This window comes from Chryseobacterium sp. RR2-3-20, assembly GCF_017808115.1.
Lineage (GTDB): Bacteria > Bacteroidota > Bacteroidia > Flavobacteriales > Weeksellaceae > Chryseobacterium > Chryseobacterium oryzae.
The window spans coordinates 1-49984 of the sequence record NZ_JADQBD010000018.1 but is presented as its reverse complement, the minus strand read 5'-3'; the positions used below and the strand labels follow the sequence as shown (position 1 = coordinate 49984).

Annotated in this window: 43 protein-coding genes and 1 pseudogene; 21 read left to right on the top strand and 23 right to left on the bottom strand. The window is 34.9% G+C overall.

What is annotated here, in order from left to right:
- Positions 1-244: 244 nt before the first annotated feature.
- The 14 genes from IV513_RS06555 to IV513_RS06490 all read right to left on the bottom strand — a co-directional run bounded on the left by IV513_RS06555 (position 245) and on the right by IV513_RS06490 (position 13831).
- Positions 245-613, bottom strand: coding sequence for a VOC family protein (locus IV513_RS06555; RefSeq protein WP_245168882.1), 369 nt, complete (start codon positions 611-613; stop codon positions 245-247).
- Positions 614-811: 198 nt separating this feature from the next.
- A complete protein-coding gene (locus IV513_RS06550) occupies positions 812-1633 on the bottom strand; it encodes a helix-turn-helix domain-containing protein (RefSeq protein ID WP_209389808.1) in 822 nt (273 codons plus the stop codon).
- A gap of 231 nt (positions 1634-1864) precedes the next feature.
- On the bottom strand, positions 1865-2716 hold the full coding sequence (locus tag IV513_RS06545) for a GIY-YIG nuclease family protein (protein WP_209389807.1): 852 nt from the start codon (positions 2714-2716) through the stop codon (positions 1865-1867).
- Positions 2717-2990: 274 nt separating this feature from the next.
- Entirely contained in the window at positions 2991-3407 is a 417-nt protein-coding gene (locus IV513_RS06540; protein ID WP_209389806.1) for a hypothetical protein, read from the bottom strand.
- A gap of 27 nt (positions 3408-3434) precedes the next feature.
- Positions 3435-4163 (bottom strand): hypothetical protein, encoded by a 729-nt coding sequence (locus IV513_RS06535; protein ID WP_209389805.1) that lies wholly within the window; start codon positions 4161-4163, stop codon positions 3435-3437.
- Positions 4164-4529: 366 nt separating this feature from the next.
- Entirely contained in the window at positions 4530-4949 is a 420-nt protein-coding gene (locus tag IV513_RS06530; protein ID WP_209389804.1) for a transposase, read from the bottom strand.
- 2 nt (positions 4950-4951) lie between these two features.
- Positions 4952-5854, bottom strand: coding sequence for a hypothetical protein (locus IV513_RS06525; protein WP_209389803.1), 903 nt, complete (start codon positions 5852-5854; stop codon positions 4952-4954).
- 61 nt (positions 5855-5915) lie between these two features.
- The gene (locus IV513_RS06520; RefSeq protein WP_209389802.1) at positions 5916-6545 is read right to left on the bottom strand and encodes a hypothetical protein; all 630 of its coding nucleotides are present in this window, start codon (positions 6543-6545) and stop codon (positions 5916-5918) included.
- 179 nt (positions 6546-6724) lie between these two features.
- Positions 6725-8263 (bottom strand): AraC family transcriptional regulator, encoded by a 1539-nt coding sequence (locus IV513_RS06515; protein ID WP_209389801.1) that lies wholly within the window; start codon positions 8261-8263, stop codon positions 6725-6727.
- Positions 8264-9359: 1096 nt separating this feature from the next.
- Positions 9360-10163, bottom strand: coding sequence for a hypothetical protein (locus IV513_RS06510; RefSeq protein ID WP_209389800.1), 804 nt, complete (start codon positions 10161-10163; stop codon positions 9360-9362).
- A gap of 235 nt (positions 10164-10398) precedes the next feature.
- Positions 10399-11175, bottom strand: a complete 777-nt coding sequence (locus tag IV513_RS06505; protein ID WP_209389799.1) for a GLPGLI family protein — start codon at positions 11173-11175, stop codon at positions 10399-10401.
- A 301-nt stretch (positions 11176-11476) separates the two neighbouring features.
- Positions 11477-12028: a DinB family protein gene (locus IV513_RS06500; RefSeq protein WP_209389798.1), complete on the bottom strand. Its 552-nt coding sequence runs from the start codon at positions 12026-12028 to the stop codon at positions 11477-11479.
- A gap of 57 nt (positions 12029-12085) precedes the next feature.
- Positions 12086-12592: a Crp/Fnr family transcriptional regulator gene (locus IV513_RS06495; RefSeq protein WP_209389797.1), complete on the bottom strand. Its 507-nt coding sequence runs from the start codon at positions 12590-12592 to the stop codon at positions 12086-12088.
- A 231-nt stretch (positions 12593-12823) separates the two neighbouring features.
- Positions 12824-13831: a DUF2268 domain-containing putative Zn-dependent protease gene (locus tag IV513_RS06490; RefSeq protein ID WP_209389796.1), complete on the bottom strand. Its 1008-nt coding sequence runs from the start codon at positions 13829-13831 to the stop codon at positions 12824-12826.
- A gap of 461 nt (positions 13832-14292) precedes the next feature.
- On the opposite strand from IV513_RS06490, the gene IV513_RS06485 reads away from it, so the two are divergent.
- The 4 genes from IV513_RS06485 to IV513_RS06470 all read left to right on the top strand — a co-directional run bounded on the left by IV513_RS06485 (position 14293) and on the right by IV513_RS06470 (position 19303).
- On the top strand, positions 14293-15510 hold the full coding sequence (locus IV513_RS06485) for a site-specific integrase (RefSeq protein ID WP_209389795.1): 1218 nt from the start codon (positions 14293-14295) through the stop codon (positions 15508-15510).
- 238 nt (positions 15511-15748) lie between these two features.
- Positions 15749-16657 (top strand): hypothetical protein, encoded by a 909-nt coding sequence (locus IV513_RS06480; protein WP_209389794.1) that lies wholly within the window; start codon positions 15749-15751, stop codon positions 16655-16657.
- A gap of 89 nt (positions 16658-16746) precedes the next feature.
- Positions 16747-17028, top strand: a complete 282-nt coding sequence (locus IV513_RS06475; protein ID WP_209389793.1) for a helix-turn-helix domain-containing protein — start codon at positions 16747-16749, stop codon at positions 17026-17028.
- A gap of 94 nt (positions 17029-17122) precedes the next feature.
- Positions 17123-19303, top strand: coding sequence for a VapE domain-containing protein (locus IV513_RS06470; RefSeq protein ID WP_209389792.1), 2181 nt, complete (start codon positions 17123-17125; stop codon positions 19301-19303).
- 34 nt (positions 19304-19337) lie between these two features.
- Here IV513_RS06470 and IV513_RS06465 read toward each other — a convergent pair whose 3' ends face one another.
- Positions 19338-20612 (bottom strand): hemolysin family protein, encoded by a 1275-nt coding sequence (locus IV513_RS06465; RefSeq protein WP_209389791.1) that lies wholly within the window; start codon positions 20610-20612, stop codon positions 19338-19340.
- 217 nt (positions 20613-20829) lie between these two features.
- On the opposite strand from IV513_RS06465, the gene IV513_RS06460 reads away from it, so the two are divergent.
- The 7 genes from IV513_RS06460 to IV513_RS06430 all read left to right on the top strand — a co-directional run bounded on the left by IV513_RS06460 (position 20830) and on the right by IV513_RS06430 (position 28656).
- The gene (locus IV513_RS06460; RefSeq protein WP_209389790.1) at positions 20830-21735 is read left to right on the top strand and encodes a universal stress protein; all 906 of its coding nucleotides are present in this window, start codon (positions 20830-20832) and stop codon (positions 21733-21735) included.
- A gap of 15 nt (positions 21736-21750) precedes the next feature.
- On the top strand, positions 21751-22209 hold the full coding sequence (locus tag IV513_RS06455; protein ID WP_209389789.1) for a GNAT family N-acetyltransferase: 459 nt from the start codon (positions 21751-21753) through the stop codon (positions 22207-22209).
- Positions 22190-23314 carry an alanine racemase gene (locus IV513_RS06450; protein ID WP_209389788.1) on the top strand — a complete coding sequence of 375 codons (1125 nt, stop codon included), beginning with the start codon at positions 22190-22192 and terminating at the stop codon, positions 23312-23314. The genes IV513_RS06455 and IV513_RS06450 overlap by 20 nt, the downstream gene beginning before the upstream one ends.
- 72 nt (positions 23315-23386) lie before the next feature.
- Positions 23387-24307 (top strand): AraC family transcriptional regulator, encoded by a 921-nt coding sequence (locus IV513_RS06445; RefSeq protein ID WP_209389787.1) that lies wholly within the window; start codon positions 23387-23389, stop codon positions 24305-24307.
- Positions 24308-24390: 83 nt separating this feature from the next.
- On the top strand, positions 24391-26100 hold the full coding sequence (locus IV513_RS06440; RefSeq protein ID WP_209389786.1) for a bifunctional GNAT family N-acetyltransferase/carbon-nitrogen hydrolase family protein: 1710 nt from the start codon (positions 24391-24393) through the stop codon (positions 26098-26100).
- The gene (locus IV513_RS06435) at positions 26081-27820 is read left to right on the top strand and encodes an APC family permease (RefSeq protein ID WP_209389785.1); all 1740 of its coding nucleotides are present in this window, start codon (positions 26081-26083) and stop codon (positions 27818-27820) included. The genes IV513_RS06440 and IV513_RS06435 overlap by 20 nt, the downstream gene beginning before the upstream one ends.
- Before the next feature lie 5 nt (positions 27821-27825).
- A complete protein-coding gene (locus IV513_RS06430; protein ID WP_209389784.1) occupies positions 27826-28656 on the top strand; it encodes a mechanosensitive ion channel family protein in 831 nt (276 codons plus the stop codon).
- Between the two features lie 30 nt (positions 28657-28686).
- Here the strand turns inward: IV513_RS06430 and IV513_RS06425 are convergent.
- Positions 28687-29603, bottom strand: a pseudogene (locus tag IV513_RS06425) (IS982 family transposase).
- Positions 29604-29734: 131 nt separating this feature from the next.
- On the opposite strand from IV513_RS06425, the gene IV513_RS06420 reads away from it, so the two are divergent.
- The gene (locus IV513_RS06420; RefSeq protein ID WP_209389783.1) at positions 29735-30571 is read left to right on the top strand and encodes a hypothetical protein; all 837 of its coding nucleotides are present in this window, start codon (positions 29735-29737) and stop codon (positions 30569-30571) included.
- Positions 30572-30695: 124 nt separating this feature from the next.
- Entirely contained in the window at positions 30696-32117 is a 1422-nt protein-coding gene (locus tag IV513_RS06415) for a hypothetical protein (protein ID WP_209389782.1), read from the top strand.
- Positions 32118-32200: 83 nt separating this feature from the next.
- Here the strand turns inward: IV513_RS06415 and IV513_RS06410 are convergent, their stop codons facing one another.
- The gene (locus IV513_RS06410; protein WP_209389781.1) at positions 32201-33118 is read right to left on the bottom strand and encodes an IS982 family transposase; all 918 of its coding nucleotides are present in this window, start codon (positions 33116-33118) and stop codon (positions 32201-32203) included.
- A gap of 119 nt (positions 33119-33237) precedes the next feature.
- On the opposite strand from IV513_RS06410, the gene IV513_RS06405 reads away from it, so the two are divergent.
- The 7 genes from IV513_RS06405 (at position 33238) to IV513_RS06375 (ending at position 45318) form a co-directional block, all read left to right on the top strand.
- A complete protein-coding gene (locus tag IV513_RS06405) occupies positions 33238-34092 on the top strand; it encodes a mechanosensitive ion channel family protein (RefSeq protein ID WP_209389780.1) in 855 nt (284 codons plus the stop codon).
- A gap of 25 nt (positions 34093-34117) precedes the next feature.
- Positions 34118-35395: a DUF389 domain-containing protein gene (locus IV513_RS06400; RefSeq protein WP_209389779.1), complete on the top strand. Its 1278-nt coding sequence runs from the start codon at positions 34118-34120 to the stop codon at positions 35393-35395.
- A gap of 369 nt (positions 35396-35764) precedes the next feature.
- A complete protein-coding gene (locus IV513_RS06395) occupies positions 35765-37855 on the top strand; it encodes a class I SAM-dependent DNA methyltransferase (protein WP_209389778.1) in 2091 nt (696 codons plus the stop codon).
- A 2-nt stretch (positions 37856-37857) separates the two neighbouring features.
- Complete coding sequence (locus IV513_RS06390) at positions 37858-39129, top strand: restriction endonuclease subunit S (protein ID WP_209389777.1); 1272 nt, start codon at positions 37858-37860, stop codon at positions 39127-39129.
- Positions 39130-39304: 175 nt separating this feature from the next.
- Complete coding sequence (locus IV513_RS06385; RefSeq protein WP_245168880.1) at positions 39305-40291, top strand: Abi family protein; 987 nt, start codon at positions 39305-39307, stop codon at positions 40289-40291.
- Positions 40292-40298: 7 nt separating this feature from the next.
- Positions 40299-43574 carry a DEAD/DEAH box helicase family protein gene (locus IV513_RS06380; RefSeq protein WP_209389776.1) on the top strand — a complete coding sequence of 1092 codons (3276 nt, stop codon included), beginning with the start codon at positions 40299-40301 and terminating at the stop codon, positions 43572-43574.
- A gap of 1414 nt (positions 43575-44988) precedes the next feature.
- Positions 44989-45318 (top strand): hypothetical protein, encoded by a 330-nt coding sequence (locus tag IV513_RS06375; RefSeq protein ID WP_209389775.1) that lies wholly within the window; start codon positions 44989-44991, stop codon positions 45316-45318.
- Between the two features lie 258 nt (positions 45319-45576).
- Here IV513_RS06375 and IV513_RS06370 read toward each other — a convergent pair whose 3' ends face one another.
- The 4 genes from IV513_RS06370 to IV513_RS06355 form a co-directional block, all read right to left on the bottom strand.
- A complete protein-coding gene (locus IV513_RS06370) occupies positions 45577-45786 on the bottom strand; it encodes a hypothetical protein (RefSeq protein WP_209389774.1) in 210 nt (69 codons plus the stop codon).
- A 76-nt stretch (positions 45787-45862) separates the two neighbouring features.
- The gene (locus IV513_RS06365; RefSeq protein WP_209389773.1) at positions 45863-46126 is read right to left on the bottom strand and encodes a hypothetical protein; all 264 of its coding nucleotides are present in this window, start codon (positions 46124-46126) and stop codon (positions 45863-45865) included.
- A gap of 12 nt (positions 46127-46138) precedes the next feature.
- Positions 46139-46591, bottom strand: coding sequence for a DUF5675 family protein (locus IV513_RS06360; protein WP_209389772.1), 453 nt, complete (start codon positions 46589-46591; stop codon positions 46139-46141).
- 79 nt (positions 46592-46670) lie between these two features.
- Positions 46671-47474: a hypothetical protein gene (locus IV513_RS06355; protein WP_209389771.1), complete on the bottom strand. Its 804-nt coding sequence runs from the start codon at positions 47472-47474 to the stop codon at positions 46671-46673.
- 108 nt (positions 47475-47582) lie between these two features.
- On the opposite strand from IV513_RS06355, the gene IV513_RS06350 reads away from it, so the two are divergent.
- A complete protein-coding gene (locus tag IV513_RS06350; protein ID WP_209389770.1) occupies positions 47583-48140 on the top strand; it encodes a thermonuclease family protein in 558 nt (185 codons plus the stop codon).
- Positions 48141-48257: 117 nt separating this feature from the next.
- Here the strand turns inward: IV513_RS06350 and IV513_RS06345 are convergent, their stop codons facing one another.
- Positions 48258-48758: a GNAT family N-acetyltransferase gene (locus tag IV513_RS06345; RefSeq protein WP_209389769.1), complete on the bottom strand. Its 501-nt coding sequence runs from the start codon at positions 48756-48758 to the stop codon at positions 48258-48260.
- A 230-nt stretch (positions 48759-48988) separates the two neighbouring features.
- The gene (locus IV513_RS06340) at positions 48989-49543 is read right to left on the bottom strand and encodes a hypothetical protein (RefSeq protein WP_209389768.1); all 555 of its coding nucleotides are present in this window, start codon (positions 49541-49543) and stop codon (positions 48989-48991) included.
- Positions 49544-49984 lie beyond the last annotated feature (441 nt).

Genomic DNA, 49984 nt, shown 5'->3' with positions numbered 1-49984 from the left:
ATTTACAATCATACTTTTAACGTTGCTAACGTCAAAGATAAGTAAAATATTTCAAATTTTGATTTTAATGCAGAATTTTTGTAAAATGTCGCCTAACGGTTTGGGTATTGGCGAAGGCAGGGCATTTGAAAAACGTCAGCTCAAATTTAATACAAAAGTTTCATAGAAGCACAAAAGCCGAAGTTTGCACTTCAGCCCTGCTTTTGCCAATACCTTGTTATGCGTTCGCTCTTCTGTCTGTCTGTTAGTTTGGTGAATTAAGTGCCATTTTATTTCCTTCCGAGTCAATGAAAATTGCAAAGAAACCACTTCCGTCTGCATGAGCAGTTTTCGGTGCAATAATTTTACCTCCATTCTTTTCAACCTTGTCAAGAATAACTTGAAGATTGTCGCCACCGTTTAAGTAAATGGTTACACCGTCAGCAGAAGGCTTATATCCGTCCGCTTGGATTATCACACCTGTTACTGTTTGATTTTCATAAGGTAGTATTCCCATTTTTATGCCTTCTACATCCATTTTTTCAATTTTGATATCCAAAATTATTTGGTAAAAAGTTACTGCTCTTGAAATATCCGTTGCAGGAATTTCAAACATTGAAATGTAACTGTTCATATTTTTTACTTTTAAATTTGTTGTTGTGTCATTTGTCGTTGTTTCTGATTTCGTTTGGGTTTGGTTGCTGCAAGAGGACAGAAAAAGTCCTGCAAGAATTGTCAAGAAAAAGAAATTTTTTACTGTCATTGCCTATTATTTAAAATTTAGGCAAATGTAGTTTGGTCATTCCTTACGAAATAGTAAAAATGCGACACATCAATTTTTCTTGTAAAAAAGATTAGATAGAGCCATATTTTCATTTTCAGAAAATTGTTTGGGTGTTATTCCAACAAGCTCCTTGAAGTCTTTTATGAAGTGATTTTGGTCGAAATATTCATTTTCATAAGCAATATCTGTAAGAGTTTCTGATTTTTGGTTGAGCAATTTTTGTAGAATAGCTTGAAGTCGAATTACTTTACCTAATTGCTTTGGGCTTATGCCAATTTGCTTTTTAAAATGTCTTTCCAATTGGCGTCTTTTAGAAAGGTCGTCTTTCAAAATAACATTTATAGAAGTGCTTCCATTTGTTTTGAGAAGAGTATCAACAGTTGATTTTACAATATTGCTTATTGTGTTTTCTTCATTGAGTTTATTTATTAGAAAGTTTTCAATTATCTCAATTCTTTGTTCGGTGTTTGTTGCATTAGCTATTTGTTGTTCTAACTTATTGGCTATATCTGGTCCGAAAAGTTCAGTAATAGGCGTTTCTTTGTCAACTAATTTTTCGAGTGACGTATTTACAAAATTTGCAAAGCCATAAGGATAAAAACAGATTGCAATCGTATCAACATTTCCAACAGGCAAAATATAATATGACTTTGTCCTTTGTCCCATTACCATTGCGTTTGGATTAAGAATAAAGTCGGTTTCAGAAATAAATCTCTTAATCTTGTCGCCCAAATTAAATGTCATTTCAATACAGCCGTCTGGCACAACCATTTGTTTTGCGTTCTTTGGGTCAAATGGTATTTCCAAAGTCCAATAAAATTTGACTAAAGATTCTAAGTCTCTATGTGGCTTATATGTCTGATAGTTCATTTACGCTGGGTGTTTCATAGAGTGACGCATAACGGAAAAAGTATTGGCGAAGAACGGGCTACTTTGCACACAATCTCAAAGGAAAACCGAACCTGAGCAAAAACTTTTTCTACCGACTAAATTAATAAAAAATAGGAGAGTAGAAAAGTTTTTTGCGGATATTGCTAAAATAGTTCTCAAAGATAGAATTCACCCCGTTTTTCGCCAATACAATGTTATCTGCAGTGCTTTTTATTCTTGTTTATTGTCTTTTCTGTTTAATAAAGGTTTATATTTTCGTATTAAAAATTCTTCAATTTCGTATCTACCCAAATATATTGGAAAGAATAAAGCGTTACAGTTTTTTAAAAATTTGGTTACATCCAAATCTTGTTTTTCAGTAAATAATCTTTTTCTACCACTTGTTTCAATAAGTTCGAAATTGAATAATTCCGTTCCTATATGTCTACGTAATGCTGAAAAATAAGTTTTTGAACTATGGGTTAAATACCTTTCTTTAATATTTGAACTTTCGCCAATATATATTATTTCTTCCTTTTTATTTTTTACAATATATAAGCCTGACACGACTTTTACGTCACAATCATACCATAATGAAAATCTATTTTTTAAAATATCCTTTTCTGCTTCATTAATAATTTGCTCGAAATTATCTTGAACATCATTCCACAACCCATTTTTTTGAATTTTGAATTCACTTCTTTTCTTGAGTTGAAATTTATTAAGTGATGTTTTCAAATTTACAATTCCAAATTCTTCTATTTCTTTTCGTCCAATGTTTGTATTAATAGTTTGAACAAGAAAATCCGCAATATTTAGAGAGTTTTGTACAAATAATTTTTGATAGTTTTTGTAAAAAGTAGAAGTATTTGGTTTCGATTGCTGTTTCAATCTTTTATCAAGATTTTTTCCTTCGCCAATGTAAAAGTTAGTTTTATTATTTGAAATTAAGTAATTTCCTGCATTAGAATTTCTAATTTCAGAAAATTTTAATGATGGTTGTTTAGTGAGATTAAAAATCCCATCTAATAAAATTTCATCAGAGTTTTTTTGAATAAATTTCCAATTTATACTTGATTTCATTCGCGGTTTTTTTTGCAGCATTGCAGATAACGGAAAAGGTATTTGCGAAGGACGGGCTAAAAATGACTAAACTTTCAGTTATTACCGACAATTAGCAAAAAACTTTTTCGTGGAACTAAATTACTAAAAATATGTGGAACGAAAAGTTTTTTTGCGACGAAATACAACTGAACTTCCAACCTTGTGTTTAACCCCGTCTTTTGCAAATACCATGTTATATGCAGTGCTTCTTATGGATTCAGTTTGGAAATATGCAGGAGTAGGTGTGGGAAATTTATTCTTTTTTGGCGGAGGGAAAAAGAGGGAAAGGAAAAGCTCTTTTGTAGTCTTTGGTTTTGCGGCTGGTGGAGCGGACTGCAAATGTGCTTTTTCCTGTGGTGTGGGTATTCTTATTTGTTTTATGAACTTCTTCGTAAGAATTGTAAAGTAGGATGGAAGATTTATAAACTCCGGTGCGAGTTTTATAAAAAACTATATGAGTTTTACAAACTCCGTCTATAGTTTTATGAACTCCGATAGGAGTTTTATGCTTGTTGTCGCTTGTTTTATAAGCTTCGGCGATAGTTTTGTGAAGATTGGTGCTAATTTTACAGGCTCCTATATTAGTTTTATAAACTTCGGAAGGGGTTTTATAAATGTTGGTGCTTGTTTTATAAAAAAGGAAAAGAGTTGTCCGTTTTATGTTTGACAACTCTTTTATTATTCGTTCAATTTTGTGTTAATCTTTTCTGCTGGTAAACTTAATTCCGCTGATTTGTTTGTATTGCGGAGAAGTTGCTCCAAATACGGCTTTCACGTACTTTTTAACTTCCAACGCAATTTCTACCAAGCCTGTGTTTTCTGCGTATAGAACGATATTTCTTGAAATTCTGGCGTTACTGTACACTACTTCTGCATTGATGACATTGGTACTAGCAGTTTGTAAATTTCCGTGAAATGTTGTTAATGAAGCGGTGGTAAGTTCGGTTTCGTTGGGAGTATAAGATGGAACGGAAGATACTAAGTCTATCAATGCTGAAAAGTTTTCGGTAAGCATATCATAACTCTGTCTCGAAACGGATACGGTATTTCCTCCTTCTTTTGTTGGCGGAGTTTCTGTAATAGTACCGGATCTTCTTCCTTGCAGTTTGTTGTTGATGGTTTTGGCATCTGCAATGGTTTGGTCTGTTGCATCGGTAACGGAAAGATAATTGAAAATCTTTGTTGCCAAAGATTTTAATGGTTCAAATGCTAACTGACGATCTCCGGTAACTGTATCGAAAGTATTTTTTGCAGTCGTTACATTGGAAAGTTCTGTTTGTGCGTTTGTAAGCAAAGTGTTTAGTGATGGTAATTGCAATGCTGTTTTTGACGGATTGTAGGTAGTTCCGTATGCGGTGCAATACGCAATAAGGTCGGCAAAGTTCGCTACGTTTTTAGCGTGTCCTACTTCGGATGTTGATGGCATATTATTTTGTTTTTTGATGTTAGATGTTTTTTACTTTTTTAGGTCAGAAACAGTTTTTTCCATTTGGTTATGGTATTTCGGCTGATTTTAAAATGGTTTGCCAGTTGGCTATTGTTCAGTTTATGTTTTTTCTGGAAATCTAATATCGCTGCAATATCAGATTTGTTATAAGACCGTAAACGGTTGTTTGATGAATTATTTTCTGTTTCTTCGACCAGAAATATTTTTCGATTGATTTTAAGAATATCTATTGAGGAGAGATTTCTTTTCTTTAATTAAGGGAAACATTCTTGCTTTTTTTCAGGATATTTAGAGTCAAGAATGTCTTTGAAAATTTCGCTGTAATTTATGATTGATTTATTCATTTCATGATTTGAATTTAGAAATCCATTTGTACAAAGTGGTTTTAGGAATACCATATTTTTCAATGACCTGTGGTTTTGTCATTTTTCCGGATTCAATCTGTTCCAAAACAAAATTGATGATTTCCTGTGTATAAATGTTTTTCCTGAACTTTGGGAGAGAGGTTTGTTTTTTCTTGTCTTTTTGTTCTGCCGATGGCGGGGCATAGAGAATGAGATGCTGGGTATAAATTCTAAAGAAATCATAATCCAATAATTTGCTCCATTTTAGAAGTAATTCTGTATCTAAACTCCTTTGGGAATAGGCCGCTTTTAATTCTTCTTCTGAGAATTTAAAAAAATTACAGATGCGGGACATTTCTATCCCACTTTCTGTAACTCTCTTTTCAATCATTTGTCCTATGTGGATGTTTTTGAAATTCATTTTTAGTTAAGCAATGGAAAAGCCATGATTGTATTTTCTGACCAATTACTTGCACCAACTCTGTCAAAATAAAATTGAGTAGAAGTATTATAGTCAGTCGTTGCCTTAGAATAACCTGCTACAACATAGTATGTTTTATTCCCTGTTGTTCGATTCTCTATAAAAAAAGATCCTTGTGCAATCGCATATTTATCAGTTCTATCAGCAATAGAATTATAGACTTTCGGACCATAGAATGTAGTGGAAACATATTGACTGTTACCATAGGTTATTGCCCCACTTGTAGAAACTCTGTAAAAATCTCCTGTTAAAGCAGTAGGAGCAGCGACCGTGCTCTCCGTTAAAGAAAATCTATAAAAACAATAATCTGTTGCAGGCAAATCAAAGGTGCTATAATTAATTCCCTTAAGTAGAATAGTTAAGTCTATTCTGTATTTTCCTGGAGGAAGTGTTATAAATCCTTTTGTATTTGCCCAGGGGTGTGATATGGCAAAAGGCATATTACCAGCACCTTGTGAATCTGGAAAACCGCCCACATACATTTTAAGTGATGATGGTTTCCATGTTCCAACTCCATTTGTATCAGATGTAAGTACATATCCTGAATTTTGATTGCCATCTACTAATTTAAATCCAGGAATTACGCTTGAAGAAGTACCTCCAGTTTGAATTTCCAATTTTACTGAAGGGTCTTTAGTCCCTAATCCTACATTACCCTCTTTTCCAGAAGTATTCGAAACTACTACATCATCTGCAACGGTTGTAGATGTTGAGGCAATATTGTTATTATTCTTTTTAGAATCAATATGAAAAACGCCTTCCGGTGTGGATGTATTAATACCGACCTGTGAGAATGCTGCTGTTGAAATAAATAATGCAGCGAAAAGAATTATATTTTTTTTCATTTTTATAAAATTTAAATTTTGTTAGTTATTGTGGGTTATTAGTTGTTTTTACATGTAAATATTACATAAGCGGAGGAGGACGGATGGAAAAATGTGTCCAGTCTGGCCTTAAGTTGAATGAAGAATTATAGGTGTAATTTGTGTTTTTATGTAAATATGTAAAACTCTTTTTGGATGTTATTTTCGCAAACACAGCTAAGAGATGTATTCGATAATTGTCAACAATTACCACTACGGATTGAGAATCTTGTTGGAAAAAATATTGTATACAAGAGTTGTTTTTATTATAATACAAACGAGATTCCTTCGGGAGTTCTTTGTGTTTAGAGTTTGTTTTTTTTGCGTATTCCTTTTTGGAAGTTATCTTTTTGAAAGGTTTGTTCTGAAGCTTGTTTTTTCTATAAATTAACAACGAATTATGGAGGAGGCTACCATTATAAACAAGAGTCCCTGAAGATATGTAAATCTCAACAGGCTTTTTGTTTTTAAAATCGGCTTCCTGCTGAATTTTTGTTACTGTTCCTGCTTGTACATAAATGACAGATTGCCCGCTGGAAATAAATAAAGAATCTTTTTTTGAAGTTGTATTAGCATTAACAGAAAGAGATGAAAAAAAGAAAAGAAAGTACAGAATAGCATAAACTATTGTACTTTCTTTTTTGCTCAGGAAAGCTAAACTTTTTTTCTCCATTTGTATTTCCGCAATCGTGTTTTCGTGCTGCGAAAGTAGAGGTGTAACTCGAAAAAAAAAAAGAAGTGTTTAGTGTTTAGCCGGAATAAAGGCAAAAGAATTTAATATGTAACTTTATTATTTACAGTATTTTAAATTGTATAATTGGTTGTTTATGTATTCCAATCCCTATTTACCTGTCATGAGGTATAGTTTTTCATATTATCGTTTTTTTCTCGTAATGATTTTATGTATTGCGAGGGTGTAATTTGTTTTTCGGCTTTGAAACTGCCGGTAAATAAACTCTGATTGGAGAATCCGGACATTTCTGCTAAAGCAGCAATTTTGTAATTGAGAAGTTCCGGACGGTTATGCAGTTCTTTTATAACAAAATCAATTCTCATTTTGTTGATATAGCCGTAAAAATCAGAATCACGGTATTCTTTCAGAATGTAATTCAAATATTTGGTATTGGTTTTCAGCATGGCAGACATTTTTACCAACGAAATATTTTTGGTGGTAAATAGGTTTTTGGCTTCAAATTTTTCTAATGCTTCAATCAGTTCACTCTCTTTTTCTTTGTTTTTAATAATTGGTTGAGTGGCACTTTGTTTTGGATTTTCGGCAAGCACATGAGTTGGATATTCCGGATTATTTTTTTTCTCCAGTTCAGTAATAATACTGTCAAATCTTTTTTTAATTTTCCGGTTATAGTTTCTATAATAGATCATAGAAAATAGGAGAGAAAGAAAGGCTATTCCCGCAAGAGTAGCATATAACTTTAGTTTTCTTTCTTTTTCTTTAATAGTATTAATCTTCTTTATTGTCTCGTTAGTAGCAAGTTTTTCAGCAATGGATTTTTCTTGAGAATTTATTACGTTTAACTTTTTATATAATTCTTTCTGTACAGATAATTCGTCAAAATTTGCCTCCAGCCTTTCTTCCGTTACGAACTTAGTAATGTACATATCTTTGTTGATGATTACAGCATCATACGCTTTTATAAACCATTTTTTTGCACTGACTGTATCTTTTTCAGATACTGAAATATAGGCTTTTGTTAAATAGTAATGTTCTATTAAATAGACTTTGTCAGGGTTTTTATGTTGGGATAAATAGGATTCTATTTTTTTTATAATTTGTTTTGCAGAAGCTATTTGTCCGCATTTAGCATAGTCAAAAGCCAAATATATTTGTGTGCTTGCTACAATATGTGCATTGATGTCTTTTGGAGATGTTTTAATTTTTTTTCTGAAATTGAGTGCCTCGCAGTATTTTTTATCCATTTCAAGAATTTTGGCTTGTAACTGTAAGACATTGAAATTTTTTAAAAAATCTTGACGTTTGGAAGAGAGTTCTTTCACCTTGTTGAAACAGTAATCTGATTCTACAATTAAGCTTGCTTTTCTGTATAGTAATGTTAGTAATCCATAGTCTATAACGAGTTGGTCTTCTCTTTTCGCTTTTTCAGCAAAATTCGCAGATTTCTCAATATTTTTTATAGCTAATAGATAATTCCCTTTTTTGTAGCTGGCGTCTCCAATTGTAGTATAGGCAACGGCAAATTCTACATTATTTTTTGCTTCTTTCAATAATTTTTGTCCTTTTAAACTGATAGAATCTACATTGGTTGGATTAAGATCTGATAGTTTTCTGAACTGCTCTGAAATTTTTTCCTGACCATAAATAGAAGGGAAAGTAAAAAATAGAATAACTATAAAAGAAATTATTTTGAACATTCAATGTTTTTTACAAAAGTCGACATTTTTAATATTTCAAAAAACTTCTAAAGGATAAAAGTTTGCTTTTTAGCTAGAATAAAGACAAATAATTTATATTTTTATTTTATTAGTAATGAGTTAGTTGTGTTATTCTGTTGGGGAATCAGCTCTTTTGCAAAATAAGCGATGGGAAAAGCTTTGGCTTTTTGCAAATGTGCTGATGTGTATTGGCAAAAAAAGCGGCTGGGAAAAAGAATGAATTTTGGGTAGGGAATGTTTAAGTTTTATGAAGTTTGTTTTTTCGTTAAATTCAATTTAAGAGAGATTTTAATTTATGTAACCTCGCTGGCAGCATTGCATATAACGGGAAAGGGCTTGGCGAAGGCGGGGATAAGAAAGACGGAAATTCCAACTAAACCCGAACCGAGCAAAAACCATTTTCGTTTTTTCAAATTTACAAAAAAATAAAAACGAAATGGTTTTTTGCGGCGAAAAGTGCTGAAATCATCTAAATAATAGCTCTCATCCCCGCTTTTGCCAAACCCATGTTGTGCGCAGTATTTTTAGTTCGGCGACTTGGATTTAACTCGTTAAATTCAGGTCAGAGAATTAAAAATCAAGCACGACAATTTTTTTCACGCACGAAATCGCAAAGATTTTCAGAATTTTATTCACGAATTTTAGAAAAGTATTCACGCAGACTTTATTCATGCAGTTAAGCGCAAAATTTGTAAAAGTCAAGCACAATTTTTATACTCAAATCCGTAAGTTTTTTGTAAATTTTTTTTCTGGATTTAGGAAAATCAGCGCAAAGAATTTCAGATTTTAGTCAGTTTTAGAAGTTTAAATTCAGGTCAAAATTTTGATTTTTCAGACCGAAATTTCTTTTTGATACCGCGCTTCTAATATTGCGCACAACGGAAAAAGTATTGGCGAAGAACGGGCTACTTTGCACACAATTTCAAAGGGAAACCGACTTTGAGCAAAAATTTTTTCCTTTTGCTAATATACGAGAAAAAGTAAAAGGAAAAATTTTTTGCGGATATTGCTAACTGAGTTCTCAAAGATAGTATTCACCCCGTTTTTTGCCAATACAATGTTATCTGCAGGTTTTTTATTCAACTTTTTTTAGGTAGAATTTTTTGAAACTAGAAGTTGGACCAAAAATTATATATCGTTTTTTGTCAGAATATTTTTTTGCACGTTTCACAAGTTTTCCATTATCTTCTCGATAACTAAAAAGTTTTCCATTTTTGATTAAGAATTTTCGGTGATAATTGATTCCATTTTCGTTTTTCAGTTTGTAATTGTGTCTATTTCCAGATAATATTTCCGATATTGATAAACTGTCATTTTGATATTCAATTTCGCCTTTATTTTTAGTGAATTTTAAGTAAAGTTTGTTTTTATCAATTTTGTAAGTTCCGGTTAAATCTTGATTTACTAAATCACCTGAATAATTATAATTAAAAGTGCTATCATTTTTGAATTCAATCGTATTAATGAAAAAACCTAGATCTGCAAAATTTGATTTATATTTTCCTTGAATATCTTTTGTGCTTGAGCAAGAGCTTAAACATAATATTAATGCTGAGATAATTATAAATACTAAAATTCCGCATCCTATTTTTCTTCGACTATCACTTTTTTTGTACTTTGAAATTAAATTTTGTAAATTTTCTTTTTTCACGAGGAATCCACGCCAATACAAATCAGCAATTGAGTAACACCAAACTTTGTTGCAAAAATTGCAGTAATATTCAATGTAGTTTTGATAAACGAATTTGTCACTTCTTACTTTTGATAAAAATGTTAATGTGTCTTCAGATAGTAATTTTGTTATTTTATGTTCAATTTCAGAATTGACTTTTTCGTCATCGAATTTGTAGTATTCTGATTCAAAGCATTTAGTACACATTCTATATTTTGTAAGTTCAATTTTATTGGATAACGCTCTGACAAACTTGCAGATAACGGAAAAAGTATTGGCGAAGTGCGGGCAAAATGGAACTGAGAGTTCAATTTAGACTGAACGTAGCCGATGCTTTTTTCTTACACTAAATTACTCTTTTTTGTGGAATAAAAAAGCAGCGGCGGATTAATTTGAAAAATAGTTCAATTTAGCCCTAACCCCGCATTTTGCCAATACACTGTTATCTGTAGTTGTACTTTACCGCATCACTTAATTCTATTGGGTTATTATTATTGAAAATATATTGTTGTCTTGATTTTACCATTAAGTCAAAATTAGGTGGTGAAACTTTATTTCCATTTTCATCAATTGAATATAAAATACCCTTTTCTTTAAGTTTTCGGAAAGGATTTTCAAAGTAGTTTAGATAAAGTTTTTTCAATGAATTTGAGTCTACGGTTAAAGATTTTGGAATTATTATATTATATTTTTTCTGATTAATTTCTATTAATTTAAAGTTGTAATGGTTTTTAGAATCTGATATTTCAATTATCAATCCGGGAAGATTATCAAAAATATATGGTCCTGAAAAAAAAGAATATTTGGGTGTAAACCAAGCATTCCAAATTCTTCCTTTATAATTCAGTGTTGCAAGTTGACACTTTATATTGTCTATCATTTTTGTTTCATTTGAAATTTTCCAATCAAAACTGGGAATTTTTTCTTCTGTAGAAAATAATTCAGAATCAATTAAATAAAATTTTGTCAATTTATTCTCTTGACGAATCGTTGTATAATCGTAGTCCAATGAAATTTCTTCATTATCTTTTTGACTTAATTTTTCGGAATCGATAAATATTTTTTTAGAAGGAGTAATGTATAATGACATTATTTTGGATATGGACTCTTTCTGAATTGTATCAGAAATATAAGTCATTTCGTATTTAATTTCTGTGTTTTGAGAAAATAATAGTTGACTTAATAAAAATATGAAAAATAATAACTTAAATTTCCCCATTTTCCTTTTATTACGGAGTTTGTGATACAATTCTGACTAACGTTAAATTAATTCAGTGATAATCAAATAGTTATAGATTTTAATTTTTGACCATTTGATTATTCAAAATAGTGAAAATTTCTTCGTTAGCGGCTAAAAACAACTTCGTTTTCGAGTAGGGGAATTACAGATAACGGTTTGGGTATTGCCGAAGGCGGGGATTTTTAGCACCGAACTTCAATAGAAATACCACAGTTCAAATATAGCAAAAAAGTTCAATAGAGTTCCTTCAGCCCCGCTTTTGGCAATACCTTGTTGGCTGTCAGGCATTTTTCATTTCGGTTTCTATTCTTTCAATTTGTTTCAAGTGTCTGATGATATGATTGATGAAAAACTGAAAAGTGTCGCCCAATTTTAGTTTTATTAAACTTGAAATGGATGTCTGAATTTTCACTTTGTTCAAACTCACATTTCTTGATTGAGAAAGTAAATCTAACAATTTCACCTGTTGTTCGATAAACTTGTCTATGACACTTTTGTCAAGGTTGGCATTTAAAGGATTTTTGTCCTTAAAGGTCTTCATTTTGTTTAATTTATCTTTTGGTAACATACTTTTTGCGAAGTAATTACCTAAAAATCCACTCTTAAATTCTGACTCACTTTTTGTGGTCGAGTTTTTAATTTTACTCTCAATTTCGGGCAAATAAAAGTTGCCATATAAATTCAAATGTTCCAGACATTCTAAAATACTCCACGAATTTTGGTCGTGTTTCCAAGTCAAGGTTTGTAAATCGTTATCTTTCAGTTTTTCTACGGTATTAATCACTTTTCTTGTCTGTTCGATGAGTGATTGTATCAAGTTTTCTGATTGCATATTTTCAAATTTTTATGCAAAGGTCAAAAAAACTGATTTCATAAATCTTGCTTAAAGTCAAGACTTTTTCAGGCGAGATAAAGTTTCGGCACTCATTCTTAAATAGTTTGCAATGTGTCTGTGTGGAATTTCTTGAAAAAGTTGCGGACTTCTTCTTAATACTCGTTCGTATCTTTCTTTCGGTGAGTTTGTGAGTATGTCAATTTCCCTTTCCATTTGTTGAATGACTAAATTCTCTAAAATTTTTGTCCATAAATTTTGGTTGGATTCAGTTTTCAAAAAATTGTCAATTTGTTCTTTGGGTATGACTTTTATTACCGATTTTTTGATTGCTTGTATATAGAGTTCAGATGGTTTTCCTGTCAAAAAACTGTCTAACGAAGCAGTTAAATTTTCTTTGTACCCAAATCTAATAATTTGTTCTACGTAATTGTCTAACACGAAAATTCGCAAACTTCCACTTTCTACGTAATAAAGGTTTCTGTCAACACTACCTTTTACTTTCAAAAATTCATTTCGTTCGATAGTAATTGTCTTGTCAGAAAGTTCAATGATTTCTTTCATTGTCTGTTGTGTCGTAGGGTTCTGTTATGCTTGCAGCCAACGGAAAAAGTATTTGCGAAGGGCGGGCTAAATTTAACTGAAAGTTCAATTTCGACCGAACGAAGCAAATTGCTTTTTCAGATTGTTAAATTACAAAAAAATACAATATGAAAAGCAAGTTGCGACTAAATGCATCGGGTTTTTCTATTATATATTCAACCCCGCCTTTTGCAAATACAATGTTATCTGCAGCTATAATTTTTCAATATAATTTTCGTATTCGCTCTCTTCTAAAACTTCTTTCGCAGTTAATTTATAAATGTCTTTCCAAGAGTTTTTTCCATATTTTTCTACATATTTGGATACAATTCTAAATCCTAACCAATAATTTAAAGATTTTGGAGCGTCGGGGAAAAGTTTATGTCTGTCATTTCTTAGTAATGGATTATTTCCAGAGGAATCAGAAAAATATGATTTAGTTTTTGTGAAGATTTCTTTTTCATTTTTTATAAACCAATCCCAATCTTCTTTTGTCATATTTTCAACGGCTTCATATTCAGAAATCTTTTTGTCAAAGAATATATACGTAAAATAGCAAGCAAATCCTTCATCAATTGTTTGACTTAAAGCAGAGTTTTTGTCAATATCTGCATTTCGGAATTTTTCGTAAACTAAGTGATTTAATTCGTGTGGCAATCCTTTTTGCAGCGTATAATTTAGATCTAAAGATTTATTGTTTAATTCTAAAGCAAATTGTTGCGAATCGCATCCTCCAAATCCAATTCCTGTGATTGGCGTAAAAAGAATACTAATTTTTGCGTTTGGTTGATAAGCAACTAAACGATTAAATTTTTTAAGATTTTTCCTAAATAATTTATTAAGATTTATATCTGTTAGCGTTTTGGTTTTTTCAATAAGGTCATTTTTATTATTATCAAAAAGTGTTTTATTCCATTTTATCATTCCTTTTTCCGTATTAAAACGACTTGCGTTTTCATCCCCAAAAATTTGTGCATAACAACTATCCCAAAGTTTTTTATGAGGTAAATAAACATTTTTTACAACAACTAAAGAATCAAATTCTTTATTTTTATGTGCAAGAATTTGGGATTTAAACAAATTATGGATAGTAATATTTTTAATTTTTATGCTATCAGAAATTTGCTGAATTTTATTGTAGTCAAAATCTGTGTTTTGTGCTTTTGAAATTGTCCAAGAAAATAAAGTTGAAATACAAAAAATTATAATAAAATATCTCATTTCAGTTTGTTGACGGATTTTTGGAATAGTTGCAGATAACGGGAAAAGTATTTGCGAAGGGCGGGCTAAATTGGACGAAAAGTTCAATTTCGACCTGTCCGAAGCGAATGCTTTTTTCGTGGAACTAAACTACAAAAAAATTGTGTAACGAAAAAGCAGGCGCGACTAAATGCAACTAATAGTTCTATTAAATATTCAACCCCGCCTTTTGCAAATACTATGTTATCACAATATTTCAATTCTGTTGGTTGAATTTCTCTGTAATGCCTATTAAATAAAGATTTTTGTTTTTTCTTTCTGCAAACTAAAGTAAAAAAAAGTAAAGAAAATAACGATTTGTTCTACCAAAAGTTCTACCTTTGTATTAGGTTGCATTGAGATACTTTGAACACTTTTCAAGACCTCTCATTCCCTTGCTCCCGTTTTCAAATTTAGTTTAAACTTTTCAAAACACAAATCTTATGGCATCAGTAAAATTTATCCTTCGAACCGACAAAACCGACAATAATGGTTATTGCCCGATTTACATCATCCTGATTAAGGACCGCAAGAAAAAATATGTTTCAACAGGAATTAAAGCCAAGGAAAGCCAATGGGATGACGAACAGAAAAAGGTTAGAAAAAACTTTCCTAATTCTGCAAGAACAAACGCACTTCTTTTACAGAAATTAGCAGATGCTTCGGGAACTGTTGCCGATATGGAAAGAAAGTCAAAATCTGTATCAGCAAGAAAACTCAAAGAAGCCGTTAAGGGAAAAGGAGCACAGAATTATTTTGCTTATGCCGAAGACAGATGCGAAAAAATCAAGGGGACAGTTTCTGCAAGAACCTACAAAGCCTACAAAAGCAGTCTGAAAAAATTTGAAGAATTTACCAAAACTAAAGATGTAGATTTTGATGATATCACAGTGACAATGCTGAAAGATTATGTGAATTATTGTAGTAATACCCTAAAAAATTCAAATACTACGATTAAATATTCGTTGGTGATTTTGGCGATTTTTTTCAAGGAAGCCATAAACGAGGAATTGGTAGATGCAAACCTTTATCCGTTCGGTAAAATAAGTATCAAAAGAGATCCAAGCAAAAGAAGTTTCCTCAGCAAAACCCAGTTGGAAGAATTTAAAAAATATGAAGTAAATCAAGAGAGTAAAGCGCCCATTGTAAAGGATATGTTTTTATTTTCGGCGAATGCAGGAGGTTTGAGATTAAGCGATGTTATCGAATTGACATGGGAAAATGTAAATTTTGAGGAAAACAAAATCAGAAAGCAAATCAGAAAAACAGGACGGACGCACAGTTTTAAATTTGGAAACTCGGCATTGGCAATTCTCAACAAATACAAACCCAAAGAAATCAATCCAAAACACTTCGTGTTTCCTTTGCTTGAAAACGGTTCGCCCTACTTCGAAAACGATGCTTACAGATTGGCAGAAGTTGGCAGATGCACTTCGCTTTGCTCACTGCACCTTTCCGCAATCGGAAAAAAGATGAAACTTCCGTTTCCTCTGTCTTTCCACCTTGCAAGACACACTTATGCGACACAGGCACTGAACAACGGAATGCGAATAGAACACGTTTCAAAACTGATGGATCACACGGATATTGGCACCACACAGATTTATGCAAAAATCATTTCCCAGGAATTGGACGAGGCTGTAGAAAAGTATATGAATTAGAAAAAAAATGTTGATAACTCAATGCTCTGTATTTCAGTACGGAGCATATTTTTTTTGTCAAGATATTAAAATTAACTTAAAAAATTTGCTTTCATTTTCCTAATTTAGCATTATGATGAAAAACACAGAAAAAGTAAATAAAAACGCAAAAAAAATTGAAAAATTTTGCCAAATATCACTCTGATGCTTCTAATCTGCAATAATCAAGCAATTTGTGAACTAAATAATATTTTCGGCTATGTCGGAAAAATATCAACTAAAGGAAACAGCACCTTTTGTGCAATTTTCATCCGTAAAAGTTACGGATGCATTTAACGATTTATTTGATATAGAAGCCATACCAAAACAAAGTTTGGAAGATTATTGCCAACAGATTCTAAACAAAATTTTTTCCCTTCCTTTAAAAAACATACCAGCATTTATTGCACACCATTGTAATTTGGTGAAGAAACCTCTATTGTGGCTCAATAAATTTGAGAAACTAATAGAATTGAATATCGAACTCTTTTCGGGCACCAGAAACCAAAGCAGACTTTTAAAAATTTATACCTGTCTTGAAACCAAAAGAGAAAAGTTGGAATCCCAGGATATTGATGAAAACAAAATTAAACCTGCCAAAAAATATATCAATGCTGAGAGTGAGGAACGTTATTTTTCTTTTTATGAAGTCCAAAAAGAAGTGGACCGTATTTCAACAGATCGGGAAAAAATATTATTTCTGACTAGAGAAAAATTTGCATACGAACGTGCAATCATAACAGTTCAATACCTTCAATTACCACTGTTTCCAAAAGAATGTGATAAACTGATCAATGAAATTGAAACATTGGCAAAACTACAGGAAGAAGAAAAGTCCACCGAATTATCAGGAAAGTCCACAGTGGACTTTTTTAAAAAAGTAAAAACCAATCTGAAAGTCAATCAGTTGGTAGATATTTTTATTCAACTGCAACGAGAATACTTCGTGGACTCACGTCCTGCCATTGAAGCAGAAAACAGCGAAATAGTGCAGTTGATATGTAATAATTTCACAGATAAAGATGGAAATTCGATAAGTCCACAAACGGTAAAAACGATAATGATGCCATCCAAACCCGAGAAGCGACCTAAAGGCTCTAATATTGTGGACATTAGCAAACATTTGTAAAATTATTTAGTCCACGTGGACTAAATAAAGACGAAAAGACTTTTTCTAATTATACACCTTTGCTTCATAATCTTAAACAAAGAATTTTTATGGAAGCAATTATTTTATCCAAAGAGCAGTTTGATGGTCTAATCTCAAAAATTGACGAAATCAACGAAAAGTTAAATTCCAAGTCAGCACCGAAACAGGAAGTATTCCTGGACAATGAAGAGTTAATCGCAATGCTGAAAATCTCACGCAGGACAGCACAGACGTGGCGCGATGAAGGCAAGATTTCATTTTCCCAAGTAGGCAGTAAAATCTACTACAAACTTTCTGACGTTGAAAAAACCATGCAGGATCACTACAACAAATCCTTCGCAAAAAAATGACTGACATTTTTCAAAACGCTGAAACCTCTAAGCCCTCAAATTCAGTGAGGGCTTTTCTCTAAAATCTAACTTCTAAAATCCAATTTTTAAAACAATGAAATCCACCATATTCAAAAACTTCAACGAAGTAACTGAACAGAAAGACATTCTGAAAATCCTTTCCGATATTAAAACCGGAGTATATCAAAACGCAATCACTTATTTAAGAAAATCCCTTGCCGACGACAAGAAAGAAGCCGCAGAAAGAGCCAAAAAATCCCTTCCGGCATTTACACCCAGTGCAACATTCAAAGGAGGTAGAAAAATGGAATTCCTTACCAATTATAACGCCTTAATGGTATTGGACATTGACAAACTTGAAAAAGAAAAACTGCAGCAGTGTAAGACCAAAATAAGAATGGAGGATTTTGTATTTGCTTCATTTGTAAGTCCTTCAGGTAATGGTTTAAAAATTTTCGTGAAAGTTTCGTCCGACAAAGAACAGCACAAAGAAACCTTTCTGAAATTGCAGAAATACTTTGAAGAACTTCTGCAGGTGGAAATTGATAAATCAGGCAAAGACATTACCCGGCTTTGCTTCTTTTCTTACGATCCTGAAATTTTCATAAATGAAAATTCCCAAGTCTTTTCCGAAGATGGTTCTGCACCTGAATGTCATGCTGAGCCAAGTCGAAGCATCTCAAAACATCCAAATAATCCGCAAGCGGATTATGATGTTTTGTATGAGCACGCTGTCCGCTTCACAGAAAAGAAAATCCAATTTACAGAAGGTAATCGCAATAACTTCGTTTTTGCTTTGGCCAATAATCTGAACAGAAAAGGAATTTCAGAATCAATGGCATTGGGCTACATTTTAGCGGATTACGGATATGACGCAAAAGAAGTAACAACCGCAGTTCAAAGTGCCTATCAGAACTCCGCAGAACATAACACAGATACTTTCAAAACTAATACAAAAAAAGCAAAATCCGAGCGATTGACGAGCGATAGAAAAAATTCCGGTGAATTGCCCGTGACAAAAACCGAAGACGGCAATTTTTCTGATGACGAGGAAGAAACCCCATCATATATTGACAAACTTGAAAACTTTCTAAACAACCGTTACAACTTCCGTTACAACACTGTTTTAGGAAAACTGGAATTCAAAACTTTGAAAGCATACAAATACAAACCAATGACCGACTTCACCGAAAACTCAATCCTTCGCGAAATCTTAAAAGCCAAAGTAAAATGTAGTATAAATTCCTTACGCAATTTACTGCATTCCGACTACTGCGAAATGTATGATCCGTTTGAAGATTACTTCAACAATCTGCCTGAAAATTCTGATGAAAAAGACTACATTGAACTGCTTGCAGACACCATAACCACTACAAAACAGGATTTATGGAGAGTGTGTTTCAAAAAATGGTTTGTGGCGATGGTTGCCTGTGTTCTCGATGAAAAGCAAGTCAATCAAACGGTTATCGTATTTTCAGGGAAACAGGGTTTGGGAAAAACAACGTGGATAGAAAAACTGATGCCGAAACCATTGAAAGAATATATCTTTTCCGGGACCATAAACCCGAGTAATAAAGACACCTTAATTCACTTAGCAGAATGTATGTTAATCAATTTGGACGAATTAGAAAACTTAAATAAAACTGAAATAGGTTCCCTAAAAGAAATCATTACAAAAACCCATATCAGAATGCGAAAAGCATACGGACACAACAACGAAAATATGCCGAGACGCGCATCATTCGCAGGTTCTGTAAACACCGCCCAATTTTTAAATGATACTACAGGTTCAAGAAGATTTTTATGTTTTGAAGTGGAAAACATTGAATACACCCATAATATTGACATCAACAAAGTGTATGCTCAGGCAGTATCACTCTACAAATCAGATTTTCGCCATTGGTTTAACCAGGAAGAAATCAAAGAAATTAACGCCAACAATGAACAATATCAGTTAAGAAGTCCGGAGGAAGAATTGTTGCTGACTTGGTTTGAAAGTGCAGAAAAAGAAACCGCCCAGTACTTTTTAAACACCACACAAATTCTGCAAATGATAACAAGCCGGGCAAATCTAAATATTTCGGATGCTTCTGTAAACAAATTGGGAAAAGCGTTACGGAAGCACGGTTACAACCGGGTGATGAAAAATAACTCGTATGTGTACGCAGTTAATTTTTTGGAACCTGAAATAGTAGATGCTAAAAATAAAGAGGGTTCAGAGGCTAAGAAGGTATGTGCTGTGCAGCAGGAAATTCCGTTCCGCTTTAAATCGTGATTTTTAAATATATTAAAATTGAGATGTTTTTGTACTAAGTCTTTTCTACGGCAGGCTTTACGCTCACTTTTTCAATCCTTTTCTTATCAGTTTTAAGTATGGTTAAAACACAGTCATTCCAAAAAAAAATTTCCCCTTCTTTTGGGAAATGTTGAAGTTGGGAGATGAGGAAACCACCCACGGTGTTATAGTCACCGAGTTCATACTCATCTTCCAATTCTAATTTTTGCAATAGTTCGTAGTAGGAAAATTGACCGTCCAATATAAAACTCCCGTCAGTATTTTCAGAAATCTGCATTTCTCTTTGTCCATATTCGGTTGCATCACCTATTAAGGCATCCATTAAGTCATCCATCGCAATCAATCCTTCCAGGGAGCCATATTCGTCAACAACAAATGCGTAGTAAATTCTTTTAGTTTTAAACTGTTCCAAAACCCGGTAAGCAGCAGTGTTTTCATGCACAAATAGTGGTTCTCTTATAAATGCCCTAAGTTGAAATTCTTCAGAATCAGGAATTTGAGAAAAAAGCTCTTTTACAGATACATATCCTATCAAATTATCCAGGTTTTTATCTACCACAGGATAAATGGAATGGGATTCTAGATTGCTTTTTACTTTTATCATCTGCAAACCGTCGGTAATGTCGAAATAAATTAGGTCTTTCCTTGGCGTCATCAGTTCGCGCAGACGTCGGTCTCCCAATGCGAATACACGCTCAACAATATTGTGCTCTATTATTTTCACATCACCACCTTCCACACTTTGGTGCAGCATGGCTTTTATTTCTTCTTCGGTTACCAGTCCGTCATTTTTTTCTTTTATACCGAAAATACCAAGGACAAAATTATTGGTGCTGGTAAGCAGCCAGATAAACGGCTTTGCAATGGTGGAAAGCAATGTTATGGGTTTTGCCATCATCACGGCAATTTTTTCCGGAAAAATCAGGCCCATTCTTTTCGGAATGAGTTGCCCAAAAACAAAGGAAAAAAATGTTAATATAACAAGTACCAACACCACGGAGATTGAATCAGAATATTGCTGCAGTGACTCGAACCTCGAAAGGAATACTTTTACATCTTCAATAATTTTATCGCCGCTGTAAACACCTGTAAATATGCCGATTAAGGTAATGCCAATCTGTACGGTGGATAAAAATGTATTCGGTTTTTCGGCGGGTGGTATTACTTTTTTAGCATTGGCACTTCCTTTTGTAGCCAAATTTTCAAGTTTGAATTTCTTTGCAGATACCAATGCGATTTCACTCATTGAGAAAATACCGTTTGATAATATCAGTAAGAATAGAATCAATATTTCTATGTAATAAATGTTGTGCTTCCTGAGGAACTAATTTGCTATGAAAAATATAATTAACCTAAATAATAATATAATTTCTAAAGGTTTTAATTATTTTCCAGTAGATAGCAAGCGTCTAGTATTCACGAATGTAAATTGTACCACCATCCGCCTAAATCTTCCCACACTGAAAGTATGGTATATTTTACCTTTGCACTAAACTTTTATGAAGATGAATAATGCAATAAAAAATATACTGATTCCCCTAGACTTTACCCGTAGAAATGAAAAATTTCTGAACATCGCTGCAGCAGTGGCTAACCGTCACGGTGCTAAGGTGCATGTGCTTAATGTGATCCCTTTCTCATTGTTGGGAACAGGAAGTGTATCGGGCGGAAAATTTTTTTTCCACGGAAACGCAATGATTGAGTCTGCGGAAAAACAATTAGCAACTTACAAAATGGTGATGAGGAAAATTACAAATGAAGATGTTATCGCCCAACACGCCATTGGATCTGTCGCTACACAAGTTCTGAAATACAGCAAGCAGAAAAACATAGACCTCATTTTGATGCCTGTGCAATATCCAAAAAGAAGACCGGGCTTTATCAGTTCGAATACCTATGAGATTATCGCAAATAGTGCGGTACCGGTCATGACGATTCCTGAAAATTTCAATAAGGAAAAGTTTGAAAAAATCCTTTTTCCGATTCGCAATGTAAAGGCGGTGGAAGATAAACTGCAGTCTGTAATGCCAATCGCCAAAAAGAATAAAGCCAATGTTCGTCTTGTGGCTATCGACGATTTCGAGCGCAAGAGTAGCATCCGGAATTTAGAAAATAAAGTACAGCTTTTTGGTGAGAAATTACACAATTCTAAAATTTCTACTATTAAAGAGGATTTAAAATTTTCTTTGGAACCTCACAACGATATTTTGGCAATCGGAGACGAAAATAATTCGGATTTGATTGCGGTGAATGTTTCTACGGAAAAATCTTTTACCCAACTCTTCAAAAATAATTTTACTGAAAATATAGTTTATAAATCCAAAAGACCGGTTTTGTTCTTCCCCAAAGAAGAAGAGGCTACGCCTGCACAGGAGTATGTCGCTATGCCTTACCCAATGATGCCGGTTTAAAAATAACGAACACAAATGCAAATTATAAAATTTTCCAATACACACATTCCGCTGTCTTACCGTCACGAAGTTGCTAATTTTCTTTTCGAACATTTGCAAGAATTTGGAGACCCGAAAGACGATATTATGCTTGCCTTAAACTACGTTTCCGAAAATGAAAACGGAAAAGGCGGTTATCTGCTTGTCGCTACAGACAAAGAAATGATTGTGGGTGCAGTCGTAGTCAATAAAACAGGGATGCAGAAATACATTCCCGAAAATATTTTAGTTTACATTGCTACCCACGAAAAATACAGAGGCAGAGGAATTGGAAAAAAACTGATGCAGGAAACAATCAAGATTTGCGATGGTGCTATTGCGCTGCATTGCGAACCTGATAATCCTGCAAAATACCTTTACGAAAAATTAGGCTTTACTTCGAAATATCTCGAAATGCGCCTACCAAACGAAAAAAATGTCAATAGTAACACTTAATAGAAGAAAACTAAGGGAGAATTTCAATTATCTTAATCGTTTTTTTGCTGAAAAAAATATAGAATGGAGCGTGGTAACCAAAGTGCTGTGCGGTAACGATACATTTCTGTATGAAATGCTTTCGTTGCCTATTGGCGAATTCTGCGATTCCAGAATTTCAAATTTAAAAACAATAAAAGCCCTAAACCCGGACGTACAGACCGTCTATATTAAGCCCGTCCCTTTAACTTTTGTGGATGATGTTGTAAAATATGCTGATGTGAGTTTTAATACAGAAGTTGAAACCTTGTCCTTATTGTCCAGTAAAGCAGTCTCGCTGAATAAATTTCATAAAGTTGTTATAATGATTGAAATGGGTGAATTGCGGGAAGGTGTCGTTCGGGAAAAGCTTTTAGATTTTTTTGGTAAAATATTGAAACTTCCTAACATAGAAATAGTGGGTATCGGAACCAATCTTTGCTGCATGAACGGCGTGTTGCCCGATTACGACAAAATGAAACTGCTTCACGAGTCGAAACAAGAAATTGAAAAGACCTTCAATATTCGTATTCCCTATATTTCAGGAGGTGCATCTGTTTCGATACCGTTGGTGTTGAACGACGAAATGCCACCGTATATCAACCACTTCCGGATTGGCGAAACTTTGTTCTTTGGAACCAATGTTTACGACGATACCTTTATTGAAGGCATGCATCACGATGTCTTTAAACTGAACGCCGAGATTATTGAGATTAAAGAAAAACCAAATATTCCCGAAGGAAAATTAGGAACAAATCTCACCGGAGAGAAAAAAGATTTTAATAACCTGAAAAAAATAAAAAATACCACAAGGGCGATTGTGGATATTGGTCTGTTGGATTTGTCACCCAAAAATATTAAGCCCGTCAATAAAAACCTCGAAATCGTGGGGCAAAGCAGTGATATGTTGGTCTTAGACCTGCAAAATTCCTACAAGAACTATAAAGTGGGAGACACGGTTGTTTTTGAGCTGAACTATATGAGCTTGTTGAGTGTGATGAACTCTTCTTATGTGGAAAAGAAAGTCATTTCGGATATTGGCCATCAAATAAAAAAAAGAAAAAACCATTTCGTGAAACGCATTTGATAAATAACTATTTCATAATTTAAACTTATAAATTGTTCCATGACAGTGTTAAAATATACCATAATTTATTTTATGGTATATTTTATCTTTGTGGTATATTTTAAATCGCTTATGGAAGATTTTGACACACTGATAAAATATACTGTTAAAAATATAAAAGAGCATGATGCGGACGTGGTAGATTTTGCCTTTTACCGCTTTGCCCACTTCTTAAAGGATGCCCCGCATCTTTCGGAACCACACCGCCACGATTTTTACGCTTTAATTTACACCGTTGAGGGTAATGGCTCGCACAGCATCGATTTTGAAGAATACCCAATCACACCCAACCGACTTTTTTTTATCAATTACGACCAGATACATTCTTGGAATATTGCTTCCCATGTCGAAGGCTACATCCTGCTTTTTTCAAAATCCTTTTACAATCTTATATTTACCGGTAATGATTTGGTGCAAAGCGATACGGCGGTAGAAAGTTTGCCGGTATATATTGACATACCCGAACGCGAGAAACATTTTTGGCTGAACATTTTTGAAAACATCAAACTCGAATTCCAAAAAAAGAATGGCTATTCTCGGGAAGTCATCTGTTTGTTGCTGAAAACCTGCGTGCTGAAGATGTCCTCGGCGTCAGAGAATTCTAAATTCGAGGCTTCTGTTTCAGACCATAAGGGTTTATTGGTTTCCGAGTTCCGTACGTTGGTCAATCTGCACTTTCGGGAGAAAAAAATGCCTAAGGAATACGCTGCTCAATTGTCCGTAACGCCTAACTACCTCAATGCGGTGGTAAAAGAATATCTTGGCAAACCGGCAGGTAACGTCATTAAAAACCGAATTGTATTAGAAGCCAAACGGCTGCTTTCCCACACAAAACTTTCCGTGAGGCAGATTTCTTTGGAATTGGGTTTTAGCGACAATTCTCATTTTGGGAAATATTTCAAAAATTCCACAGGTCATACACCCGAAACGTTCCGTAAGAATCTTCAGCAATAAAATTTTCCTTAGTCCGAACCGTTTTCTTAAACTTTAGGAAAACAACATTTAACATTTAAAATCTAAAATTTAAAATCAGTAATATGATGAACTCAACACAACATATAGAAATTTGTCCCCTAAAACCTGACCAATATTCAGAATTATTGGACGTCATGAAGAAAGCCTATCCCAATTGGCAGGGCAGTTATTGGAGTGAAAAATCCATTCAAAAACTAACAGAAATTTTTCCGGAAGGCCAGTTAGTTATCCTTATTGAAGGTAAAGTTGCCGGATGCGCACTCTCGCTAATTGTGGATTACGAAAAATTCGGAGATAAGCACACCTACGAACAAATCACCGGAAATTACACTTTTTCTTCCTTTGATGAAAACGGAAAAACGCTTTACGGTATAGAAGTCTTTATCCACCCGGATTACAGAGGGTTAAGATTAGGAAGAAGATTGTATGACGCGCGAAAAGAACTTGCCGAAAAACTGAACCTTAAGAATATTATTTTCGGTGGCAGAATTCCTTTTTATCATAAATACGCCGATGAACTTTCACCAAAACAATATCTTGAAAAAGTAAAACACAAGGAAATTTACGACCCGGTGCTGAGTTTTCAGATGAGCAACGATTTCCATGTAAAGAAAATTATTAAAAACTATATTCCGGAAGATGTGCAGAGCAAAGAGTTTGCAACGCTTTTGGAATGGAACAATGTCTTTTATGAAGATGAAGATTCCGACAGAAAAACACCAAAGAAAAACGTCCGTATCGGCTTGGTGCAGTGGAAGATGAGGATGTATAAAAATTTGGATGATTTGTTTACGCAGGCAGAATATTTTGTGGACGCTATTTCCGGTTACAAATCCGATTTTGCCTTATTTCCGGAATATTTCAACACCTCGCTGATGGCGGAATTCAAAAATGTTTCTGAAGCCGAAGCCATGCGTTTGCTTTCCAAATACACGCTTCAAATCCGGGATAAATTTAGTGAATTGGCTGTTGCTTACAATGTAAATATCATTGCCGGAAGTATGCCTTTCTACGAAAACGGCGAACTGAAAAACACGGGTTTCCTGTGTCACAGAAACGGGAAAATAGACCGTTACGACAAAATTCACATTACGCCCGACGAAACCAAATATTGGGGCTTGAAAGGTGGAGATACTATTAAAACTTTTGACACCGATGCCGGAAAAGTGGGCGTTTTAATTTGTTACGATGTTGAATTTCCGGAACTTCCCAGAATCTTGGCAGACCAGGGCATGCAGATTTTGTTTGTGCCTTACCTTACCGACACGCAGAATGCCTATATGCGTGTAAGAAAATGTGCCGAAGCCAGAGCCATAGAAAACGAATGTTACGTGGCAATTACAGGAAATGTGGGCAATCTTCCGCAGGTGGAAAATCTCGATATTCATTATTCGCAAAGTGCGGTTTTCACGCCAAGCGATTTTGCTTTTCCGAGTAACGCCGTGAAAAGTGAATCCACACCAAACACGGAAATGATTTTGATTGCTGATGTAGATTTAAAATTATTGGACGAGCTCCACGAATATGGCAGCGTAAGAAACCTGAAAGACCGCAGAAGTGATCTTTATAACATTATGTCCTGCACCAAGGAGTTTGAAGTGAAAGAAATTGCTTCGGACCGAAAATTGCCTGTAGAAGTGGAGGCGCGTTATACCAGCCTCAGAAACCGTGTTGATATGCCGGTGGGAACTATAGGAATGATTGGCATCAACGAAATTATGCAGGAAAAAACTAAAGAAAAAAATGTAAGAAATGGAAAAGTCCGTTCATAAAAAACTCAACGAGCTACAGTCCACAGCAATCAGCGGAAACGACATTAGTTCAAGTTGTCTGTATGTTTCAGCGCTTACCGTGATGTATGCCGGTCAGTTTGCTTGGATTTCACTTTTGGTAGTTGCTGTGGTCTTGTTTCTATTCAGGAAAATATATGGAGAAGTTGTGGGTGCTTTGCCATTAAACGGCGGTGCTTACAATGTATTGCTCAATACGTCCTCAAAAAAAGTGGCTTCAGTTGCCGCAGCTTTAACGGTGCTGTCTTATATGGCAACTGCGGTAATTTCCGCTTCGGAAGCCATGCATTATCTCGACCATTTAATTCCGGTGAATGTAATGTTGGCAACAGTAGTGGTTTTAGGCATTTTTACGCTGTTAACCATTATAGGAATTTCGGAATCGGCAATTGTTGCGGTGGTAATCTTTATTACCCATTTAGCCGCTTTAAGTTTATTGCTTATTACGGGAATTGTGTTTGTTTTGGGAAATGGTTTAGATGTTTTCGAACTCAATTGGAGTTTGCCGGTGAAGGGCGGAAGTTTACTCACGGCACTTTTCTTAGGATTTTCTGCAGCAATGTTGGGGATTTCAGGCTTTGAAAGTTCAGCCAATTTTGTGGAAGAACAGAAGCACGGCGTCTTCCCGAAAACATTAAGAAATATGTGGGCCGTAGTTAGTTTTTTCAATCCTGTGATGGCGCTTTTGGTAATTTTTATAATTCCTGTGGCCGATGTTCAGGAGCACAGTTCGGCATTATTGGCTTACCTTGGCAGCAAAACCGGCGGAAGTTGGCTTGCAACCATTATTTCCATTGATGCGGTTTTGGTGCTTTGTGGTGCAGTTCTTACGTCTTTCGTGGGTGTTTTGGGTTTGGTAAACCGTATGACTTTAGATAGAATCTTGCCCAATTATTTTCTGAAAACCAACAAAAAAGGCTCTTTTTACAGAATTGCAATAGGTTTTCTGATTCTGTGTGTTTCCGTATTGTTTGCTACAAAAGGCGATTTGGCTTCGCTTGCAGGGGTTTATACCTTTTCATTTCTTTCGGTAATGGCACTTTTCGGAATAGGGAATTTACTGCTGAAAATCAAGCGGCGAAAACTTCCGCGTCCCGAAAGAGCAACTGTTTTGAATGTTCTGATTGCGGTTTCGTTTGTAGTTTTAGCATTTTTTGGTAACATTTTGCTTAACAAAGCGGCTTTTTATACGTTTCTGCAATATTTAATTCCGGCATTATTGGTGGTGGGCGTTATGCTGAACCGAACCATCATTATTTCGGCTTTAATTTCGGGTTTAGAAGCATTTTCCAGACCTTTCAGGAAATTTTTCGTCAGGTCAAACAGATATTTACGGCGTTTAAACCGCAATATTCATTCGCAGGAGTTCGTGTTTTTCACAAAAAAAGATGATGTGGCCATTATGAATAAGGTGATGCAGTATGTGCAGAATAACGAGACCACCAAAAAACTTAAAGTGGTAAATGTTTTCCGAGAAGGTGATGACAACGGAGATTTAAAATCGGACCTTCGTGTTTTGGACCGTGCCTATCCGGAAATTGATATCGAGTTTATAGAAATTCCCGGCGAGTTTACACCACAACTGATCGATGAACTTTCCCGCCATTGGAATATACCGAAAAACTTTATGTTCATAGCCTCGCCAAGCGACCGATTTAGTTATCGTGTGGCAGATTTGGGTGGTGTAAGATTAATTATGTAGAAATTATGAAAAATATAGAATTTACGTTTAGAGAACTCTTGAACTTCAAACTTTTTACCATAGGTCAAGCCGATATTTCGGTTTCTTCGCTGATATTTTTAGTCATTTTTATTTTGGCTTTAAATTTTATTATAAAACTCATTCGGAAACTGATTTACCGCTCTCATAAACTTGATGAATCTAAAAAGTTCACCATTTTCAGTCTGATTAAATACGTTCTTTATGTCGTTGGTTTCATTCTGGGGATGAATATGATCGGCATAAATGTTTCTGTTTTGATGGGCGCTTCCGCAGCTTTATTGGTGGGTATTGGTTTGGGTTTGCAGAATATTTTCAGCGACTTTGTTTCAGGAATTGTGTTGCTGTTGGATTCGAGCATTAAAGTTGGCGATATTATCGAAGTCGATAAACTCGTTTGTCAGGTGAAGGAAATTAATTTGAGAACCACCACCGTTTTAACGCGGGACGACAAATATGTAATTCTGCCGAACACTTTTCTCACCAAAAACAATCTGTTCAATTGGACGCACAGCAATCTCAATTCAAGGTTTGATATTCAGGTGGGTGTTGCTTACAGTTCCGATGTTCAGACTGTTATGGATATTTTAAAATCTGTAACTGCCGCTAATCCGAAAGTGGTCAAAACACCGGAACCGTTCGTTAGATTTAATGATTATGCAGATTCTGCCTTGATTTTTAATGTTTATTTCTGGTCAAGTGATCCGTTCAGGGTAGAAAATCTCAAAAGTGAATTGAGAGTTAAATATTTTGAAGCGTTCAGAGAGCACGATATTGAAATTCCTTTTCCTCAGAGAGTTGTTCACCACGCAAATTGATGAGGGTATATTAATTAACCTGAGTTCGGGTTAAGCAAAGTTTAAAAATAATTGGCCGTCATTTACTTTTTTTAAGTTTAGTGATGGTTTTTTTGGAAAGAAACAATATGCAGAAAGTCCTCCAAGAATGTTCATCATAAAATTGTTTACACTTCTGTGACGAGTATGTTCTACTTGACAATGATTTTTTAATTCGTCATTTATCGTTTCAATGATGGCTCTTTTTCGGAGCAAAATTTTATCTTCCATATTCATAATATGGTTTTTCATATTCTTTCGAAGTTTGGTGAAAAGTTGTATTCCATCTGCGAAAAGCATCTCCCACAAGGCTTTGGAAAGGTATCCTTTGTCTGCGAATAGTTTCCCAAAAAGTTGCTCTGTCATTTTTTTGATGTGTTTAGGGTTTCTATCATCCACATTTCCTTTCGTTAAATAAAACGATAAAAGTTCGCCCTTTTCGTTGCAAGCCAAATGCAATTTAAAACCATAAAACCAACCCATTGAAGATTTCCCACGCTCTGCAAGACCTTTGAATACTTTATGATTGTGTATCCTTTGGTTCCTGCAAACTTTTAAAGTTGTGCTATCCATAAAACTGATTCCTGTACATTTTCCCAAAGCTTTTTCTTTTAGAAACAGAGCGAAAACTACAAAACTTCTTTGCTGAAGTTCTACAAATCGGTTATAGGAAAGGCTTTTGGGAAACAAATCTTTCCAATATCCACAAATAATTTGTTGGTAATAATGCTTGAAAGTTTTATGAGCTCCCAAATGAAATCCAATCATGATGGTAATTATTTCAGAATCTCACATTTGAGTTTTTCTGTTTCTTCTTTTCTTGTCACTTCCAAGAGCCTCAAGCTTCATTTTTTTGATTTTTTTTCAAATTCTTTACAAAAATCATCAACCTGTACAAAAATATTTGTAATTTGGTCTTTCAAAATCATAAGTAATAATTCGTTAAATATTTGAATGTTAGATACTTAAATATACGAATTATTACTTTTTCTTGCAAATTTATTTTTTAATCTTATCCCGAACTCGGGTTAATTTATGAAAACTTAAAAAGAATAAAACTATGAAAACAAAATTACTTTTAGTCTTATTAATGATAGGATTGCATTACACCACTACAGCACAAGTAGCCCATGATTACAAACCAAATTGTTGCCGATTGGCAGGAGCAACCTTTACTTCGGAGAAAAGTTGCTATTGTTCTGGTTGTGCGGCTGTAGATAAAAAAAATGCCGAAGCCAAAGCCGCAGAAGATAAACGTGTACAAGAAGTAGTGGCAAAAAAAGAAGAGGAAAAAAAGCAAAAAGCTATTGCCGAAGCAAAAAGACAAAAAGAGGAACTGGATAAAAAAGCAAAGGATTCTAAAGCGAATGTGGTGCATTTGGGATTTGGAGATACAAAGAATTCAGAAGCAAAGAAAATTAAAAACTCTGGAAATATTTATAAAGTTGAAGTGGTAGGAGAAAGATTGGGTTGTGATATTACTAATCCAGTGCTTCATAAAATTTATAAGAATGGAAAATTGGCTTTTGAAACAGATAATTTTTTTTGGATTGAACCTTTTATAAATGACAAGACTGGTATGTTTTGGGCTTCAACGAGCAAAGGAGGATGTGGTTGTGATATTGGCATAAATAGAAAAGTTTTTTTGAATGATAAGGGAGCGGTTGTTTCCATTGCAGGAATATCGAATTTTTATGTAGCATATCAATCTGGAGGTGAGGCATTAGTAAGTGTTTATGATGGAAGTTGCCAACCTGATGACTCTGGAGAGTCGTATGTTGAATCAAAATGGGGAGTAACAGATTATTATTTATCACTCGATGATTTTAGTTTGTTACGAACTGAAAAAAGTAAGGCAAAGAGCCCTTGCGATTGTAATAAGAAAATTGTTAATTAAAAGAAACATGTAAGAAATAATTGCCATAAAAATAAAACTAATAATTATACTATTGCTGCTAAATGTAGGCGTAGTATGGGAGCAGGAGAAAATAATTAGTCTTTAATTTTTATAAATAAACATCATGAAAACGATAAAACTACTCCTAGTCTTTTTGCTTAGCATACCATATACGGTAAATGCACAAGAAGAAGTTGCCGATTATAAACAATTTGAAACGCTCGCGAAAAAGGTTAATTCGATTAATTATGCCACCAACGGTAAAATTGTAAAAAACAATAATGATGACATCGCTATCAAGAATCCTAAAAATAATTTCATGTTTAATTATAATGACCTTACGGTTAATTACATTAATGGTATCGAAGGAGCATTGCTGGTTTATGAAAATATGGACTTAGCAGAAATAGAAGAAGTAGGCATATTAGATGAAGCGATTGGCGAATGTGGAATGGTCATTCTTACTCCTAAAAATAAACAGAAATTTACAATAGTCGTAGATGGTAAACCAACTACGAATGAGATAGATGCAATAGGCTTTTATTTTCCTTATAACGATAAAGCTAAAGGCAAGGAGATGTTTGAAGCGTTATCAGAGCTTATTTACCTATGTAAAATAAAAAAAGGGATTTCTACTAAGAAAGAAACCGAGCAAGAATTAGCTTTATGGCAAAAAATACATGATAGTAATAATCTAGAAGAATATTATGCGTTTATAAAGAAATATCCCAAATCCATTTTTAAATTAATGGCAGAGGATAGAGCGGAAGCATTGGATAGTAATATACACTATTTTACTAAAGATTATACAGGATTTCATCTAGGAATGTCAGAAAATGATTTTAAGCAACTTTTAGAGAAAAAAGTAAAAGAAGTTGCTGCGAATACATATAAAATGGATAAAAATTTGAAATTATTTCTGGACAATTATAAAGTAGAATTTACTAATAAGGCACCTTATTCGCTTTATTATTTTGAAAACTATTACCCATCTGTACTTTATTCCGATATAGATATTAACGCAGGAAGCTTAACCATGATATGTGCAGAAAATAATTTGCGATTAGATTGCTTATCTGATAATACCGCTACGTACGCTTATTTATTAAATAAAATAGACATTAAGTATAAAAAATTATATCAATTGCAAATGAAGGATTTACCTGTTTTTTTCCATACTATTTTGAATACACAAGGTAGTGATCTTCAAAAAGTATTTGTGCCTTCATCAGTAAAGTCCATGCCTACAGAGTTTGCGTTTAATAAAAATAACCTCACGCATATCACCTATTCATACGTTATCGGTAATAGTTATCAGGATGGCGATGATTTGCTTCGCCCCATTTATAATGCATTTGGAACGCCATTCTTAGAAAAAAAATACATCCCTCAACGAGAAACCATTGCTCCGAGAGAAGGCAAGGTTGCTTATTTTGATAGAGGCAAATACTACATTCTTGCAAAAGCAATCAGGCAATATTCATCCTCACCATTTGATATATTAAGTACGTATATGGTTACATTAACAATCCATGTAAAGCAGTAGTATGAATAATCAGTTTTTCACAGGATATTACGCTCTTTCGGGAGAAAAAATATATTTGGGAGATAAATTAACCTGAGTTCGGGTTAAGCAAAGTTTAAAAATAATTGACCGTCATTTACTTTTTTTAAGTTTAGTGATGGTTTTTTTGGAAAGAAACAATATGCAGAAAGTCCTCCAAGAATGTTCATCATAAAATTGTTTACACTTCTGTGACGAGTATGTTCTACTTGACAATGATTTTTTAATTCGTCATTTATCGTTTCAATGATGGCTCTTTTTCGGAGCAAAATTTTATCTTCCATATTCATAATATGGTTTTTCATATTCTTTCGAAGTTTGGTGAAAAGTTGTATTCCATCTGCGAAAAGCATCTCCCACAAGGCTTTGGAAAGGTATCCTTTGTCTGCGAATAGTTTCCCAAAAAGTTGCTCTGTCATTTTTTTGATGTGTTTAGGGTTTCTATCATCCACATTTCCTTTCGTTAAATAAAACGATAAAAGTTCGCCCTTTTCGTTGCAAGCCAAATGCAATTTAAAACCATAAAACCAACCCATTGAAGATTTTCCACGCTCTGCAAGACCTTTGAATACTTTATGATTGTGTATCCTTTGGTTCCTGCAAACTTTTAAAGTTGTGCTATCCATAAAACTGATTCCTGTACATTTTCCCAAAGCTTTTTCTTTTAGAAACAGAGCGAAAACTACAAAACTTCTTTGCTGAAGTTCTACAAATCTCTTATAGGAAAGGCTTTTGGGAAACAAATCTTTCCAATATCCACAAATAATTTGTTGGTAATAATGCTTGAAAGTTTTGTGAGCTCCCAAATGAAATCCAATCATGATGGTAATTATTTCAGAATCTGACATTTGAGTTTTTCTATTTCTTCTTTTCTTGTCACTTCCAAGAGCCTCAAGTTTCATTTGTTTGATTTTTTGTTCAAATTCTTTACAAAAATCATCAACCTGTACAAAAATATTTGTAATTTGGTCTTTCAAAATCATAAGTAATAATTCGTTAAATATTTGAATGTTAGATACTTAAATATACGAATTATTACTTTTTCTTGCAAATTTATTTTTTAATCTTATCCCGAACTCGGGTTAATTAATATGAAATATAAATGGAAACCGGAAAATTAATAAGGTCATTTCAGGACAGTTGGAACAGTTTTGTAGAACAGATTCCCAGTCTCCTTGCCGCTATTTTGGTAATTGCATTGGGCATTTTTATAGCCAATAAACTCACGGACCTTTCTCGGAAGTTTATAGCAGGCAAATCGACAGACCCGTTGATGACCAATTTTTTGCTCAAAGCCATTAAAACGGTATTTGTCATTATCGTTATTATGTTCGGGTTGAAAGTTGCCGGTTTGGACGGAATTGCTACAGGAGTTTTAACAGCCGCAGGTGCTTCTGCCGTGATTTTGGGATTTGCCTTTAAGGATATCGGAGAAAATTTTATTTCAGGAATTATTCTGTCGTTCAACAGGCCTTTCAACATTAATGATACGGTGAGTATCGGCGATATATTCGGCAGGGTGAAATCCATGGAGTTCCGCTACACCAAACTGAAGACTTTTGACGGCAAAGATGTCTATATTCCGAATAGCGACGTGATAAAAAAACCGGTGTTCAATTTTACCGAAGACGGTTACTTCCGGATGGATTTTATGGTCGGTATTGCTTATGAAAATGATATCGACCAAGCCAAGAAAATCATTTTGAACACGATGAACAGTCATCCGCTTTCCTTAAAAGATGAAGACCGTGAACCTTTCGTAATGACGGACGAATTGGGTGTTAATTCCGTCAATATCAAGGTGTTTTTCTGGGTAGCAGCCGAAGATTACCGCCGTGATGCCCTGATGATTCGCAGCGAAATGATTGATCAGGTGAAAATCAATCTGCTTACCAACGGTATTTCTATGCCGGCCAACATTCAGGAATTGAAATGGTATAATGAAAAAAAATTGTAATTTTATGGCCTAAATTATCCTGTAAATGAACAAACTTTTCAACCTTCACAACGGCGAAGAGAACAAAGAGAAAGTCCTTGAAAATGTAAAAAACAGCATTTCCTTTTCGGGTTCCAATTTCTGGATTTTGGCCTGTGCCATTATGGTCGCTTCGGTTGGTCTCAATGTCAATTCCACGGCGGTGGTTATCGGTGCGATGTTAATTTCCCCTTTAATGGGTCCAATTGTGGGCGCAGGTTTCGCTTTAGGGATTTACGATTTCACGCTTTTAAGAAAATCGCTTAAAAATCTGTTGATTTCTACTTTAGTGGGTTTAATAGTATCATTTTTATACTTTTTAATTTCGCCTTTCAAGGAAGCGCAGTCTGAGATTTTAGCAAGAACAGCACCTAATATTTACGATGTGTTAATAGCCTTTTTCGGTGGTTTGGTAGGCGTAATTGCAGTCACGAGAGTTGAAAAAGGAAATCCAATTCCGGGCGTGGCCATTGCAACCGCCTTGATGCCACCGCTCTGCACAGCAGGCTATGGCTTGGCTACAGGAAACTTCGGCTACTTCGCCGGGGCGATGTTTCTGTATACCATCAATTGCGTTTTTATCTGTATTGCTACTTTCATTATTGTAAAATACCTCAATTATCCAGCAGCAGGGTTGGTGGATAACAAAAAAGCAAGTTCAGTAAGAAACTGGATTACTGCAATCACCTTGCTGATGATTATTCCGAGTGTGTATTTTGCTTATCGCTTTATTCAGCAACAAAGATTTTATGACAAAGTTTCACAGTTTATCACCACAGAATTTGAAGATAAAGGAAATGCCATAGTTTACCGGAAAACATTTTATTCCACTGATCCGCGTCGAGTAGAACTGGCATTTCTGACAAGGCGTTTTACTGCAGATCAGATTGCCGAAGAAAACAAAAAGATGGCAGATTTCGGTTTAGAAAATACCAAACTGATTATTCGTCAGGACAGTGCTTTCCTCGCCAAAGCCAATAAAATTCAGAATAATGAAGCCGGCAATGACGCTGCAAAAATCGCTGCCGAATTGAACGCCAAAATAGACCGCTATACCTTCAATACAGAAAATCTTTATTCCGAAGCCAAAGCAATATTCCCCGACTTGAAGTCACTTTCTGCTGCAAAGCAAGAAATACTTTCTGATGCTGATTCTGCTGCTGTAATTCCTGTAGCGATATACGAATCTGAAAAAGAACTCCCGGAAGCCGAAAAACAAAAACTCAGAAAATGGTTACAGGTTAGGTTGAAGGTAGATACACTCGAACTTTATATGAGAAATTAAAAAACAAAAAGTGATTTCTTATAATTTGAAATGCTTTCACCTTTATTTGCTCTGCTTTTCATTTTTTGTAGAAAGTAAGTAAAGTAACCAAAGTTCGGCAAAAGAAAATTTTTATTTTTTCTTTCAGAAAAAAAATGCTGAAATAGATGTTTACAGTGCAAACGGCTCTCCACACTTCCCTACTTTTCCCATAACTTCATTGTTTTAAATAGTTTTTTTTCAACAAAATTTTTTAAAAAAGTTTTGTTTCAAAACTTACTTACTTTACTTACTTTTTTCAATTTCCCTTTTTTTCTCTCGTTTGCATTTTGTATTTTTGAAGTTTTAGCAATAATTTAAAAATCTTATCATAATAACCAATACAATTCAATGATTATCAATATATTAAAATACGAAAGCGATGTTTGGAAAACCGCCGACCTCTTAATTGGTGCCGGTATAAAGCAGAGCGATTTCCCGAAATTTATGATGCCTTTTTTCGCCCTTTTAATGGTAGAAAGTAGGCTTATTCGCGAAGCGGATAAATTGGCAGTCGAAATGGGAAAAGATGATATGGATGATTTCATTGAAGTGTTCAAACTTGAAGGTTTAGGCTATAACGATTATGTTATTCGCAAGGGAATTACGCTGAAAGACATTGCCAAAAATGACAAAAGTTTTGATGCCGATTTTGATGCTTATCTAAAAGCGTTTGATAGCGAAACCAAATTCCTTTTGGGGGTAGATAAAGGTAACGAAGAAGAAAAATTCTTAGATATTTCAGGAACTGCAGGATTACTGAAAAAAAAGAGAATACTTTTCGATACCGTAAAAGCTTGGAGTGAAATTGACCTTACACCGTTCAACAATTCCGAAATCACAACTTTAGAAGAGCATATCAAAAGAAAATGGGCGGATATTTCAGCGGAAACTGCCGGAGAACAGTATACACCGGATGATATTATTGCTTTGATTTCAGAATTAATCACCTCTAAAATAGAGGACAACGGACAGTTTCTTACCATTTACGATCCAACCTGTGGCGGCGGAAACCTGCTTTTTGGGGTGGAAGATAAAATTCAGGAAAATTTTTCCCGACCTACCGCAACTTACGGTCAGGAATGGAATGACACACTTTATGCACTCGCAAAAATTGAAAGCCGTTTCAGAAAAGACACTTCCATAGAATACGGAAATACCTTAACCGATACAGGAAAATTTTACGATAAATCCTTCAACATCGCAGTCGCAAATCCGCCTTATGGTGTGGATTGGAAAGGTTATCAAAAAGAAATTACCAACGACCAAACAGGTCGCTTTATGGCATTACCTTCTATTTCAGACGGACAGTTTTTGTTTACCCAACATATTCTTTCCAAACTGAATGACGATAATGGTTTTGCAGTAGTTGTTCACAATGGCTCTACTTTGTTTAGTGGTGATGCAGGAAGTGGCGAAAGCAATATCCGAAAATATTTCTTTGATAATGATTGGGTGGAAGCCATCATACAAATGCCGACAGACGAATTTTTCAATACAGGTATATACACGTATTTGTGGGTGTTCAACAAAAATAAACCTGCCGAAAGACAGGACAAGGTGATACTCATCAACGGAAGCGATTTTTGGGAAGGATTAAAAAAATCTAAAGGTAAAAAACGCAGACAGATGAATGCCGAAAACCGCAAAACTATTGTAGATGCCTTCATTAATTTTGAAGATACCGAATACGCAAAAGTTTTTGATAAATGGGAATTCTATTACAACAAACAGGCAATCTTGCTTACGAATGTGGACTTTGAAGGTAAATCTATAGAAATGCCCGATAAAATTTCTAGAAACGGTGATGTAGTAGAAGAAAAAGCCATTAAACTAGACTTAAAATCTCTAGCTATTCTTGACACGCTGAATTTGCAAAACGCAAAATCAATCAATCCGCGTAAAGAGTGGAAATATGATAAAGAAGAATATCCCACTTTAGAAGATTTCTACAACGGCTATTTCAAAAGTTTTGTGGCAAGTTTTGATTATACCGACGATGCATTTATTGCGATTGACGAAGATGGAAACGCCTACACTTGGGACAAAAAGCGAGAAACCATTGTTGCAACAGGTAAAAATCAGCAAAAAGAATACCTCGGAAACGGCAAAATCCTCATAAAATCCAAATACACAAAAGCCACCAAAACAAAAGACGCAAAAATTACGGTTTGGGCAGAATTGGTGAAAGACACGCAGAAAGATTATGAAATCATCCCGTTTTCGCCCAATGAAACTGAAAACCGTAAAAATATAGAAGCATTTATGGCGAAATACGTGACCAAACCTTTTGAGTATCTTGAAAATACGGTAGGTGTAGAACTGAACTTCAACAAAGTGTTTTACAAACCCGAAGAACTGCAGGATTTGGACGAACTGCGAGCAAATCTTATGGCGTTGGAAGTGGAGTTGGAAAATCTTGAAAAAGAGTTGGAGGTATGATAATGGAATCTAATATCCAAATCCCCACACATTGGAAAATTGATCGGATAAAAAATATTGGGAGTGTAAATGGAAGGGTTGGTTGGAAAGCACTAAAAGCATCAGAATATGTTGATGAAGGATTTTTCTTTTTATCCACACCTAATATTAAAGATATTGAAATCGACTTTACTAACGTAAACTATATTACAGCAGAAAGATATTTTGAATCACCTGAAATTATGCTTCAGATTAATGATGTTCTACTAGTGAAAGATGGTTCAACTTTAGGTATTGTGAATGTTATTAAAAATCTGCCGTCAGAAGGAACAGTGAACAGTTCAATTGCCGTTTTACGTTTCAAAAATCAAAATTCGGTTTTTATTTATTATTTCCTTAATTCAAATTTTATCCAAGAAATAATTCAATTAAAAAAAGATGGAATGGGAGTTCCTCATTTATTTCAAAAAGATATCAATAATTTTGAAATATTTTTACCGCCACTTCCCGAACAAACCGCCATCGCCAATTATCTTGACCTAAAAACCAGCACCATTGATAAAAAAACCGAACTCCTAAACCAAAAAATAGAAACCTACAAAAAACTCCGAAAAGCCATCATCAACAAAGCAGTTACAAAAGGTTTGGACAATAAGGTGGAATTAAAGGATAGTGAAATAGACTGGATTGGCAAAATTCCGAAACACTGGGAAGTGAAAAGGGTTAAAGATGTTTTTAATACCATTTCAGGCGGAACACCTTCAACAAAAGAAAAGGAATTTTGGAGTGGGGATTTTCCTTGGATTCCTTCCGGTAAAGTGCAAAATAATGAAGTTACATTAGAATGTGTCGAGGATTATATTTCAGAAGATGCATTTAGTGGAACTAAAATCGCAAGTCCAAATTCAATCTTAATTGCTTTAACAGGTGCTACTTGTTCAAATATTGGTTATTTGCATTTTGAAACAGCGATAAATCAGTCTATTGTTGCAATGAGTAAAAAGAAAAATTTATTTGAAAGATTTTATTTTTATTTTCTAATTTCAGGAAAAGAAAAGATTAGAACTTTAATGACAGGTGGTGCGCAAGGAGGCATCAATCAAGAAGATGTTAAATTTTTTGATATTGTATATCCAACTTACGAAGAACAACGCCAAATCGCAGACTACCTCGATCAAAAAACCGCAACCATAGACAAAATTGTCGCCAATCTGCAAACCCAAATCGCCACGCTTCAGCATCTTCGCAAAGTGCTCATCAATGATGCGGTTACAGGTAAAATAAAAGTGGTTTAGCACAGTGTTTGTATTATGGTTTACTCAAATGTTTACATATTTGTTAACAAACTTCTTGCAAAAGTCTTACACTTGTCTTACATTTGCATTACAAAAGTGCTTTTCAGATTTAGAAAGCATATTGATATAGAAAGTTTTTCAACTAAAGATAATACACCCTCCTTGCCTCTTAACAATGCACACTTGGAGGGTCTTCTCTTTTTATACACCCATGAGTAAGAAAGAATATCAGAAACCGCCGTTACTGTTTCAGGACCAATTGCAACTTCTTAAAAAAAGAGGTTTAGTGGTTGCCGATGAACCCAAAGCCATATCTGTTTTAGAGCAGATTAGTTACTACCGTTTTAGTGCCTATTTTATCCCTTATCAAAAAATAAAAGATACTTTTGATGCAGGAACTACTTGGGAACAGGTGCTAAAAACCTACGCATTCGACCGAGAACTTCGTCTGTTTGTTTTTGATTGTATTGAAAGGGTTGAAGTGGCAATCAGAACCCAATTTATCTATCAATTGGCGATTAAATACAACAACTCGCATTGGCAGGATGACCCGAGAATTTTTATCTCTGCCCATTACAACAAGTTTGGAAAATTGGTAGACCCCCATTCAAGTTTTCAGGATATTATTCAGAAAGCAAAAACAAACCGTAAACCCGAGGTTTTCATAAAACATTATACCGATAATTACCATAAACCTGCGAATCCACCTGCTTGGATGTGTTTTGAACTGCTTACCATTGGCGAACTGTCTGGTTTCTATAAAGGTCTTCGGCATAATGACGATAAAAAGTTAATTGCAGATTACTTCAAACTTCACCACACCGTTTTTCAGTCTTGGCTACATTCCTTAACTTATGTGCGAAATATTTGTGCCCATCATTCGCGGCTTTGGAACAAAGATTTGGCAATTGAACCTTCTCTTTTGTTAAAGCCGAAGGGAAATTGGGTAAGCAACAGGTATAATAACAACCGAAGAACATTCTATTTTATTTGCGCCTTGAAATATCTAATGGATGCATCCGGACAAAAAAATGATTTCACCGTAAGATTAGATGATTTGCTAAAAAAATACAGTGAAGTTCCGATAGAATATTTGGGAATTCCATCAGATGGAAAAGGAAATTTACTCGATTGGAAAGCAGAACCATTATTTTCAAACTAAAAAAACTATGAAAGAACTTGACCTTCAGGAAAAATACCTTATCAACTTCCTATGCGAACGAACCGATGGTTTAAAATACCGTGAAGCAAAAGCAAACACCGTTTCACCCTCATTTTTTATTACTGAAGATTTGAGGTCTTTCATTTCCGAAACCTCTCTCAATAAGGTAAATTACAAAAAACTCCTAAAAAAATTTGGTTCCGAAAAAGAACTGATGGACGCATTTACCGTTTTTTTAGACGACAAAATAAAATCGTCTATGAATATGGCGGTGTTTCTCAACACCAATAAATCGGTAACTTTTGAAGGGGTAAAACTCCATTTGTTCTATCCCAGCGGAAGTGTTTTGAAAGAAGATGCATTGTTTGACGAGAATATTTTTACTGTTGTTCAGGAACTTCCTTATACTTACAAATACGAAGGCAAACAACAGTATTCATTCCGTCCCGACCTTACATTTTTTGTAAACGGAATTTTCTTTGGCTACAGCGAACTGAAAAGCAATTGGAACAGCCAAACCGCACTGAAAAATGGTCGTGGAAAAGTGATGAAAGATTACCAAAATGCAGTGCAGCAATATTTGGTGGTGGCCGATAAAAACGACACCTCACAATCTATTCGCAAAGACTTCCTCCATATATTCGAAAAAGCTGTTCACATTACTTCTACAGACCTTTCCGATACTTATGTAATTCGGAATGTTTCAATACTTTTAGATGAAATAAAACAGTCTGTAACCGATGGAAGTTTTGATTTTACAGATTATGAAAAAAAATTCCTGAATGAATTCAAACCTTATCCGTTAAGAAATCGTGAAGGTTCCAAAATTGAAAAATTTGAAGAGGTTTTCCGCTCCCTTTATGACAAAAGAATGGTGGAAAAAGAAATCCTCTACTACAATTTCATTGAGCGGGAACTCATAAAAAAAGAAGGCAGCAGAACAAAGGAATACAAACACAACGACGGTAAATTAATTGCTCCGCGCCCAAAACAGAAATTTGGAGCGGATAAAGTACTTACCAAAATTGATGAATTTCTTGCTAATGAAGCATACCCCGAATATTTTATCAAAAAATTGGAAAAAGAGCTTTTGGACAAAGGTCTAGGAACTGCACAAATTCAGGAACTCATTGCCAAGAGATTAAAATATCAGAACAACAAAACAATTTATTCGCTCCTTTTACAGTATGCTGCCGGTTTCGGAAAAAGTAATATCATTGGTTGGCTCGCATTGCAGTTAAAAGATTTGCGGAAAGACGGCGAATTCATTTATGATAAAGTAATGTTGGTGGTGGATAGATTGCAGTTACGCGACCAATTGGACAGCAAAATGCATAATATGAACATTCAGAAATCAATGTTCATTGAAGCGACAGACCGAAAAAGTTTTATCGATGCTTTGAGTTCCGATAAAAGAATTGTGGTGGTAAATCTTCAGAAGTTCAGTTCGGTTGATAATATTTTGGATGCTTCCACAGTAGAAAAACTTTCCAAATTGCGTATTGCTTTTCTGATAGATGAAATACACCGAAGCAACAGTGGAACGCAACACGAAGATATGTTGAGTGTGTTCGATGAATTGCAGAGCAGTTTTGATAATAATGATAAATACAAAAAAATCCATACCAAAAAAAATCTAATCGTAGGTTTTACTGCTACACCAAGTGACCATACATTGGCGCGTTTCGGGGAGTTTAACAAATATGCGGAAGCCGAAAAAATATGGGTGCCTTTTGATAGTTATACGATGAAAGAGGCAATTTCAGATGGATATATTCTAAATCCAATAAAAGGGATTGTGCCTGTTTCCGCAAAAATGTTTTTTGAAATACCTGATAACGAATTGGAAGGTTTTGAAAATGATTTAGGGTATGAATTGGAAGAAATTCCCGAAGGAACAGATACAGGAATTGATGAGTACGGTAAAAAGTATGCGATAAGAAAAAAGAAAATTTATCAAAATCCACATCGTATTGAAGCGATTTCTAAATTCGTGGTCGAAAGACTGGTAACCACTGTATATCACAATATCAGAGGAACTGCAAAAGCAATGTTAGCGGTAAGTTCCATTCCGGCGGCAATTAAATACAAAAACTTTATTTCTAAATTTTATCAGGAGACAGTTGGAAATCCTAAATATGAAAGATTTGCAGATGCACCTGTTTATATTATTTATTCCGATAGTCAGGATTATGCAAGTTGCAGTTCATTAAATGGTGGTTTAAGTGAGGAAAGGGTTTTGCAGAATTTTAAAACATCCAAAAACGGTATTATTATCGTGGTAGATAAATTGCAGACAGGTTTTGACGAACAGAAACTACATACCTTGTTTTTGGATAAAGAGATCCGTGGTATAAATGCCATACAGACCATTTCTCGCGTAAACAGAACAACCAAATACAAAAACGATTGTAAAATCATAGATTTTTCTTACAAAAACGTCAATGTTCAGAATATTAAAAAAGCATTTGAACACTTCAGCAATGTGGTAGTTTCAGATTTCGATCCTTTGGGCGATGAAGAAAAATTGGAGGTGATTTATTCTGATTTGCAGAAAGATATGCTTTTCAAAAAGTATTTTCCAATATTCACGGCTTACCACAGCAAAGAACCGGATGTAAGTATGATAATGCAGATTGAAGAGGGCTTTGATGATTATATTCGAAATAACAAGCAGGAAGCAAAACAGTTAAAAGTAGCAATTCAGAAGTATTTCAGAATTTTGAATCTCATTGAATTTGTTATTGAACTGAATAAGAAATACTCAGAAAAACTGTTTTTGGAGTTTTGGCACCGGTACAATATCATTTACAACCAAATCAACCGCACAGGAGAAATTATTGATGATGTTGAAATTTATTTTGACAACCGTATTGGTATTGTAATTCCTCAGGAATATGAGCAAAAAGAAAAGAAAAAAGTAGTAGCAGAGTCACGGGGAGATTATGGAGACGATAAAAAATACCGCTACAATATTCTGAAAGTTATTGAAAAAAGAAATCAGGAAGAAGAAGCCGTTGAAGAATTAATCAAAGATTTTGAAGAGAAGATTTCCACTCTTTTTCAATTTGTAAAGCAGGAAGATACGGGCAAGCGTTTGATAGCAAAAATTTTAGATTCAGGCTCTGCATTTTCGCAGGATGAGATCTATGCAGATTTTTCTAAAATCTACCGCAAGTTTACCATAAAGAATAAAACATTAGGCGATTTCTTCATTCGTGAAACCAAAGATATTCTCAACCAATTATGTGATGATTTTGAACGGACATTAAAAAAGGAATAAATTACAGTTCAGATTATATATCCCCGCTCTGCCACAGCAAGTTACATAATCGAAATTATGGTCAAATTGCCGGCGCAAAACGTTGCCCTCCAGTCCGCAAGCTCCCTTACGTGCAAATGCAACCACATCATTGCCCATAATTTGAGATTATGTAAAATGCTTTCCTTGCAACGGGCGAAGCCCTTTTGCTCCAACGCCTTCCAGCCGCTCATGCAGTTATAATTTACACGTTCAGTTCCACAATTCAAAACCTACATATCCCCACCAACCCTGCTAAGGATGCAGAAAAATGGTGCAGAGAGTTTCGGGATTTATCCAGTTCCTACAGCCAATGTATTGCTTTTTTTCAGCGGATAAGTTTAGTGGCAATACAGTCGCTTTCGTCACCACGCACAGTAGTATTCCATACTGAAGAAAATTGCTTTAGCAGCCGCCATATTTTCACCACACACCAAAAACACTTGAGTTTCATAGGCTATGGTTTTCAGTGTGTTTATGGCGCGTGCTGAAATTTCTAAGCAAAAGCATTTTCTTTCCGCCCTCCATACCGCTGTCTTTGCAACCGCTGTTACAGTTCAGGCAAATAAGGAAGATTTATGCAAGTTGACAATTTCGTCACGCACCATTTTTCTGCGAAGTGTTTACCCCGTTTTGCCATCGCTTTCCCAAGTGGTGTTTTTATATGCACGGACGAGCCGTCCATACAAAAACACCACCGCTCACAGGAGCATAGCACTCTTCCAAGTCTTCACAGCACTATGCACCTGTCTTTTCCATCGCTTTTCCTCGCTTTGAGTGCAATATCATTTGAAAATTTCGGTCTTTTAAAGAGAGTTCTTTCCCACAGCTTCCCAATTTTCTACAGAATATAGCCGTCATTCACTTTACTGTTCCTGAAGAACAGTTTTTCTCTGCCGTCTATACACTTCCGTCACCGCGCACACCAGTATGCCGCCCCTCCAAGTATTCGGTGCGCCATACAGGTGTCTTTTCCATTTCTTCCCACCGCTTTGAGTGTCTGCATAATAAGCAAATATCTGCCAATATCGAGTTTTCAAATTCCCATAAATAGAAGATTTCGGATAAGAAAAAATAAAAAAAAAGAAAGTAAAGTTCTGTAGTCAGGAAAATGCGTTGACAATATCAAGCCCTAAAGGGTTTTTTGCAAAAAAAGATAGCCGTGAAAAATAATACGTCCATCTTTTTTGCAAAAAAATATTGCATCGCATTTTCCTTCCACACGGTCGGAGCACTTTCTTTTTTTCTTTTTTTTCTTTTGAAAAATTTTCAGCGGAGCAAAATTTTTTAAACCAAAATTATGCTCACACACAAAGTACGGACGTACTCAGTCCACAGCCCAGCCCCGGAAACAGCTCTTTACATCCTTTCAAGAGGAAGAAACGCAGGAAAACCAATGCTTGAACCCTGCCCGAACTGCCACATCATTTACGTTACCAGTACGGAAGAACTCGAAACCTACTATTGGACTTTTTACGCCTTTTGGAAGCATGGCTTTTTCCACCCGCACCTTTGCGGAAGCGTTATCGAAATGCTTCGCCTTTCGGATCTCAAAATCTTGCTTCGCAACTGGATCCAGCCCGGCATTGAAAAAGCAACTAGAAACCCGGAAATGGTTAACAAAATCAAATCCACGTGGGAATTGGAGCAGAAGATGCAGAAGCAGTCCGAACTGCTCAAGCAATTAAGAGATTCGCTCGTTCGCAAATATTATTTTTCAATCTAAACTCAAAAAACTTCCTTCGGGAAGTTTTTTATTTACCTAAGATCTAAAATTTTAACGCGCCGACCAGCCACCGGATGCCAACGCTGATTTTTCCACACCCTGACTTTGACTTGATTCACCCTGATTTAACCGATAAGCGCAACATAAAGCATACATATTTCGCCCCTTTATAAGAAACGGTGCAAACGGAGGAAAGCAAATAATAAAGCCGGTCTTTTGAACCGGCCTGAATGGATTTCGTTGAAGATAAGCGCCTGTCTATGGCTGATTTCCTGACTCACCGGGTGAATTTTCGGACGAATTTTCGCCCGATTTTCGGGATTTTTCGCCATACTCTTCAGAACTGATTGCAGTCTGACTGACCGCCCCGATGATGGAGCCGCCTAAAAGCAAATACCCACCGACGGAAACGACTGCTGCAGGAAGAGCCACCGGAGCAGCCACAAGAACACCGCCAACCGCTGACAACGCCAGTCCAAGATTACGCACAATTCTGAACCATTTTGGTGTTGGTTCCAATACGCGATCCACTAAATTTAGGTTTCTATTTTTCATTGTCTTGATTTTTAATTTGATTCAACTCGATTTTATTGATTCTTTGTTCCAAATATTCAACCTTCTGATTTAGAAGATCGTAACTGTTCTTAAACTCGGTTTTGATGACCAGAGCCATGGTCTTAACTTCCGACATATCCTTTTCCATACTTTTAAAGTCGGTGTGCAGTTGCCGTATAAAGTAGGCGACTACCGCCAAAAGAACACTGCTGATAAAACCAAAGAACACGCTCACTGTGATTTCATTTTCCATAATGTTCATTTCTTAGAATTGAAAATTATTACTGATTTCAATCTGATTATCTTTTCCGGTCGCGGCTTCATACAGTTTTTTGTAAACCTGCTTGTAAGCGTCCACGCTTTGCAAAACCTGATAATCGCCGTCTTTTTTAATGTAAGACAGTCCGACAAGCGGACAGCCTGCAGTGTGTTCAATCGTGTTTCCAATGTGAATATAGACTGCAGAAAAGGTCGGAAGTTCGGCAATCTCAATCATTCCTTTGTGAATTGGTCTGTATTTCGGAAAATAGGTTTTATTCATTCCGCCCCAAGTGTTGAGTCTTAACCTAAAGACACCTTCCGGAATAGCAGTTTGCTTCATAATCTTAACGGCTCTGATTTTATCTTCCAGGAGAAAACACTGGAAAATGCCGTCAATGTATAAATGCGAGAGTGTAGAATTTTTGCCTTCTGCAACTCTGATGATTTTTGTTTTCATAACTGATTAAGTATTTGTGAAATAGTAAAGTGAAACAAAAAAGGCTTCCCTGTTCGGGAAGCCCTTTGAAGATTTTATCCTAAAATACTTCCTCAATTTTGAGACAGTTTCCGGAGGCGAAAGGATAATAATTTCCGTTAACTTCCTGAAAGAACTCAATGCCGATACACTGAACCACCGAAACTTTATTGTCCAAAACAGGAGCGCCCGGAAGTGTTGCTGTAATGGTATCACCTGCATAAGGAACATTCAACGGAATGTACGGGGAATAAGCGATGTTTGTCAGCTCATTGTTCACCATGTCATCAGGTTCGTAGGTTCCTGTGGTCGGATTGTAAGAAAAATCAGAAAGAACCGAGATCGCGTTAATCAGTCTGAAATGAGTTGCACCTGAAGGAGCAGTAATCAGATCAGCAGGATTAAACGCCGCCACGATAAAATCTGAAGAAGTTCTTCCTGCATCCGGCTCGATGTCGTAAGGAGCATTAAAAATACCGGAGATAGAAAGATTTTTGTTGAATTCAAATCCAAGCAAATAATTCCTCTGAGTGGACACTTCAACTTTTCGGTAACCTCTGGCTTCGGTTCCGTCCTCCAGATTGATTTTCTTCATGATAGAAGTTAAACGACCGGTTACCTGTGGATCCGTAAATTTTCCCATAAGAGCGGAGAGAGCCGTTCTTAACGATTTACCAACCTTGGCGCAACCTCCAAATTCGTTCATATTTTCGCGTGTTCTTTCGAACTCCGGTGCAGAGTGCACCTGCTGTGCAGTTGGACCGCCGACCATACCGGCGAAAAATCCTTCCTGACCTTTGATTTTAAAATGCCTAACGTCACCGATTGTTCCGACGTATTTCATGAGGCCTTTTTGTCTTGCCATTGTTTTAAATTTTAAAAATTAGAAAAGAGAGAAAAACACTGTTGTCTAGACAGATACAAATATCATTCATTACCTTTATAAAAACAATAGTTAAAACACTGAAAACCAATGAAATACAGTGCAATAAGTGCAAATGCTAACGAAACGGAGAGCAGCACAACAGGAAATGAAAGTCTAAAATATTTCCAAATCCCTAACAGCCATATGGAAACTTTTTGGATAGTGGAAGAAGTCGTGGACGGAGACAGTCTGAAAGTAAAACAAGAATTCACACAGGAAAGGCGCGAAATACGACTTTACGGATTGGATGCACCGGAAGTTCATTTTTCGAGAAAAATGCGTGAGGATGAAGCGAAAACAGGCATACCTGCCAGTTTACTGCTTCAATATGGTTTGATGTCTTTGGATTATGTTCTGCAAGTTTGTCCACCAGGAACACGGATAACACTTTTAACAGAATTGGATAACCGGACAGATTTTTGGCTGAGAGATTTGGCTTATGTCATTCTGCCGACCGGCGAATGTCTGAATGAACTATTAATAAATAAAGGCTTTGCTAAAGCAAGCCATTCTTACTATTGTTCTATGCTTGCTGAATATCAGCAGTTAAATTTCCTTGCAAAACAGAATAAGGCAGGAATCTATCTGTTTATCGATGTTTTCTGATTTGTTCTCCTTATGTTCTACCTATCGAGATAAGAGAGTAAGGAAATGTAGTGTTTAAAGCACTCTGCAATAAGATTTGATATAATACTATGTTATCGGCAGTCCTTTTATTGCGATTTATTTTTCAATTTTATAAATGACTGCATCTTGTCCGTCAAAGTTTACATCTTTTTCATATTCTAGACCAATTTTTTCAAGCACTTTTATTGAGCCAATATTATCTTTCATTGCTCGTCCAATAATTTTTTTCAGTTTTAGATTTTCAAAACCATATGTTAAGCATTCTTTTGCACTCTCGGTTGCATAACCTTTATTCCATTCCTCTTCAAAAAATCGAAATCCAATATCTGTTTCATTATCAATTTCTCCAAATTTTAATCCGCACCATCCAAGAAATTTATTTGTTGATTTTTCAATTACCGCCCATCTTCCATAACCGTTATGTTTATAATCTTTGTAATTTTCAAGAAAATTTTTGGCTTCGCTTTCATTTTTAAATGCTTTGTCACCTGTATATTTTATGACATTTGGATTTAGGTTCAATTCATAAAAATTTTTAGCATCATCAGTATTTAATTCTCTTAATATCAATCTCTCAGTTTCAAATATTTTCTTCATTTATGCGGATTTTTGGTAGGATTGCCGATAACGGAAAAAGTATTTGCGAAGGGCGGGCTAAATTTAACTGAAACTTCAATTTCGACCGAACGAAGCAAATTGCTTTTTCAGATTGTTAAATTACAAAAAAATACAATATGAAAAGCAAGTTGCGACTAAATGCATCGCGTTTTTTTATTATATATTCAACCCCGCCTTTTGCAAATACAATGTTATCTGTAGTCGTAATTTCAATTTTGCAAGTCAAATATACACTTTTCTCTTACCTCCCAAATTTTTTCTAGATCGAATTGCGGTTTATCTTGTATCCATTTTTCAAAAAAGAGTTTATGAGTTTTGATTTTTTCTTCATATATTTCGTTGTATTCTATTTCACTTTCTTCTAATATTTTATCTTCAAGGTCAGAATACTGAGAATTCGGATTTGTGAAATCATAATATTCGTTCACAATCTTTAAATAGTTATGTGCCTCAGGAATATATTCAAGATCATATTCATTCAGTGTATTTTCAATCTTTTTGGTGTATTCAGCATCCATCTTAAAAATACCAAGAATCAGTTTAATGTCATTCCTATCATTTTCAAGTGCCAGTTTTCGTAGAGTTGAATGTTTCGTGCTACAAGTTCCAGCTTTATCTTCAAATACGCATAAAAGGCTCTTCTTGTTTCTATTCCTCTTGTAAGGAAGTTTTGAGATAAAGTCACACGCACCTTTAAAATCTTTAATTCCTCTTTTTAGAAATTCGTTTGAAACATCGCCTTTATTTTCAATGGTAAAATTCATTTATTGACAGGGTTTTGGAACGATTACAGATAACGGAAAGGGGCTTTGCGAGGTGCGGGCTACTGCAACCGAAATTTCAAGAGGTGACCGAACGCTAGCAAAAACTTTTTCCATTTTTTAAAATTACGAAAAAACTAAAAAATGGAAAAGTTTTTTGTGGGTATTTTCTGAAACTTTTCTAAGAACACCTTCAACACCGCATCTTGCAAAACCCAAGTTAGCCGTAGTGCTTTTTATATATTTCTTCTTTTTTTCTCTTTCTCATATTGTTTGTAAATCCTAATCGTGAATAAATACATTACAGAAAGACCTCCTAATACGAATACTGAAATTGATTTTTTAGGATCAGTTTCAAAAGTTGGGGATTAATATTAAAAATTGATATTTTTGCAGAGGATGAAAACAGAAGACCTACTCAAGTTATTATTGCCTGAATACTTA

Excerpts from the sequence above, each read along its gene's own strand:
- IV513_RS06555 (WP_245168882.1), bottom strand. The coding sequence starts at position 613 with ATGAACAGTTACATTTCAATGTTTGAAATTCCTGCAACGGATATTTCA.
- IV513_RS06550 (WP_209389808.1), bottom strand. The coding sequence starts at position 1,633 with ATGAACTATCAGACATATAAGCCACATAGAGACTTAGAATCTTTAGTC.
- IV513_RS06545 (WP_209389807.1), bottom strand. The coding sequence starts at position 2,716 with ATGAAATCAAGTATAAATTGGAAATTTATTCAAAAAAACTCTGATGAA.
- IV513_RS06535 (WP_209389805.1), bottom strand. The coding sequence starts at position 4,163 with ATGCCATCAACATCCGAAGTAGGACACGCTAAAAACGTAGCGAACTTT.
- IV513_RS06530 (WP_209389804.1), bottom strand. The coding sequence starts at position 4,949 with ATGAATTTCAAAAACATCCACATAGGACAAATGATTGAAAAGAGAGTT.
- IV513_RS06525 (WP_209389803.1), bottom strand. The coding sequence starts at position 5,854 with ATGAAAAAAAATATAATTCTTTTCGCTGCATTATTTATTTCAACAGCA.
- IV513_RS06520 (WP_209389802.1), bottom strand. The coding sequence starts at position 6,545 with ATGGAGAAAAAAAGTTTAGCTTTCCTGAGCAAAAAAGAAAGTACAATA.
- IV513_RS06515 (WP_209389801.1), bottom strand. The coding sequence starts at position 8,263 with ATGTTCAAAATAATTTCTTTTATAGTTATTCTATTTTTTACTTTCCCT.
- IV513_RS06510 (WP_209389800.1), bottom strand. The coding sequence starts at position 10,163 with ATGTGTACTAAATGCTTTGAATCAGAATACTACAAATTCGATGACGAA.
- IV513_RS06505 (WP_209389799.1), bottom strand. The coding sequence starts at position 11,175 with ATGGGGAAATTTAAGTTATTATTTTTCATATTTTTATTAAGTCAACTA.
- IV513_RS06500 (WP_209389798.1), bottom strand. The coding sequence starts at position 12,028 with ATGCAATCAGAAAACTTGATACAATCACTCATCGAACAGACAAGAAAA.
- IV513_RS06495 (WP_209389797.1), bottom strand. The coding sequence starts at position 12,592 with ATGAAAGAAATCATTGAACTTTCTGACAAGACAATTACTATCGAACGA.
- IV513_RS06490 (WP_209389796.1), bottom strand. The coding sequence starts at position 13,831 with ATGAGATATTTTATTATAATTTTTTGTATTTCAACTTTATTTTCTTGG.
- IV513_RS06485 (WP_209389795.1), top strand. The coding sequence starts at position 14,293 with ATGGCATCAGTAAAATTTATCCTTCGAACCGACAAAACCGACAATAAT.
- IV513_RS06480 (WP_209389794.1), top strand. The coding sequence starts at position 15,749 with ATGTCGGAAAAATATCAACTAAAGGAAACAGCACCTTTTGTGCAATTT.
- IV513_RS06475 (WP_209389793.1), top strand. The coding sequence starts at position 16,747 with ATGGAAGCAATTATTTTATCCAAAGAGCAGTTTGATGGTCTAATCTCA.
- IV513_RS06470 (WP_209389792.1), top strand. The coding sequence starts at position 17,123 with ATGAAATCCACCATATTCAAAAACTTCAACGAAGTAACTGAACAGAAA.
- IV513_RS06460 (WP_209389790.1), top strand. The coding sequence starts at position 20,830 with ATGAATAATGCAATAAAAAATATACTGATTCCCCTAGACTTTACCCGT.
- IV513_RS06455 (WP_209389789.1), top strand. The coding sequence starts at position 21,751 with ATGCAAATTATAAAATTTTCCAATACACACATTCCGCTGTCTTACCGT.
- IV513_RS06450 (WP_209389788.1), top strand. The coding sequence starts at position 22,190 with ATGTCAATAGTAACACTTAATAGAAGAAAACTAAGGGAGAATTTCAAT.
- IV513_RS06445 (WP_209389787.1), top strand. The coding sequence starts at position 23,387 with ATGGTATATTTTATCTTTGTGGTATATTTTAAATCGCTTATGGAAGAT.
- IV513_RS06440 (WP_209389786.1), top strand. The coding sequence starts at position 24,391 with ATGATGAACTCAACACAACATATAGAAATTTGTCCCCTAAAACCTGAC.
- IV513_RS06435 (WP_209389785.1), top strand. The coding sequence starts at position 26,081 with ATGGAAAAGTCCGTTCATAAAAAACTCAACGAGCTACAGTCCACAGCA.
- IV513_RS06430 (WP_209389784.1), top strand. The coding sequence starts at position 27,826 with ATGAAAAATATAGAATTTACGTTTAGAGAACTCTTGAACTTCAAACTT.
- IV513_RS06420 (WP_209389783.1), top strand. The coding sequence starts at position 29,735 with ATGAAAACAAAATTACTTTTAGTCTTATTAATGATAGGATTGCATTAC.
- IV513_RS06415 (WP_209389782.1), top strand. The coding sequence starts at position 30,696 with ATGAAAACGATAAAACTACTCCTAGTCTTTTTGCTTAGCATACCATAT.
- IV513_RS06410 (WP_209389781.1), bottom strand. The coding sequence starts at position 33,118 with ATGATTTTGAAAGACCAAATTACAAATATTTTTGTACAGGTTGATGAT.
- IV513_RS06405 (WP_209389780.1), top strand. The coding sequence starts at position 33,238 with ATGGAAACCGGAAAATTAATAAGGTCATTTCAGGACAGTTGGAACAGT.
- IV513_RS06400 (WP_209389779.1), top strand. The coding sequence starts at position 34,118 with ATGAACAAACTTTTCAACCTTCACAACGGCGAAGAGAACAAAGAGAAA.
- IV513_RS06395 (WP_209389778.1), top strand. The coding sequence starts at position 35,765 with ATGATTATCAATATATTAAAATACGAAAGCGATGTTTGGAAAACCGCC.
- IV513_RS06390 (WP_209389777.1), top strand. The coding sequence starts at position 37,858 with ATGGAATCTAATATCCAAATCCCCACACATTGGAAAATTGATCGGATA.
- IV513_RS06385 (WP_245168880.1), top strand. The coding sequence starts at position 39,305 with ATGCACACTTGGAGGGTCTTCTCTTTTTATACACCCATGAGTAAGAAA.
- IV513_RS06380 (WP_209389776.1), top strand. The coding sequence starts at position 40,299 with ATGAAAGAACTTGACCTTCAGGAAAAATACCTTATCAACTTCCTATGC.
- IV513_RS06375 (WP_209389775.1), top strand. The coding sequence starts at position 44,989 with ATGCTTGAACCCTGCCCGAACTGCCACATCATTTACGTTACCAGTACG.
- IV513_RS06365 (WP_209389773.1), bottom strand. The coding sequence starts at position 46,126 with ATGGAAAATGAAATCACAGTGAGCGTGTTCTTTGGTTTTATCAGCAGT.
- IV513_RS06360 (WP_209389772.1), bottom strand. The coding sequence starts at position 46,591 with ATGAAAACAAAAATCATCAGAGTTGCAGAAGGCAAAAATTCTACACTC.
- IV513_RS06355 (WP_209389771.1), bottom strand. The coding sequence starts at position 47,474 with ATGGCAAGACAAAAAGGCCTCATGAAATACGTCGGAACAATCGGTGAC.
- IV513_RS06350 (WP_209389770.1), top strand. The coding sequence starts at position 47,583 with ATGAAATACAGTGCAATAAGTGCAAATGCTAACGAAACGGAGAGCAGC.
- IV513_RS06345 (WP_209389769.1), bottom strand. The coding sequence starts at position 48,758 with ATGAAGAAAATATTTGAAACTGAGAGATTGATATTAAGAGAATTAAAT.
- IV513_RS06340 (WP_209389768.1), bottom strand. The coding sequence starts at position 49,543 with ATGAATTTTACCATTGAAAATAAAGGCGATGTTTCAAACGAATTTCTA.